The organism is Pseudomonas sp. PS02303 (genome assembly GCF_029959925.1).
GTDB classification, from domain to species: Bacteria; Pseudomonadota; Gammaproteobacteria; order Pseudomonadales; family Pseudomonadaceae; genus Aquipseudomonas; species Aquipseudomonas mandelii.
Genome location: NZ_JASCOM010000009.1, coordinates 1 through 54,870 on the forward strand (window position 1 = coordinate 1; position 54,870 = coordinate 54,870).

General features: G+C 58.6%; 63 protein-coding genes and 5 pseudogenes (1 of these 68 only partly in view). 10 read left to right on the plus strand and 58 right to left on the minus strand.

Going from position 1 to position 54,870, the window contains the following annotated elements; genetic code table 11:
• The first annotated feature begins 162 nt into the window (after positions 1-162).
• Positions 163-861 (plus strand): tRNA (N6-threonylcarbamoyladenosine(37)-N6)-methyltransferase TrmO, encoded by a 699-nt coding sequence (gene tsaA / locus QMX98_RS04120; RefSeq protein ID WP_077748350.1) that lies wholly within the window; start codon positions 163-165, stop codon positions 859-861.
• 132 nt (positions 862-993) lie between these two features.
• Here the strand turns inward: tsaA and fpr are convergent, their stop codons facing one another.
• Positions 994-1,773 (minus strand): ferredoxin-NADP reductase, encoded by a 780-nt coding sequence (gene fpr / locus QMX98_RS04125; RefSeq protein ID WP_003443014.1) that lies wholly within the window; start codon positions 1,771-1,773, stop codon positions 994-996.
• 122 nt (positions 1,774-1,895) lie between these two features.
• Between fpr and QMX98_RS04130 the strand changes: the two genes are divergently transcribed.
• Positions 1,896-2,822 (plus strand): LysR family transcriptional regulator, encoded by a 927-nt coding sequence (locus QMX98_RS04130; protein WP_010462700.1) that lies wholly within the window; start codon positions 1,896-1,898, stop codon positions 2,820-2,822.
• Here the strand turns inward: QMX98_RS04130 and QMX98_RS04135 are convergent.
• The 3 genes from QMX98_RS04135 to QMX98_RS04145 form a co-directional block, all read right to left on the minus strand.
• Positions 2,819-3,181 (minus strand): diacylglycerol kinase, encoded by a 363-nt coding sequence (locus tag QMX98_RS04135; RefSeq protein ID WP_010462702.1) that lies wholly within the window; start codon positions 3,179-3,181, stop codon positions 2,819-2,821. The two genes, QMX98_RS04130 and QMX98_RS04135, sit on opposite strands and share 4 nt — an antisense overlap.
• Positions 3,182-3,256: 75 nt before the next feature.
• Positions 3,257-3,907, minus strand: a complete 651-nt coding sequence (erdR, locus tag QMX98_RS04140; RefSeq protein ID WP_282410291.1) for a response regulator transcription factor ErdR — start codon at positions 3,905-3,907, stop codon at positions 3,257-3,259.
• Positions 3,908-4,115: 208 nt separating this feature from the next.
• A complete protein-coding gene (locus QMX98_RS04145; protein WP_282410292.1) occupies positions 4,116-4,874 on the minus strand; it encodes a tRNA-uridine aminocarboxypropyltransferase in 759 nt (252 codons plus the stop codon).
• Positions 4,875-5,058: 184 nt separating this feature from the next.
• Between QMX98_RS04145 and QMX98_RS04150 the strand changes: the two genes are divergently transcribed.
• The gene (locus tag QMX98_RS04150; protein WP_008153984.1) at positions 5,059-5,484 is read left to right on the plus strand and encodes a PA3611 family quorum-sensing-regulated virulence factor; all 426 of its coding nucleotides are present in this window, start codon (positions 5,059-5,061) and stop codon (positions 5,482-5,484) included.
• On the opposite strand, the gene QMX98_RS04155 is transcribed toward QMX98_RS04150, so the two are convergent.
• Positions 5,485-5,679, minus strand: coding sequence for a hypothetical protein (locus tag QMX98_RS04155; protein ID WP_010462709.1), 195 nt, complete (start codon positions 5,677-5,679; stop codon positions 5,485-5,487). It abuts the gene before it with no gap.
• Positions 5,680-6,157: 478 nt separating this feature from the next.
• On the opposite strand from QMX98_RS04155, the gene QMX98_RS04160 reads away from it, so the two are divergent.
• Positions 6,158-7,276, plus strand: coding sequence for a TIGR00730 family Rossman fold protein (locus QMX98_RS04160; RefSeq protein ID WP_282410293.1), 1,119 nt, complete (start codon positions 6,158-6,160; stop codon positions 7,274-7,276).
• A gap of 56 nt (positions 7,277-7,332) precedes the next feature.
• Here the strand turns inward: QMX98_RS04160 and recX are convergent, their stop codons facing one another.
• From recX to QMX98_RS04280, 24 genes are all read right to left on the minus strand, one after another.
• Positions 7,333-7,800: a recombination regulator RecX gene (gene recX / locus QMX98_RS04165; RefSeq protein ID WP_010462714.1), complete on the minus strand. Its 468-nt coding sequence runs from the start codon at positions 7,798-7,800 to the stop codon at positions 7,333-7,335.
• 8 nt (positions 7,801-7,808) lie between these two features.
• Positions 7,809-8,861 (minus strand): recombinase RecA, encoded by a 1,053-nt coding sequence (recA, locus tag QMX98_RS04170; RefSeq protein ID WP_007907270.1) that lies wholly within the window; start codon positions 8,859-8,861, stop codon positions 7,809-7,811.
• An 83-nt stretch (positions 8,862-8,944) separates the two neighbouring features.
• Positions 8,945-9,445 (minus strand): CinA family protein, encoded by a 501-nt coding sequence (locus QMX98_RS04175; protein ID WP_010462721.1) that lies wholly within the window; start codon positions 9,443-9,445, stop codon positions 8,945-8,947.
• 80 nt (positions 9,446-9,525) lie between these two features.
• Positions 9,526-10,062, minus strand: a complete 537-nt coding sequence (locus QMX98_RS04180) for a lysis system i-spanin subunit Rz (RefSeq protein ID WP_282410294.1) — start codon at positions 10,060-10,062, stop codon at positions 9,526-9,528.
• Positions 10,044-10,607: a glycoside hydrolase family 19 protein gene (locus QMX98_RS04185; RefSeq protein WP_282410295.1), complete on the minus strand. Its 564-nt coding sequence runs from the start codon at positions 10,605-10,607 to the stop codon at positions 10,044-10,046. Before QMX98_RS04185 ends, QMX98_RS04180 begins: the two co-directional genes overlap by 19 nt.
• 74 nt (positions 10,608-10,681) lie before the next feature.
• A complete protein-coding gene (locus QMX98_RS04190) occupies positions 10,682-11,698 on the minus strand; it encodes a phage late control D family protein (RefSeq protein ID WP_154912964.1) in 1,017 nt (338 codons plus the stop codon).
• Positions 11,699-11,707: 9 nt separating this feature from the next.
• Positions 11,708-11,920: a tail protein X gene (locus QMX98_RS04195; protein WP_154912965.1), complete on the minus strand. Its 213-nt coding sequence runs from the start codon at positions 11,918-11,920 to the stop codon at positions 11,708-11,710.
• The gene (locus tag QMX98_RS04200; protein WP_102594290.1) at positions 11,913-12,296 is read right to left on the minus strand and encodes a phage tail protein; all 384 of its coding nucleotides are present in this window, start codon (positions 12,294-12,296) and stop codon (positions 11,913-11,915) included. Before QMX98_RS04200 ends, QMX98_RS04195 begins: the two co-directional genes overlap by 8 nt.
• Entirely contained in the window at positions 12,296-14,446 is a 2,151-nt protein-coding gene (locus QMX98_RS04205; RefSeq protein WP_282410296.1) for a phage tail tape measure protein, read from the minus strand. Before QMX98_RS04205 ends, QMX98_RS04200 begins: the two co-directional genes overlap by 1 nt.
• Positions 14,447-14,574: 128 nt before the next feature.
• Entirely contained in the window at positions 14,575-15,153 is a 579-nt protein-coding gene (locus tag QMX98_RS04210) for a phage tail assembly protein (RefSeq protein WP_282410297.1), read from the minus strand.
• 156 nt (positions 15,154-15,309) lie between these two features.
• A complete protein-coding gene (locus QMX98_RS04215; protein WP_102594287.1) occupies positions 15,310-15,816 on the minus strand; it encodes a phage major tail tube protein in 507 nt (168 codons plus the stop codon).
• Positions 15,816-16,982 (minus strand): phage tail protein, encoded by a 1,167-nt coding sequence (locus QMX98_RS04220; RefSeq protein WP_282410298.1) that lies wholly within the window; start codon positions 16,980-16,982, stop codon positions 15,816-15,818. The genes QMX98_RS04215 and QMX98_RS04220 overlap by 1 nt, the downstream gene beginning before the upstream one ends.
• Before the next feature lies 1 nt (position 16,983).
• Complete coding sequence (locus tag QMX98_RS04225) at positions 16,984-17,169, minus strand: hypothetical protein (RefSeq protein ID WP_282410299.1); 186 nt, start codon at positions 17,167-17,169, stop codon at positions 16,984-16,986.
• Between the two features lie 85 nt (positions 17,170-17,254).
• Complete coding sequence (locus QMX98_RS04230) at positions 17,255-17,512, minus strand: tail fiber assembly protein (protein ID WP_282410300.1); 258 nt, start codon at positions 17,510-17,512, stop codon at positions 17,255-17,257.
• Positions 17,513-17,522: 10 nt separating this feature from the next.
• Positions 17,523-18,143, minus strand: coding sequence for a hypothetical protein (locus QMX98_RS04235; protein ID WP_282410301.1), 621 nt, complete (start codon positions 18,141-18,143; stop codon positions 17,523-17,525).
• Positions 18,144-18,223: 80 nt separating this feature from the next.
• Positions 18,224-18,754 (minus strand): hypothetical protein, encoded by a 531-nt coding sequence (locus QMX98_RS04240; RefSeq protein ID WP_282410302.1) that lies wholly within the window; start codon positions 18,752-18,754, stop codon positions 18,224-18,226.
• A 71-nt stretch (positions 18,755-18,825) separates the two neighbouring features.
• Entirely contained in the window at positions 18,826-19,485 is a 660-nt protein-coding gene (locus tag QMX98_RS04245; protein ID WP_282410303.1) for a phage tail protein I, read from the minus strand.
• On the minus strand, positions 19,482-20,477 hold the full coding sequence (locus QMX98_RS04250) for a baseplate J/gp47 family protein (protein ID WP_282410304.1): 996 nt from the start codon (positions 20,475-20,477) through the stop codon (positions 19,482-19,484). Before QMX98_RS04250 ends, QMX98_RS04245 begins: the two co-directional genes overlap by 4 nt.
• Positions 20,474-20,806 carry a phage baseplate protein gene (locus tag QMX98_RS04255; RefSeq protein WP_221108517.1) on the minus strand — a complete coding sequence of 111 codons (333 nt, stop codon included), beginning with the start codon at positions 20,804-20,806 and terminating at the stop codon, positions 20,474-20,476. Before QMX98_RS04255 ends, QMX98_RS04250 begins: the two co-directional genes overlap by 4 nt.
• A 10-nt stretch (positions 20,807-20,816) precedes the next feature.
• Positions 20,817-21,428, minus strand: coding sequence for a phage baseplate assembly protein V (locus QMX98_RS04260; protein WP_282410305.1), 612 nt, complete (start codon positions 21,426-21,428; stop codon positions 20,817-20,819).
• 3 nt (positions 21,429-21,431) lie between these two features.
• The gene (locus QMX98_RS04265) at positions 21,432-21,944 is read right to left on the minus strand and encodes a hypothetical protein (protein ID WP_282410306.1); all 513 of its coding nucleotides are present in this window, start codon (positions 21,942-21,944) and stop codon (positions 21,432-21,434) included.
• Positions 21,945-21,990: 46 nt separating this feature from the next.
• Complete coding sequence (locus QMX98_RS04270) at positions 21,991-22,341, minus strand: phage holin family protein (RefSeq protein ID WP_102594277.1); 351 nt, start codon at positions 22,339-22,341, stop codon at positions 21,991-21,993.
• Between the two features lie 507 nt (positions 22,342-22,848).
• Complete coding sequence (locus QMX98_RS04275) at positions 22,849-23,583, minus strand: XRE family transcriptional regulator (protein WP_102594303.1); 735 nt, start codon at positions 23,581-23,583, stop codon at positions 22,849-22,851.
• 762 nt (positions 23,584-24,345) lie between these two features.
• A complete protein-coding gene (locus QMX98_RS04280) occupies positions 24,346-25,008 on the minus strand; it encodes an SGNH/GDSL hydrolase family protein (protein WP_282410307.1) in 663 nt (220 codons plus the stop codon).
• 403 nt (positions 25,009-25,411) lie between these two features.
• On the opposite strand from QMX98_RS04280, the gene QMX98_RS04285 reads away from it, so the two are divergent.
• From QMX98_RS04285 to QMX98_RS04300, 4 genes are read left to right on the plus strand one after another with little or no spacing between them, the layout of a single operon-like run.
• On the plus strand, positions 25,412-26,845 hold the full coding sequence (locus tag QMX98_RS04285; RefSeq protein WP_282410308.1) for a UbiA family prenyltransferase: 1,434 nt from the start codon (positions 25,412-25,414) through the stop codon (positions 26,843-26,845).
• Positions 26,842-28,155, plus strand: a complete 1,314-nt coding sequence (locus tag QMX98_RS04290; protein WP_282410309.1) for an FAD-binding oxidoreductase — start codon at positions 26,842-26,844, stop codon at positions 28,153-28,155. The genes QMX98_RS04285 and QMX98_RS04290 overlap by 4 nt, the downstream gene beginning before the upstream one ends.
• A complete protein-coding gene (locus tag QMX98_RS04295; RefSeq protein ID WP_282410310.1) occupies positions 28,152-28,892 on the plus strand; it encodes an SDR family oxidoreductase in 741 nt (246 codons plus the stop codon). The genes QMX98_RS04290 and QMX98_RS04295 overlap by 4 nt, the downstream gene beginning before the upstream one ends.
• Positions 28,889-29,836, plus strand: a complete 948-nt coding sequence (locus QMX98_RS04300) for a lysylphosphatidylglycerol synthase transmembrane domain-containing protein (RefSeq protein WP_282410311.1) — start codon at positions 28,889-28,891, stop codon at positions 29,834-29,836. Before QMX98_RS04295 ends, QMX98_RS04300 begins: the two co-directional genes overlap by 4 nt.
• A 348-nt stretch (positions 29,837-30,184) precedes the next feature.
• Here QMX98_RS04300 and QMX98_RS04305 read toward each other — a convergent pair whose 3' ends face one another.
• Together QMX98_RS04305 and QMX98_RS04310 are read right to left on the minus strand one after the other, a co-directional pair.
• Positions 30,185-31,819 carry a hypothetical protein gene (locus tag QMX98_RS04305; RefSeq protein WP_282410312.1) on the minus strand — a complete coding sequence of 545 codons (1,635 nt, stop codon included), beginning with the start codon at positions 31,817-31,819 and terminating at the stop codon, positions 30,185-30,187.
• 150 nt (positions 31,820-31,969) lie between these two features.
• Positions 31,970-32,271, minus strand: a pseudogene (locus QMX98_RS04310) (MFS transporter); the annotation flags it as partial.
• Here QMX98_RS04310 and QMX98_RS04315 point away from each other — a divergent pair.
• Positions 32,264-32,422: pseudogene (locus tag QMX98_RS04315) on the plus strand (cell wall hydrolase); the annotation flags it as partial. The pseudogenes QMX98_RS04310 and QMX98_RS04315 overlap by 8 nt on opposite strands.
• A gap of 91 nt (positions 32,423-32,513) precedes the next feature.
• The gene (locus QMX98_RS04320) at positions 32,514-33,551 is read left to right on the plus strand and encodes an acyltransferase (protein ID WP_282410313.1); all 1,038 of its coding nucleotides are present in this window, start codon (positions 32,514-32,516) and stop codon (positions 33,549-33,551) included.
• A 7-nt stretch (positions 33,552-33,558) separates the two neighbouring features.
• On the opposite strand, the pseudogene QMX98_RS04325 reads toward QMX98_RS04320, so the two are convergent.
• The 27 genes and pseudogenes from QMX98_RS04325 to QMX98_RS04455 form a co-directional block, all read right to left on the minus strand.
• Positions 33,559-34,275 (minus strand): annotated as a pseudogene (locus tag QMX98_RS04325) (IS630 family transposase); the annotation flags it as partial.
• Positions 34,255-34,368 (minus strand): annotated as a pseudogene (locus QMX98_RS04330) (lysis protein); the annotation flags it as partial. The pseudogenes QMX98_RS04330 and QMX98_RS04325, both read right to left, overlap by 21 nt.
• Entirely contained in the window at positions 34,350-34,913 is a 564-nt protein-coding gene (locus QMX98_RS04335) for a glycoside hydrolase family 19 protein (RefSeq protein WP_282410314.1), read from the minus strand. The pseudogene QMX98_RS04330 and the gene QMX98_RS04335, both read right to left, overlap by 19 nt.
• A gap of 48 nt (positions 34,914-34,961) precedes the next feature.
• A complete protein-coding gene (locus QMX98_RS04340) occupies positions 34,962-36,008 on the minus strand; it encodes a contractile injection system protein, VgrG/Pvc8 family (protein ID WP_282410315.1) in 1,047 nt (348 codons plus the stop codon).
• Positions 36,009-36,098: 90 nt separating this feature from the next.
• Positions 36,099-36,305: a tail protein X gene (locus QMX98_RS04345; protein ID WP_282410316.1), complete on the minus strand. Its 207-nt coding sequence runs from the start codon at positions 36,303-36,305 to the stop codon at positions 36,099-36,101.
• The gene (locus QMX98_RS04350) at positions 36,280-37,125 is read right to left on the minus strand and encodes a phage tail protein (protein ID WP_054048636.1); all 846 of its coding nucleotides are present in this window, start codon (positions 37,123-37,125) and stop codon (positions 36,280-36,282) included. Before QMX98_RS04350 ends, QMX98_RS04345 begins: the two co-directional genes overlap by 26 nt.
• A 9-nt stretch (positions 37,126-37,134) precedes the next feature.
• On the minus strand, positions 37,135-40,101 hold the full coding sequence (locus QMX98_RS04355) for a phage tail tape measure protein (RefSeq protein ID WP_282410317.1): 2,967 nt from the start codon (positions 40,099-40,101) through the stop codon (positions 37,135-37,137).
• A gap of 150 nt (positions 40,102-40,251) precedes the next feature.
• Positions 40,252-40,539 carry a phage tail assembly protein gene (locus tag QMX98_RS04360; RefSeq protein ID WP_282410346.1) on the minus strand — a complete coding sequence of 96 codons (288 nt, stop codon included), beginning with the start codon at positions 40,537-40,539 and terminating at the stop codon, positions 40,252-40,254.
• A gap of 36 nt (positions 40,540-40,575) precedes the next feature.
• Positions 40,576-40,851 (minus strand): annotated as a pseudogene (locus QMX98_RS04365) (phage tail assembly protein); the annotation flags it as partial.
• Between the two features lie 14 nt (positions 40,852-40,865).
• The gene (locus tag QMX98_RS04370) at positions 40,866-41,369 is read right to left on the minus strand and encodes a phage major tail tube protein (RefSeq protein ID WP_163910313.1); all 504 of its coding nucleotides are present in this window, start codon (positions 41,367-41,369) and stop codon (positions 40,866-40,868) included.
• Positions 41,370-41,381: 12 nt separating this feature from the next.
• Positions 41,382-42,548, minus strand: a complete 1,167-nt coding sequence (locus QMX98_RS04375) for a phage tail sheath family protein (RefSeq protein ID WP_282410318.1) — start codon at positions 42,546-42,548, stop codon at positions 41,382-41,384.
• A gap of 104 nt (positions 42,549-42,652) precedes the next feature.
• Positions 42,653-43,078 carry a phage tail assembly chaperone gene (locus QMX98_RS04380; protein WP_282410319.1) on the minus strand — a complete coding sequence of 142 codons (426 nt, stop codon included), beginning with the start codon at positions 43,076-43,078 and terminating at the stop codon, positions 42,653-42,655.
• A 12-nt stretch (positions 43,079-43,090) separates the two neighbouring features.
• Positions 43,091-44,623: a phage tail protein gene (locus QMX98_RS04385; protein ID WP_282410320.1), complete on the minus strand. Its 1,533-nt coding sequence runs from the start codon at positions 44,621-44,623 to the stop codon at positions 43,091-43,093.
• Positions 44,616-45,224, minus strand: coding sequence for a phage tail protein I (locus tag QMX98_RS04390; RefSeq protein ID WP_282410321.1), 609 nt, complete (start codon positions 45,222-45,224; stop codon positions 44,616-44,618). Before QMX98_RS04390 ends, QMX98_RS04385 begins: the two co-directional genes overlap by 8 nt.
• 1 nt (position 45,225) lies before the next feature.
• Positions 45,226-46,107, minus strand: a complete 882-nt coding sequence (locus tag QMX98_RS04395) for a baseplate J/gp47 family protein (protein WP_282410322.1) — start codon at positions 46,105-46,107, stop codon at positions 45,226-45,228.
• Positions 46,104-46,430, minus strand: a complete 327-nt coding sequence (locus tag QMX98_RS04400; protein WP_282410323.1) for a GPW/gp25 family protein — start codon at positions 46,428-46,430, stop codon at positions 46,104-46,106. The genes QMX98_RS04395 and QMX98_RS04400 overlap by 4 nt, the downstream gene beginning before the upstream one ends.
• Positions 46,431-46,435: 5 nt before the next feature.
• A complete protein-coding gene (locus QMX98_RS04405) occupies positions 46,436-46,696 on the minus strand; it encodes a hypothetical protein (RefSeq protein ID WP_282410324.1) in 261 nt (86 codons plus the stop codon).
• Between the two features lie 52 nt (positions 46,697-46,748).
• Positions 46,749-47,282 carry a phage baseplate assembly protein V gene (locus QMX98_RS04410; RefSeq protein ID WP_282410347.1) on the minus strand — a complete coding sequence of 178 codons (534 nt, stop codon included), beginning with the start codon at positions 47,280-47,282 and terminating at the stop codon, positions 46,749-46,751.
• 29 nt (positions 47,283-47,311) lie between these two features.
• A complete protein-coding gene (locus QMX98_RS04415; protein ID WP_282410325.1) occupies positions 47,312-47,827 on the minus strand; it encodes a hypothetical protein in 516 nt (171 codons plus the stop codon).
• Positions 47,827-48,486, minus strand: coding sequence for a hypothetical protein (locus tag QMX98_RS04420; RefSeq protein ID WP_123512392.1), 660 nt, complete (start codon positions 48,484-48,486; stop codon positions 47,827-47,829). Before QMX98_RS04420 ends, QMX98_RS04415 begins: the two co-directional genes overlap by 1 nt.
• Positions 48,483-48,803, minus strand: coding sequence for a hypothetical protein (locus QMX98_RS04425; protein WP_282410326.1), 321 nt, complete (start codon positions 48,801-48,803; stop codon positions 48,483-48,485). The genes QMX98_RS04420 and QMX98_RS04425 overlap by 4 nt, the downstream gene beginning before the upstream one ends.
• Positions 48,804-48,805: 2 nt before the next feature.
• Complete coding sequence (locus QMX98_RS04430) at positions 48,806-49,801, minus strand: major capsid protein (RefSeq protein WP_282410327.1); 996 nt, start codon at positions 49,799-49,801, stop codon at positions 48,806-48,808.
• Positions 49,802-49,863: 62 nt separating this feature from the next.
• The gene (locus tag QMX98_RS04435; RefSeq protein ID WP_282410328.1) at positions 49,864-50,208 is read right to left on the minus strand and encodes a head decoration protein; all 345 of its coding nucleotides are present in this window, start codon (positions 50,206-50,208) and stop codon (positions 49,864-49,866) included.
• A complete protein-coding gene (locus tag QMX98_RS04440; RefSeq protein WP_282410329.1) occupies positions 50,205-51,359 on the minus strand; it encodes a head maturation protease, ClpP-related in 1,155 nt (384 codons plus the stop codon). The genes QMX98_RS04435 and QMX98_RS04440 overlap by 4 nt, the downstream gene beginning before the upstream one ends.
• A complete protein-coding gene (locus QMX98_RS04445) occupies positions 51,356-52,834 on the minus strand; it encodes a phage portal protein (protein ID WP_282410330.1) in 1,479 nt (492 codons plus the stop codon). Before QMX98_RS04445 ends, QMX98_RS04440 begins: the two co-directional genes overlap by 4 nt.
• A complete protein-coding gene (locus tag QMX98_RS04450; RefSeq protein ID WP_054048667.1) occupies positions 52,834-53,040 on the minus strand; it encodes a hypothetical protein in 207 nt (68 codons plus the stop codon). The genes QMX98_RS04445 and QMX98_RS04450 overlap by 1 nt, the downstream gene beginning before the upstream one ends.
• 1 nt (position 53,041) lies before the next feature.
• A protein-coding gene (locus tag QMX98_RS04455; RefSeq protein ID WP_282410331.1) for a phage terminase large subunit family protein crosses the window boundary here: on the minus strand, positions 53,042-54,870 show its 3' portion. Its footprint extends 193 nt past the window's final position; 1,829 of the gene's 2,022 nt are visible here — the last part of the coding sequence; its start codon lies off the right edge, out of view; the stop codon is at positions 53,042-53,044.

Below are 54,870 nucleotides of genomic sequence, written 5' to 3' on the forward strand. Positions count from 1 at the left end.
GGCAAGCCTCGCTCCTACAGGTTCTTTGGCGTACACAAACGCCGTGTTCGCTCGATAACCCAGTAGGCGCGAGGCTTGCCCGCGAAGAGGCCCGCTCAGTCACCCCCCGCCTTGAGGCCCGCCGGGTTATCATGCCCGCCCTATCCCGCCTCGACCCAAACCATGACCTACAGCGTTTCCCCCATCGGCTTCGTGCGCTCCTGCTTCAAGGAGAAGTTCGCCATCCCGCGCCAGCCTCAGCTGGCCCCGGCCGCTCGTGGCGTGCTGGAACTGGTGGCGCCGTTCGATCAGGGCGATGCGGTGCAAGGTCTCGAGCAGGTCAGCCACGTCTGGCTGCTGTTCCTGTTTCATCAGGCCCTGGAAGAGAAGCCACGCCTGAAAGTCCGCCCTCCTCGCCTGGGCGGCAACAAATCCATGGGCGTGTTCGCCACCCGTGCGACACATCGGCCCAATGGCATCGGCCAATCCGTGGTGAAACTGGACAAGGTCGAAGCCAACCGGTTGTTTATCTCCGGTATCGACCTCTTGGACGGCACGCCGGTTCTCGACATCAAACCCTACGTGCCTTACGCCGACATCATCGACAGCGCCTCCAACAGCATCGCCAGCGCCGCGCCGCAGTTGATTCCTGTGCGGTGGGCGGAGACAGCGCTGCAACAAGCTCACGAGCACGCTCAGCGCCTCGGCGAGCCGTTGGTTGCCCTGATTGATCAATGCCTGGCACAAGACCCACGTCCGGCGTACCAGACGCCTACACCTGAGCGGGAATATGGAGCGCAGTTCTGGGATCTGGATGTGCGCTGGCATTATCCCGAGGCGGGCGTCATCCGCGTCCTGGAAGTCATTCCCGCAAAAACCTGAACGCCAGAAACCACTGTGGGAGCGAGCCTGCTCGCGATAGCGGTGTGGCAGTCGGCAATAATGCTGACTGATACACCGCTATCGCGAGCAGGCTCGCTCCCACAGGGAAAGCAAAGCCGTCAGGCGTTGTGCTTACTTCTCGACGAACGCACGCTCGATCAGGTAATCACCCGGCTCGCGCATCCGCGGCGAAACTTTCAGGCCGAAGCTGTTCAACACTTCGCTGGTCTCGTCGAGCATGCTCGGGCTGCCGCACAGCATGGCGCGGTCGTCCTGCGGGTTGATCGGTGGCAGGCCGATGTCGCTGAACAGCTTGCCACTGCGCATCAGATCGGTCAGGCGACCTTCGTTCTCGAACGGCTCGCGGGTCACGGTCGGGTAGTAGATCAACTTGTCACGCAACGCCTCGCCGAAGAACTCGTTCTGCGGCAGATGTTCGGTGATGAACTCGCGGTAAGCGACTTCGTTGACGTAACGTACGCCGTGGCACAGGATCACTTTTTCGAAACGCTCGTAGGTTTCCGGGTCCTGGATGACGCTCATGAACGGCGCCAGGCCAGTACCGGTGCTGAGCAGGTACAAATGTTTGCCAGGCTTCAAGTCATCCAGCACCAGGGTGCCGGTAGGCTTCTTGCTGATGATGATCTCGTCGCCTTCCTTCAGATGCTGCAACTGGGAAGTCAGCGGGCCATCAGGCACCTTGATGCTGAAGAACTCGAGATGCTCTTCCCAGTTCGGGCTGGCAATCGAGTAAGCGCGCATGAGCGGCCGGCCGTTGGGCTGTTGCAGGCCGATCATCACGAACTGACCGTTCTCGAAGCGCAGGCCCGGATCGCGGGTGCACTTGAAGCTGAACAGAGTGTCGTTCCAGTGATGAACACTGAGGACACGCTCGTGGTTCATGTTGCTCATGTACGTGGGACTCCTGGAGATTTTGCCTGCGCCGCTGATGTGCGCAATTGCATCGCATTCTAATGGCAGCGACAATATCTGTTAAATGGATTATTAAGATAAGGGTTATCGGTTATATAGATATGCGATTTACTCTCCGTCAACTTCAAGTATTCGTCGCCGTCGCCCAGCAGGAAAGCGTATCCCGTGCTGCCCTGACGCTCAACCTTTCGCAATCGGCGGCGAGCACCTCGATCACCGAGCTAGAGCGTCAGTGCAGCTGCCAGCTGTTCGACCGCGCCGGCAAACGGCTGAGCCTTAACGCCCTCGGCAAACAGCTATTGCCACAAGCTGTGGCGCTGCTCGACCAGGCCAAGGAAATCGAAGACCTGCTCAACGGCAAGTCCGGTTTCGGCTCCCTGGCCGTCGGCGCGACCCTGACCATCGGCAATTACCTGGCCACCCTGCTGATCGGCAGCTTCATGCAGCGCCATCCGGAAAGTCAGGTGAAGCTGCACGTGCAGAACACTGCCAACATCGTGCAGCAAGTCGCGCACTATGAAATTGATCTGGGTCTAATCGAAGGCGATTGCAGTCATCCGGACATCGAGGTGCAGAGCTGGGTCGAGGATGAGTTGGTGGTGTTCTGCGCGCCGCAACATCCGCTGGCCCAGCGTGGCAGCGCGAGCATGGAAGAACTGACCCACGAGGCCTGGATTCTGCGGGAACAAGGCTCTGGCACGCGGCTGACCTTTGACCAGGCCATGCGTCATCATCGCAGCGCGCTGAATATCCGACTGGAGCTGGAACACACCGAAGCGATCAAGCGCGCGGTGGAATCAGGCCTGGGGATTGGCTGTATTTCGCGTCTGGCGCTGCGCGATGCATTCCGCCGCGGCAGTCTGGTGCCGGTGGAGACACCGGATCTGGACTTGGCGCGGCAGTTCTATTTCATCTGGCACAAACAGAAATATCAGACCTCGGCGATGCGCGAATTCCTCGACCTGTGCCGCGCGTTCACCGCCGGGGTTCAGCGCAGCGACGAGATCGTGCTGCCCAGCATCGCTTAAAGCAGAATCACCGCCCACACCAGCCCGATCATGCTCAACGCCACGAATTGAGCGGCGCTGCCCATGTCCTTGGCGTTCTTGGACAGCGGGTGCAACTCAAGGGAAATGCGGTCGATGGCCGCTTCCACTGCCGAATTCAGCAGCTCGACGATCAACGCCAACAGGCAGACCGCGATCAGCAATGCCTGCTCGACACGACTGACGTTCAGAAAGAACGAAAGCGGGATCAGGATGACATTGAGCAACACCAGCTGCCGAAAAGCCGCTTCACCGGTGAAGGCTGCGCGCAGGCCATCCAGCGAGTAACCGGAAGCGTTGAGAATGCGTTTGAGGCCGGTTTGGCCTTTGAAAGGTGACATAGAGTGGGCAACTGACCAAAAAGGAGTGGGAAAGCTAGATCAACCAAAGTCAAAAAAGCGTGAAGATGCCAGCGCTTAGTGGCTTGAAATTGACTCAAGTTGTTGCAGAAGCAACGCCGCCTGGGTGCGAGTGCGCACATTCAGCTTGCGGAATATAGCCGTAACATGCGCCTTGATCGTCGCTTCGGAAACGCTCAACTCATAAGCAATCTGCTTGTTCAACAGCCCTTCACAGACCATGGTCAGCACCCGGAACTGTTGAGGTGTCAGGCTGGCAAGGCCTTCACTGGCTGCCTTGGCTTCAGCGGAAACACTCACGGCTTCGAACGCCTGAGGCGGCCAGAACACATCGCCATCGAGCACCGCTCGCACGGCTTTCTGGATGATGCTCAGGTCACTGGATTTGGGAATGAAGCCGCTGGCGCCGAATTCACGGGACTTCACCATGATCGAGGCCTCTTCCTGAGCCGACACCATCACCACCGGAATCTGCGGGTATTGACCGCGCAGCAGCACCAGCCCGGAAAAACCGTAGGCCCCCGGCATGTTGAGGTCGAGCAGTACCAGGTCCCAGTCAGACTTTTCGTCCAGCCGGGTTTCCAGTTCGGCAATGCTTGCCACTTCCACCAGACGGACATCCGGACCCAGGCCCAGGGTCAATGCTTGATGCAGGGCGCTACGAAAAAGAGGGTGGTCATCGGCAATCAGGATTTCGTATGTGGCCATTTTTCTAATGATCCTGTTTTCAAACAACTCAAGGCACAGCCACGGAGCTGCACCAGCAGGGCACGTTCAACGCCAATTACGTGGCTATCACGCAAAGAATACGGCGTATCAAACTTTGGCCGCGCCCTAATCGGCGCCAAGCATGCCCAGCGAAACCGGGGTGGTCAAGGTGCATGGCCGGTACAGTTCTTTGCAGTATGGGCGACAATCAGCAGGCCACCGGCACCGCGTTCTGCACGAAAGGCATCAGTTCGGTGTGGGCCGGCGTTGCCACGTTCATGTCCAGCTGATGTTTCGCATCAAGGTAATGCTGGCTGAACACGTCGAAATAAGCGTCCAGCGCCGAGGCCGCCTCGGTATCGCCCGCCAGATCAAGGCACAGTGCCGCCACTTCGGCGGTGCACAAGTGCTCGCTGCGGGTCGAGCGGCGCAACCGGTACCGTGACAGCTTCTCGGGCAACAGGCTCAGGATCGGCAACCGATCAAAGTAAGGGCTTTTGCGGAAAATCTTCCGGGCTTCGGTCCAGGTCGCATCGAGCAGAATAAACAATGGCCGCCTGGTGCTATCGGCTTCGACGGTGTTCGTCACTCGCTCAGGCTCGACGTACTCACCCGGAAAGACCAGATACGGTTGCCATTGCGGGTCGGCCAGCAACGCCAGCAACTGCGGATCCGTTTCCGTGCGTGACCAGATAAAGGCATGGTTGTCGCGCACCACATCGGCGATCAGCCAACCGGTGTTGCTCGGCTTGAACACTTCTTTGTTAGTCATGATCAGGCACACGCCGGAGCGGGCCTCAACCTGCGGACGCCAGGCGCACAGGCAGTGACTCTCGATCACGCGGCAGGCACGGCAACGCGGCGCCCTCCAGCCACGGGCCTGGATCGGCTTGATGCCCTCCTCCTCTCGCTCGTCGCGCAAGCGGGCGACGGCGTTTGCAGCAAAGGTTGGGGTTACAGGGCTCATCGCAGGCAGCACCGGAGGGGAAATCGACACGAATAACGCTCGGCAAGTCAGAAAGTGGCGGCAGTTTATCAGAGCGGCCGGCGCAAGCCTGTACCGTCCAGGCCTCGTCCCCTATAATTCGCCGCCACTGAACGCACAGTCATGTGACGGGTCGAACCATCAGTCACTGAACCAGGAGAGTTTCATGCTGCGCCTTATCGTTCCCACCGCTGCCATTTTGCTGGCGTCGTCCTTCAGCGCTCAGGCTGCGTCCTTGAGTGAGCAGAATCTCAACAGAGAACTGCGAAACGTCGCCACACAAAGCAGTGTCGGTACTCCACGGGCGATCAACGAAGACATTCTTGATCAGGGCTACACCGTTGAAGGCAACACGCTGATCAACCACCTGAGTGTACAAAGCAGCCACGCCAACAAGATGCGCGCCGACCCCAAAGCCGTGTATTTCCAGCTGGGCGCCTCTGTGTGCAACAACCCATCGTTCCGTAAACTGATGGCCAAGGGCGCAGTCATGCGCTACGACTTCACTGAAGTGAAGACCAATCGCTCGGTCGGTTCCGCCAGCTATCAGGAATCGGATTGCCCGAAAGCAGCACCGGCCAAGAAGAAGTAATCATCGGGAATTGGCGCGCCGCTGTTCATCCTCGGCGCGCAGTTCTGCCACCAACGCCTGCAAGTATCGCGAACGCCGCTCGGCGCCTTCCAGACGCCGGCAACACTCCTCCTCAAGACTCAAATGATTGGTCTCGGCGGATGACTTCAGTAATCGATACAGATGCGTATCGATTTCCAGAATGACTCTGGCCATAGCTTCCAGCCTCCCTGCACCTCGCCCCTTTTTGAGCGAAAAATCCTTAAACCGCTTGAACCGTGCGCCCTGCCTTTGACGCAAAGTTGTCGTGTCATGCCTGTAACTTAGTAAATCAGAGCGCGAGGCCTGCGGCTTGCGTTCGGACGAACGGTGAATTCACCTTGCAAATCGTCAATAAGCGGTTGCCAGGAAAGACTTTGCGGCGCAATGATCAAGGCAGCGAGAATCTCTGCAAGGGTCTAGATTCAGAGTGTTCACGATCACTTTTCAGGGCAGGAAAGGGGCTGCCCATCGCGTGTCTTGTTGTGCGAACGTTTCTTTCATCCAAGGGAAAAACAGAGCCTGTATGGACGACTCGAACCGAGTCGAGTGGAGCGCCCAGGCATGGGCTTGGGCAGACAGCGACACATGAAGTGTCGCGGCGCTGACGACTGTTTTGTCGGTGCCAAGGGTTCTGTGCAGAAGGAGAAGTTGAATGCCTTACCAACCGAATGACCTCCTGAGCCGTCATTTCGAAGAAAGCGGCCACGACCTCATCAGCAAGGTCGAAGAGCAACTCAACCTGGTTTCACCCAACAGCCCCAACACTCCGATTTACCGCGACATGATCCTGACCGTGCTGCGCATGGCCCAGGAAGACCACAACCGCTGGAACGCCAAGATCACCCTGCAAACCCTGCGCGAACTGGAGCATGCCTTTCGCGTGCTCGAACAGTTCAGGGGGCGACGCAAGGTCACGGTTTTCGGCTCGGCGCGCACACCGATCGAACACCCGCTGTATGGCCTGGCCCGGGAACTCGGCGCGGCGCTGGCACGCTCGGACCTGATGGTCATCACCGGTGCCGGTGGCGGCATCATGGCGGCGGCCCATGAAGGTGCCGGCCTGGAACATAGCCTGGGGTTCAATATCACCCTGCCCTTCGAGCAGCATGCCAACCCCACGGTTCAGGGCACCGCCAACCTGCTGCCCTTCCACTTCTTTTTTACCCGCAAGCTGTTCTTCGTCAAGGAAGCCGATGCGCTGGTCCTGTGTCCAGGTGGTTTCGGCACCCTGGATGAAGCACTCGAGGTGTTGACGTTGATTCAGACCGGCAAAAGCCCATTGGTGCCGGTAGTGCTGCTGGATGCGCCGGGCGGCAAGTTCTGGCAAGGCGCGCTGGACTTCATTCATCATCAACTGGAGGAAAATCGCTACATCCTGCCCACCGACATGAAGCTCGTGAGCCTGGTCTACAGCGCCGAAGAAGCGGTAGAGCAGATCAATCAGTTCTACGGCAACTTCCACTCCAGTCGCTGGCTCAAGCATCAGTTCGTGATCCGCATGAACCACAAGCTCAGCGACCAGGCGCTCGAACACATGCAGGAAGCGTTCGCCGACCTGTGCCTGAGCGATCACTTTCATCAGCACGCCTATAGCGGCGAGGAGCACGATGAAGCGCAGTTCAGTCATCTGGCGCGACTGGCCTTCAACTTCAACGCCAGGGATCATGGCCGCCTGCGGGAATTGGTGGACTATATCAACCTGCCGGAAAACTGGGCCGACTCCAAACCCCAGGCGCAACAGCGCCCGCGAGAGCCGCCCAAGGTGCCGTGAGCCAAAATCGAGGAAAAAAAACACGGCCCGCTATCGAAATAGCGGGCCGTTTTTATTCAATCATCCATTCCCCGACCGCTGAACAAGCGGCCGATCATTTCCATGGAATATCCCCGATAACTCAGGAAACGCCCTTGCTTGGCACGTTCCCGAACGTCTATCGGCAGATGCCCGGCAAATTTGCGCCGCCAGGTATCTTCCAGTTGCTCCTGCCAATTGATACCGCTCTCGCGCAAGGCGAGTTCGATGTCGTTACGTTGCAGGCCGCGCTGACTCAGTTCTTCACGAATACGCAAAGGGCCGTAGCCGGAGCGAGCACGGTAGGAAACGAAGCTTTCGAGGTAACGGGCTTCGGACAGCAGGCCCTCTTCCGTCAAACGGTCGAGTGCTGTGTCAATCATTTCAGGGAGAGCACCGCGCTGACGCAGTTTACGCGTCAGCTCGACTCGACCGTGCTCGCGTCGTGCGAGCAGGTCCATGGCGGTTCGCCGCACTGCGACGAGTGTATCGAGTACGGCGGTCATCGGATCAATCAGATATCAGCGTCAGCCAGGTCATCAGCCGTCTCTTTGACTGGCGATGCTTTGACATCCGGCGCCGGGGTCAGCAACTTGTCACGCAGTTGCTTCTCGAGCTTGGCGGCAATTTCCGGATTGTCTGCCAGGAACTTGGCCGAGTTGGCCTTGCCCTGACCGATCTTGGTGCCTTCATAGGCATACCAGGCGCCGGACTTCTCAACGAAACCGTGCAGCACGCCCAGGTCGATCATCTCGCCGTTGAGGTAGATGCCCTTGCCGTAAAGAATCTGGAACTCGGCCTGACGGAAAGGCGAAGCCACCTTGTTCTTGACGACTTTGACGCGGGTTTCGCTACCGACGACTTCATCACCTTCTTTCACCGCGCCAGTACGACGGATGTCCAGACGAACCGAAGCGTAGAACTTCAACGCGTTACCACCGGTGGTGGTTTCCGGGCTGCCGAACATCACGCCGATTTTCATACGGATCTGGTTGATGAAGATTACCAGGCAGTTGGCGTTCTTGATGTTACCGGTGATTTTACGCAGCGCCTGGGACATCAGACGGGCTTGCAGGCCGACGTGCATGTCACCCATTTCGCCTTCGATTTCAGCCTTCGGAACCAGCGCGGCCACGGAGTCGACGATGATCACGTCAACTGCGTTGGAACGCACCAGCATGTCGGTGATTTCCAGGGCTTGCTCGCCGGTGTCCGGCTGGGAAACCAGCAGGTCGTCGACGTTGACGCCCAGTTTGCCGGCGTACTCAGGGTCGAGGGCGTGTTCGGCGTCGACGAATGCGCAGGTCGCGCCAGCTTTTTGAGCCTGGGCGATCACCGACAGCGTCAGCGTGGTTTTACCGGAGGATTCAGGACCGTAGATTTCAACGATACGACCTTTTGGCAGACCGCCAATGCCGAGCGCGATGTCCAGACCCAGAGAGCCAGTGGAGATAGCCGGGATCGCCTGACGGTCCTGATCGCCCATACGCATTACGGCACCCTTGCCGAATTGACGTTCGATCTGACCCAGGGCCGCAGCCAAGGCTTTCTTCTTGTTGTCGTCCATTAAAGTCCTCACGTAATCAATAAGGCCTGACGGCCAACACCTGTATAAGTAGCCAGTATTATTCCACAGCGTTTCAGGATCGCCTACCCCTGATTTGAGATTTCTCCAGCGGCATGACGCAGCAGCCCCTCTAGCGCGGCCTTAACCGTTTGTCGGCGGACCTCATCGCGGTTACCGGCGAAGTGCTGCACCTCGCTGAACACCTGCTCACCGACGCCCCAGGCCAGCCAGACCGTGCCGACCGGTTTGTTCGGCGAACCGCCATCGGGGCCGGCCACACCGCTGACCGCCACGGCAAAATGCGCCTGACTTTTTTCCTGAGCACCGCGAACCATCGCCTCGACCACCTCGCGACTGACGGCGCCGACCGTTTCGAATAATTCGGGAGGCACGTTCAACTGCTCGGTTTTCTGTCGGTTGGAGTACGTCACATAACCGGCCTCGAACCACGCCGAACTCCCCGGAATGCGAGTGATCGCCTCTGAGATGCCGCCGCCGGTACACGACTCGGCTGCGGCGACGTGGGCATTCAGAACCTGCAAGCGCCTGCCAAGTTCAGCGGCCAGTTGAGTGATTTCTTTCACGGTCATCTCCTGAGCGAGCGGAATGAGCACTACCGTACACGAGCGGATTGCGCTTGCAAGGCACAGGATCGGTCAAAATGTTATCGAGCGATGGCTCTGACATAGGCCTGGCAAGCCTGCAAGGCAATCAGTCCGCTGTCGCCGGCATCGGTGATGGCGATAATTCGTTGAGCATGCGCCGGGTCAAGTCGGGCTCGCGCCGCTCCATGATCCACGCCGCCGGCACCGGAGGTGGCAGACATTGAACAGCCTGAGGCAGCGTCATTGGCATCGAGGAGGACTGACAAGCGCACATCAGCAGTGGCAAGACGATCGCGCAGGCGACCTTGATCACGTCGGGCATCGCTAAGCGCTCGGTAATGGGTTTGTTCACTGGCCGACAGACGCTGCTCCAGCGCCAGACGCTTGTCCTGCTCGGCCTGTTGCTGCGTGGCGGCGGCCAGCGTCAGCTGATTCAGTGCCTCGGCATGCAGCCTGGCCAGCTCCGCGAGTTGCCGGCCATAGCGCCAATCCTGAAAGTGCCAGGCCAGCGCCGCCGATCCGCCGGCCAGCACTGCCAGTAACACAACAAGGCCGATTGCCCGGTAAGAAATCGGGATCAGACCGAAGGCTGACATAGCACCGCCCTCGCCCGCGCCCACAGCTGCAGACGATCTTGCAGACCGTTAAGCCCACCGTTGATGCGGCGGGTGATGCTGTTGAACTGATCGCGGTCGGCCAGTTCGTTCAGGCCGTTCTGTTGCCAGAACCAGGCTGCTGACTCGGCGGCCCATTGCGGCTTTTCCAGCAGTTCAGGCAAAAACAACAAACGATCATCGCCGAACAGTCCGAGACTGCATTGGCGGTAATTGTCGCGACCGGTGATCTGGATCAGGCCTCGGCCACGGTATTTTTGGCCGTCGCCGTCGAGCGCAGGCGTATTTCCCAAACGTGCGGCCAACGTGCCGGTGTCGTACTTGCTGAGGTATTGATTACTGCCCAACTCTCGTACGTATTGCAATTGTCCCGACTCGTGCCCGACTTGTGCCAGAAACGCGGCGATACGTTTGGGTGTATTGATGTTGAATCGCCCCATGGCGATGTTGAGACTGGAAATAAAAACGCCCGCTTGCTGGCGGGCGTTGGGCAGGATGCTTTGCAACATGTGTTGAGTAACCGACATGATCCCCCCAGAGAGAGAATGGAAAACAGCGTTGATGTGATTGGGTTGGCGCATTCACGAATCGAGCAAGGTCGTCAGGCCTTGGCGTCCAGGCAGGTTGCCTCGATCGAGCAGCGATAACTTTTCTCCCGACTGCCGCTGGCGGTCACCTTGTCGATCGACCAGCGACCGCGCATGAAATCCGGCCAGGTGGGATCCAGCAGTACGACGCCTTCGGCGGACAATCCGGGATTGCCCGGGCACTCGATCGTCACCTTGAGGGCTTCACGCAGCATCCGGCGGACCTCGCCCTCTCCGGCAGCCCGGGCATCGCCTGCACTCTGGTAGCGCTGGCGCATCGTCTTGAACGGCGCGATGCCGCTCTCTACCTCCTGCACTTTGCCGGCGGCCGCGTCCCACCAACCGGTTTTGCAACCCTGATATTTCGCCCGGGCAGTTTCCACCAACACTGCAGAGATAAAGGCGTTATCGCCCGGGTGATTGTTGGTCGTCACCGACAGCTTTATGTTCGGTAGAACTTTGCCCGACAAAGATTTCACCTGACCGCGCCGCGCCAACACATACAGTTCGTTGATCGGCTTGGCGACGGCGTCATGAAGGTGAGCCAGCCGGGTCAGAAAACCCATGTCCGTTTCGTTGGACTGATCAATGTGTTCGATTCGGATCAGCGCCAGCTCGGGTGCGACGCGAGGCGAAAACCCGTGCCTGGACGTCAATTGGCGAAACAGCGCACCCAACGTCGTCGGACCATGGCTGACCGATCGACGCTGCTTGAAACCGGTCAGGTCCGCCGCACTGAACGGCGCCGCCGTGGCCACCAGCGTCAGACGCAACGGGAACAGCGTCGGTGTACGTCGTGTAACGACGAACTCGCCTTTGTCCACCAGTCCCGACTCCCGATAACCGACCCGCAGGCCGATCTTCCCGCCCAGGTCCGGCAAGCCTTCAATCCCGTCCAGACTGAGGATCAGCGTCAAACTATCGGACTCGATTCCCGCCGCATCGACGTGCTGCCAGGAGAGCAATCGTTCGTTAAGCAGCGCAGCGTTGGCGCCATAAATTTCCACCGCGGGGGTGAATCCCAGTGACATGTTGCCTCCTTAATCCCAGGCCGAAACCGGCGTGGGTGCAACGGGTTTTACATCCAGTTCCGGCAGGACCACCCACACCCCCGCCGGCAACACTGCAGCGTATTCGGCCAGCCCCGGATTGAGCCGCCAGAGCGCTTCCTCGACGGCGTCGTCACAACGCCCGAGCTCGCGGTAGAGCAACAGATTCACCGAATCACCGGCAATACTTCGAACCCTATGCATTGGCGACCTCCATCAGCTCGATCGTCCAGTCGACCACCATCGCGGTACCGTCATCGATGATGTTGTTTTGGGTTTCGGACACATCGTTGATCCGCCACAAGCCCCAGTTACGACCAATGCCGTCAACCAATGGCAAAGGGATGCGCAGCGCCTGCAAGGCACGCAGTTCATCGAGCCGATTCATGGCGGTCGCGTACATTGATTTGCCCGAAATCGTCAGGGTTTGCAGGCCTTGGCCGATCTGGCTGGACTTGGGTTTGCTGGTGAGAATGTCGATGTTCGTCCAGCCACCGCTCGACTTGTGCACCAGGGCGCTGTAGGCGAAGTTTCTGGACAGGCCAAAAATGAAACTGCCCAGGACCATTTGCTGGCGCATTACGTACCTCCGTCGGTCAGGGCCGCGTCACTTCGCACAGAGAGCGGATTGATCATCATCGGCATAAACTCGCCGTTGAACTGCATACGCAGATTCGCCATGATTTTCTGAGTCAGTCGATCAGAGTCCGTCGGATCGGCACCGGTGATCTGGATGACGGGCGAGTAGTTGAACTGCCGGTTGTCCATGGGGTTGCTGGTCAGGTCCTTGCTGACCTGGTCCGGAGACCGAAGCCGGTCAACCTCGGTGTAGAGGGACTCACCAAGCATTTCCCCGCCCTCACTGCCGACGTAGGACCCGATCAGGCCGCCCACCAACGCTCCAATTGCAGTGCCCACAACCGGGACCGGGATGAAACTGCCGATCACCGCGCCGGCAGCAGCGCCCGCATAACCGCCGGCCAAACCGCCGACACCCGATCCGAGAGCACCGGACGCGGCTTTGTAATCACCCGCCAGCAGCGCTTTAATGCCGTCGTAACTCGTACTGGCGACCGCCATGGGAGCGCCCAGCCGACCGGTGAAGGTCTTGGCTCTGGCCATGGAAGTGACCAGTCGACTGCGCATCGCAGGACGTGGGGCTTTGATGTCAGCAGCACCCTGTGGTTTCTGTTTACCGTTGTTGTCTGGCGTACCGTCGCCTGTCTTTCTCTGGTCTTGACCAACGACCTCATCACTTCTCGGCGGCTTGATCGCAGCGTCCGGTTTAAGCAGTTCTGTTTTTGCGGAAGAAACAATTGACGTGAGCTTGTTCATGATCGCCCCGCGAAACGGGGTCGCAAGCGCTGCACCCAGCAAGGACAATCCGGCGATGACTTTCGGGAATGTCTCAACCACCGAACTGAGGCCGCTGACCACTAGATCGGCGCTGACCATCGCGAGATCCGTAATAGGCGCCACTGCGTTACCGAGCCCCGTATTGAGACGGGTCCAGCTTGCGTCCAGCGCACTCCAGCGTGCTTGCGAGGTATTGCCACGGGCGTCGGCAGTCTCTGCCATTGAGCCTTTGCTCTTATCGGACGCCACCGTAAACGCGGTGTTCAGGTCCTGGGGGCTCTTCAGCAACTCGCGGATGCCGACATCGCCCTCAAACAGCGTCTTGATCAATGCACTCTGTTGCTCGGCTGGCTTGCTACTCAGCACCGCCAGCACTTCCTTGATCGCTCCCGATGCGTCCGTGCGCATCCTGCTGGTCAGTGCCCCCGGCTCGATATCGAGCTCGGCCCAGGCAGCCCGTTGCTCAGGTGTAGCCGTGTCGCCCTTGCCGAACGCCGTGCCCAGCGTCTTCAGCGATGCCCCGGCGCCGTCCTTGCTCACCGAAGCGCTCAGCAGGGCCGCTGCGATTGCAGCCACATGCTCGGGCTTCATGCCCGCCGCCAGACTCGTCTCGCCGCCGTTTTTCACCACCGAACCGATGTCTGCTGCCGTGGCCTTCAAATCGACCCTGGCACCAAGGCGGTTGGCCGCGTCGCCCAGGTCGAGGCTTTTTGCCCGATCAAGTTTCAACGAGCTATGCCAACCGGCCATCAACTCGCCGGCCTCCTTGGCGTCAATCTTGTACGCAGATGCCATGATGCCGATGTCGCGAGCGAAATCCGTCAGCACTTGCGGAACGTCATCCGAGTTGACGTTTTTGACCAGCCCCTCATTGACCGCTGCCAGTTGCACCTGCACCAACTGCACACCCGTCGTACCACTGGCGGAGGTACGTTTTTCAGTGGCTATTCTCGAGGCTTCATTCGCCACCACCTGAAGAGCTTCCGGGTCCAGCTGCAACTTTTGATTGAGATCGACCAAGGCCGTCTGCATTGCCATCGCCGGCTTCAACTCCTCCGGTGGTGCACGCTGGTCAACCTCGGCCTTGAGCTTTGACTTTGCCTCACCGGCTGGCGCAGGTGCCGACGCATTTGTCTTGAGCAGCGACTGCTGCGAAGCCAGGGTGCCGTTCAACGACACCAGGGTTTCGCGCAGCTTTTCCTGCGCCTCCACCAACAGACGGATGTCGTTGCTGGCTGTTGTGAGTGCCAGATTCAGCCCCGACAAAGGATTCGTGATACCGGCAAGTCCCGGTGTTTCTGATGCACTGCCGAGTGGCGGCAGCTCAATGCTCTTGATCTCCGCACCGGGCGGCGAATATTTACTCTCTGCCATCCCGCTCTACTCCTGTTTCACGCCAAGACGACTAATCGCGATCTCGTATCGGCGCAATGCCTTGCCGGCGTCCCATTCCAGAATGTCCGCCTCACTTACCGAGTAAATGAGCGGTACCACATCGAGGATTACTTCGATGTCGCGCTCCGAAAGAAGTCCGCCGGTTTGTTTAAAAAATCGTCGATGCGTACCTGAAGCTGTGTCCAGTCGGGCACGGTCAACAGATCCAGATCGGGAAGCATCAGCCCGGTGCAATGGGAGGTGATGAACTCGGCGCGTTCCTTGGCAGTTTTCAGTTTTTTCATCGCCTTGGTGGCGCGCAGCACCGGCATTTCCAGGGTGAGCGAGGTCAGGCTGCGGCCCGCTGCATTGAGCGGTTGTAGCAGTTGCACTTGATCGGGATCGTCCGATGCAGCACCAGTGTCCTGCTGTAGAAAAAACGACGCCGGACGGGTCGACATCTCATGCACGTACTGCGCGATGCTCACGTAGTCCGGGCGTTTGAGCTGGTCGAGTTCCTTGACCGACAGGCCCGTGGCCAGTTTCGCCAGTTCGAAGAACTGATCGTCTTCATCATCGCCGGCACGGGCCAGGGCTTCTTTCTGTGCGGAGTAAAACAACGGTTTGAGCTGAATCTGCTCGAGTGTCGATTGGTCGTCGGCGGTGATCGGCGACAACAGGACGTGAACGGGAGGCGTCCAGGACATGAAATGAATTCCTTGGGTGTGCAACCTGTGGAAGCCGGCCTGTAGCGATGGCGGCGGCAAACCCGACATCAATGTGTCAGGCACGCCGCTTTCGCGAGCAGGCTCGCTCCCACAGGGACTGCGTTTAACCGAGTTGCATGGGGGTAGTGCGAGGGGTTACGGAATCAAAACAGCGCGGCGGGCATCACCGAGAATGTCCACGCCATTGAGCACGAACTTTTGCGTGCGCACGTCGATGTCGATCACCGGAATGCCATTTTCGAGGCGGTTGTAGGTGCGGCAGGAAAGTTCGAGCGTGGTGGTGGGTTTATCGTTCATCTTGAGTGTGGCTTCAGTCAAAGACTTAAGCTGACCGCCAACGGTGTGGTACGTGAACCAGGTATTGCCGTCCTGATCCTGACCCGCCTCGCGCACGTTGAGCAGAATGTCTTCTCCCAGCCTCACGCCCAAGGAGAGCATGATTTCCGACCCCATACCCTGCAGAACCAGTTTGGCTGATAGCGCGGTGGCACTTTTTGCCATTGACTCGGTGATGAAGCGCCCGCCCGTCATCGTTTCCATTACGAAATCGATCTTCGGCGGTTCGAAACTCTCCACGGTCGCCGACAATGGCAAGCCTTGCAGAGTGGCCGCGATGGCCTGTCTTACGCGGTTGGTAAACATTAGAGAACATCCTCCAGGAACTGCTCGATGATTTCATCGCGGGCGTTGAGTTGATAAACCATGTGTTCGTTCGGCGCGTAGCGGCCGTAGTCGATGACGATGAACCAGGTGCCGTTCTTGTACTTCTCGACGCTGTTCAATTCCGGGTGCAGGTACACGCTGCCGCCGGGGATGGTTTCGTCGGCGACCAGGGTTTGCAGCCAGTCGTTGATGCGCTTGACCTCCTGATCCATGAACGACTTGGTCAGGTTCTTGGCCATCGCTTTCTGACCGGCCTTGACCAGCTTGCGGCTGATCGCATCTTCGAGGCCGACGTAGCTGATGAACTTGCCGGTGATGGAGCGGTTACCCAGCAGCGAGAAGCCGCCGAGGATGGTCCGGGCGTAGTAGCTGATGCCGTAGCGGTTCAGCAGATCGCCTTCGGTGGAGGTGTCGAGGATGTTGTATTCCACAACCCGCGAAACGTCTTCGGCGTAGGTCACCTGGTTGCCCGGGCTCTCCCATTGCTTGACCTTGGCCAAGGCGGCGATGGCAAGACTCGATGGCGACAGGAACACGTTCTTCTTCGCCGCTTTGGAGTAAACGGCCGGCATGTTGTGCACGACCAGGCAACGGTCGAAACCGAGGTCCGCGCCGCCCAGTTCCTGGCTGTAGGTCACTTGATCGGCCACCGCGGCGTCCTTGCCGTCGAGTACAACCCGCGCCTTGATGCGCTTGCCGAACGAGGCGAACTCGCTGGCCACGGCTTTGGTGCCGGTGAAGCCTGGCGCACCGATGATGGACAGGTCTTCGGGCACACCGCTCAACGCGGCCAGGCCCAGTTTGCGACCGGTCAGGGGCTCAACGCCGCCGATCACGTTATTCACCGTGTCCGCCGGGGTTGCGCCCTCTTCGACGATGACCACGTAGACCGGCACCTTGACCACTTTCAGGATCTGGAACACCGCGTGGAACAACGTGCCCGATTCAGTGCCGGTCGGATCGAGCAGCGCCTGGGTGGTGAAGCTGTTGATGCGAAACGGCGCATTGCGCGGAATCAGCGGATCGGCCTTCGGCGCAGTGCCGATCAGACCGATGACGTTGTCACCGAGGCCTCCCATGGCCTCGGGGGATTCGGTGGCATTGACGGTAATGCCGTTGTGCTCGAAGTTCAGAACCTCAGCCATGTTATTCAGCCTTCTTGGCAGCGGCCTTCACGGCCTTGGTGGATGTGGATTTCAGCTCCAGGCGACCGGCGCTGAGCAGTGCGTTGGCTTCGACTTCGAGCAGGTCGAGCTCTTGACCGACGATGGACCAGTGACCGCGCCCGACTGGGAATGGGACGAGGACTGTGTAGGTTTGGCGGATAGACATTTTCGAATTTCTCCAGACGCAAAAAGCACAAAAGCCCCGTCATGGGGTGTCGTGCGGGCGAAAAAAAACCGCTTTCGCGGTGGGGTTACTTCACGAAGGCCGGGAGTTCCGGCCACACCAACTCAGCAGGGTGTTCAGCCATCTCAGGAATATCCCGCAGCGCCTTACGGTAAGCAGTGACCTGGGCCAGTTGGGCAGCAGTGGATGGATAATCCGGCAACTGGGTAAAATCCGTCGCGCGCAGAAGCTGATCGCGACGGGTACGAACCGCCGCCCATTCGATTTCAGGAAAAGGCACTGCGAGCGGCATTTGCGTGCTGCTGATGACAGGTGTATCAGACATTATTAACTCCTTAACTAAAGGCTACGGTTTCAGCGAGCGACAACTTGGTTTTAAGATCACCCAAATTAAACAAACGTCCATTACCCACTCGCATGGTGTCGATGCGTACTGTTGTGTAATAAATATTCGGGATCAGAATACGCATAATAACATTCCCATTAGTATCAACATAAACAGCAGGTGTCATGTTGCCGAACGTCGATACATTTTGCAGTGTGCGGGTGGGTTGATAGCAGTAACCAACCAACGTTTCCTCAATGATCTTTGCCGTACCGTAGCTATAGCCCTTGATATTGAACCAAAACATTTCCGAGTTAACGTTGATGTTCAGCGGGATTTTGAAATGCATGTAAACATTTAAGCTGACGCCCAGGTCGGTCGAAACAAAGTCGCCCTGCGCGCCAACGGTCTGTACACCTCCCGTACCCGTGACGAAACCCTGCAGCAAGTTACGGCGAATGGTACCGAGTGCTGCCGGGTCTCCTTCAACGTCCTTGAGATTGCGCCATTCATTGAACTGACTCAATGCGGTGGCCATGGTGCTGTTGATATTGCCAATTTTTCCATTGACTACAGTGGTCAGGTTATTGGCCGCCGTCACCAGCGATGCGACAGTAGTTTCTAAACTCACGCTTCAAATTCCTATGCAATTAATCAGGTCGGCATAGTATTCAGACACAAATACTTTCCATGTAAACACTTCGTATGATCTTACTTGGTTTGCAACGACATCACTCGAAGCAACAACTCGACATGGCGCGCCATGTTGTCAATGTCGGCGCAGGCGAGCGCTGTAAACTCTTCGCTTAACAGAATGTTGAGATTTTCCGATCCTACAATCACCGTTACGCTTTCCGCTGGCAAAGGTGAAACATCCAATGTGAACTTTTGCAGGACTCGAGCGGCGGCAGCCTTATAGGTCAGCAATTTTCCGGCAACGGAATAAACCGCAAGCAAAGTTCCGCTGGCAAGATAAAAGCCGAACTCACCAATTTCATATTCTTCCGGGCCACTGAACAGCGCTCCCATCCTGAGTTCCCCGGCACCCAGGTCCTCATAATCAACAATCGCCACCCGCTGGCGCTCATCACGAAGAGCCGTTTCCGAGCCATTCGGGTCATAACGAGCCGTGCCGGCCCCGATATGGGTAATTTCTCCTTTCAAGCCTTGGTTTTTTGCCTGTAACACTTCTGCCAGACCGGCGGAAGTGAAGCGAACCAAGCGCGTAATTTCATCTGTCATGGCAGCGCCTTGAGGTCGTCTTTCGTTAATGGTTTAGCGCCAGGAGCCCCCAGCGCAGGTAAGTCCGGCCCTTAACCTTGACCGGGAAGTGCGGCGTGAAGAGGCAACTCGCCAACTGAAAGCGGTACCCACATCGCACTGCTCAACACCAGCGAACCGCTGAGTTTTACGTCAGGCAAAGCCGTTGGCTGGCTGTCGTCGCGGATAGTCAGCACGGGATCGGCTGCGGCAGTCATCCGCAGCCCCCCGCGTGTTTCATGCACGATGGTGATGGTGGCTTCGTCGCGCTCGCTTTTGGCCGCATTGATGCGGCGTATCAAGCGCGTGTGATCGCCGCTCGACCAACTGCGCCCGATAGTCGCCTGCACGTCGAAGGTGTAGGGATTGCCGCGCGGTCGCTGTTGGTACCAGGGCGAGATGTGGGGCGCAAAACCCATGGACTCGACAGCGTGACTCAACGCTTTGTCAGTGCCGGCCTGACGCTGGATTTGCCAGGAAAGCGCGACTGTCAGGCGCTTTTCTGATTCGCTAGCCTCAGCGTCCCACTCGCCGACGCCGCGATCCAGCGCAAGGTATGGAAGGAATGCGAAGGGCGTCGTGGATGGCTCCATCAACTCTGGAAACGGAGGCTCGATTCGCTCAAGCAATATGCCAAAGCCAAGATCCAGGGCTTTTTCCAACAGTGAACTATTGGCCGGCAACAGGCTCGGACGAGGCTTGTCGTCACTCATAACGTATCCACCTCGACCTCGACACCCGTGCAATACGGGGCCTGGAATGCTGTCGTCACAATCGGCTCCAGCGGTTCGAGGATCTGCAACTGAACCGCGCCGGCACTGTGCAACGTGTAGTCGATCCAGCTCGGGTCAACGCGTCCCTCCAGTCGATGGCAGCTGTCGGCATACGCCTGCAACTGCTGCTGCGCGGCCACCTTGGTCAACCCGGAATCCGGCCCGGCGTTGATCTTCGCCACGACCCGGATTTTGTAGGTTTTGATGTGTGCCCCCTGCACCGTGACCAGGTCCGTTTCGGGGCGTACATCAGGCCGGGCGAAATGCTGGCGAACGCCTTCAAGAAGTGTTTCGGATGGCGTTCCATCGCCTTCCCGGGCAAGCACCGTGACCATCACCTCGCCGGGAGCGGTGCGGCGGCCGTTGCCATCCTTGACCTGAGCCGCGTAGCCGTCAGGTTCGAATGTGTAGGTGACCGTCACCACGCCCGCAGCAGCGGTTTCCACCTTCACAGCGGGTCGCTCACCTAGGGTGAACACCTCACGACGGTATTGCATGCGCGACCCGGCCGCCGGTGCGTGGGGCGCCAGGTAGTAACGCAACCGGGCGTCATCATCACTTTCATAAACCGGGGCCACTGGCGGGAATGCCGCCGGGTCGCCCGGATCGAGTAATTGACGCTCAAGGCCCATGTCCGCCAGTCGCGCATCGAGGTTGCTCCCCGTCGCCCACCACGCCAGCATCTGCTTGATCCGGGCGTTGTATTTGCGTTGGTGGATTTGCAGGCGCACACAGAAAGCTTCAAGGGCGAGGGTCAGCAACTCACTTTCGTTGTCGAGGCTGACTTTGAGTTTTTCCGCACGCTCGGGAGAACGGGCGCCGACGTACTCGACGACAAACGTCTTGAACTCCGCAAGCAGGTCCTCGAACGCTTCGACGGTGACGATCGAAGGTTCGGCCAACTGGTTCTGGCCGGGTATCAACATGCTCATGTCACGACCTCGAATGTCTGATTACGGTTTTTCCAGAGACCGGCGAAACGCAACAACAGCCCTGCCCCGTGGCGGCTGGCAACAATGACCTGCGGCTGGAAATCACCAATGCCGTTCTGCTCGTTGTAAAACGCCTGCGCCGCATGGCTCTGGGCCAGCATCAGCAGGTCGTCGCCGAGGTTTTGTCCCAAGAGATTCGGGATCAGAGAGCCATACAAAGGACGCTTCTGACGGGTACCCAAAGGCGTGGTCAGCGCCCGGGTCGCACGCTGTACAAACTGCGGCCAGTCGTCGACCGTTACGCCGGTGTTTCTATCGATTCCGATCATGGAAATCTCTTTATGCAGTGCTAATGACTCGCCCCTGGTGATCCACCAAGGGGCCGCTCAGGTGCACACCGGATGCGTCGAGCAGTAAGCCGGTCGCGCCCAGTTGCAGTTGGATCGCCTCAGGCGTCATGACCCACCGGGCCGGGCCGATGCTCAGCTCGAGCGATTCGCGAGTGCCGATGAATGTGGCCGGGCCGTTTTGCCAGTGCAGGATGTGACTGGCGTCGTCGTAGCCACTTTCGGTGCCGTCCTGATAGCAGCGACGCGTCAGCGAAGCCTGCGTTGAGACCGGCGGAAACTGGCCACCATTGAGGCCGAACAACGCAACGGACTGACCGCCGCTGTCGCCGCCGCCATGGTTCAGCAACACGCACTGTTCACCAATGGAGGGAATACGCGACTCGCTTTGCGCCCCGGCGCTCGGGTTAAAAAAGCGGATGGCCGGCGTCAGCAACTCACCGTGGCGGACCTTGCACGTATTGCTGGCCGCATCGACTTCCTCGCACACGCCGATGCGGCAGAGGCTGTCGGTACGTCGATGCAGGTCTTCGATCTCAGTTTCCATTTCGGCCAGACGCTCGATGATCGGGCCTAGTTGCTGGTTGAACAGTGCGTCGAACATGGATTACTTCTCGAGTGGCTGGTACTGGTCCGGATCGTCAATGTTCGACACCTCCCAGGTACGGGCGAATTTCGGGATGCCCAACGGGTCGTCCAGCAGCAATGGCCCGAGGTATAAGGTCTGGGTGAAGGAAACGGTCCAGGTGTCGTATTCCCGGGCGCCGCTGATGAATGTGGATGCAACGCCATCGATGCTCACCGGCAGATCGCATTGATCGGCGGGCAGTTTCCAGCGATTGTCAGTGATCAGGTTTTTCAGCTGGCAGCCCAGATCGCAGGCGGCCAGGCCGGAACTGGGCGACACGGCTTGCAACGAAACCGTCATGACATGAGCGATACGCCCGTCATGGGCACGGCTTCCCGACGCATCGTGTTCGAGTGCAATCAGAACCCAGGTCAGATTGCCTGTACTGTCGAAATCTTGATGACTCCCGACATTCAATTCGGGAAAGGCGCCGCGCAATGCCTCGGCAATCGCGGTAAACAGCTGTGAAGGTTTTTCGATGACAACTGGCATTAAGGGCCTCCTGTCAGATTTCAATGTGAAGGTCGGCGATGTCGCCTCACTGTTGATCAGGGCGAGAATCGCGCGGCGGCACTTCGCAAACGCCAATCCGCTTGGCCGCCCAGCGCTCGTAAAGACCAATGGCCACGTCCGCCCCGGCCATCGCCGTCAGGCAGCCAAATGCGCAAGCGGCCCAGATCGACACGCCGGCGGCATACAGCAGCATGATGGCCGAGACCCCGCAGATCACGCAGGCCCCGGAGCGCAAGGCCAAACGCCGCAGCAGTGACCAGCCGCGGGCACCGTCCTTGTCGGCGCGCCACATTTCGCCGGACACCCCGCCCACCAGGGCGAGTACGATCACAAGCCAGATCGGCATGTCCAGCAACGCTTGTTGCTCGTTTGTCATGTCACGCCTCCCGGGGTGATTGATGAGTGATATGTGGTTCTTTCAAACGGTGTCTCTTGAGGTGCATGACGGTAGGTAGGCATTCCAAAAAGCCCGGCGCTTGCCGGGCTTTTCAGTAATGCGATCCTTCGCGTTGACTTTTCGGCGCTACTGGCGCGGTACGAGTCCATTCAGATTGTTTTTCCGACCGCGGTCCCTGCCCGCCGGATAACTGCTTCTGGTGCTTTACGCTGCACACCCGGGTCAGTTGCCAACCCTCTGAACCGTTGAGGCCGGTTCATCGCTGCCTTTTGTGGTGGAACTAAAGAGCTTCGTTTCGAGCTGCTTTGTTGAGCGGCTTGAGACAAAGAATATGCATGGATGCATATACAGTCAATGCGCAAATGCATTTATTTATGCATCAAAAATGCACTGACGCATTGGCGTCCCGCAAACAAAGGCGCTGACGGTTTGTGGCAGGCGAAAAAAAACCCGCTCGGTGGCGGGTTTTATTGCAGGGCGGTGAGGTTAACGGGCGTACATGCCCCACCAGAAGACGTGACCGAGGATGACGATTTGCTCTTCCTGGACTTCCTGAAAGGTGTAGTCCTCGTCCGGGTGTTCATCCCGATTGAAGCTGCGCAGGCGAATACCGGTCGGCAAGCGATAAAGCTGTTTCACCCGCAATTGGCCATTGTGATTGATGGCATACAAGTCGCCATCAATGATGTCGCCAATCCCGCACTTGCCCGCATTCACGCCAACGGTGGCGCCATCGCGCAGCACCGGCAGCATACTGTTGCCGCGCACCGTCACGCATTTGGCCTGATCGAATTGCACACCGTTATGGCGCAAGCTGCGCTTGCCGAAGCGCAGGCTAGAGCGCTCGCTTTCTTCGATGACGAATCTTCCTGATCCAGCAGCCAATTCAACCTCGCGAAGAAAGGGGACCGACACCTCGTCATCATCGACGGGCGTGTCATCGTCCCACAGACTTATGTCCTTGAGTTCGGAATGCAATTGATCGCGCCCGGCATTGGCGGTGGCAGCGACATCCGCGCGCCCGCGCAACTGATCGGTGCTCACAGCGAAGTACTCGGCGATCTTCGAAATGTGTTTATCCGAAGGGTCGACGATCTTCCCGCTGAGGATTCGCGAGAGAGTGGATTGAGGCACGCCGGTGCGACGGTGAAGCTCCGTGGGGGAGATCCCGTGCTGATCGAGCAGCGCTCTTAAGACGGTAGAAACATTGCGTTTTTGCATAACTGGCATAGTGCTTGAACTTTTTTCGGAAGACAAATGCTGATTCGCATAAATCATGCATAAACATTGGAAATGTGCGGCAGGGCTTTCATGCCTGCGTCCGGCAGACCGCTCATGTTAACCTTGCGCCCATCGCGGAAAAGCCGGGCTGATGTCCCTCCTTTGCCCTACACCTTTCAACGAATTTGCCTGATATCCGATGAATAAAGCACTGTCCGATCTGTCCTCCCACACGCCAATTGTGTTGGAGTACTAGCGCAAAAAAGCCCTACAACCCCGAGAATAAAGGGCTGTAGGGCTTTTTTGACATATCGCGGTAATTGTTCATTTGGCATTAAATGGCATTGGTTGGCGTGCGATTTGCCCCATTTTTGCCCCATAGAATTTTAGAGAACAACTATTCTTCACCCTCGGCTCGCTCGCAGCTACCTCTGTAAGCCAGCTACCAAGGGCTACGGTAGTCGATGCCGGGCATTTGGTTGTCGCAGAGGCTGAACTGAGTTTCAATGCGGTGTAGTTCGGACGCTTACGGAAACCGTGTTTGCTGAGATCAATACCGATCAGCGCTGACCCGCTCATGATGATGGCCTACGAAAACAAAACACCCTGCGAAAGCATAGCCCTCGCAGGGTGTGGGGTGACCGTCTCATTAGTCCGGAGTCCTTATCAGACCCCGGACTTTCCGGCCGCTCGTGAATTAGTCAACAATCCTTAAGTGAACAGCATTGCACTCTTCGCGGGGATCATTGGTAACTTGATTGATTAGAGAGCAGCTTCGATACTCTTGGTCACTGACTTTGCAATTTCTGCATAGCCAGACTCCGTGTAGTGAACGTCGGTGCCTGACTCGCGCATCCCGTCGGCAAGGCCGGCCGTTACCGACTGCAGGTCATTGACCGGTATGTCGAGGCGCGCCATCACGCTAGCAGCGACTTGATTATACCTGTACACATCCGAACTATTACGTCCTGGCTCGTTCGATGGAACAACGGTGATATTTTGGAAAATCACTTTAGCGCCCGTAGCCTTCAGTCGAGAGGCGATCACATAAAGATTTTTTTCGTACTGATTTAACGGGACTGCCATTATCCCATTTACCTTGTCCCGGTTTTCCTGAGTAATCGGCCCAGGTCGACGGTAACAAATATCCCAAAGACCAAAGTTGAAACTGATCACGTCCCACTTCTGCGAACCGACCCACGCTTCAAGATTCTGGATGCCATTGTTTGAGTCCTGTGCATTTCCCTGGTTGTGCATCACCTGCGCTCTGGAGTCCAGGGAGCGCTGAACATAAGGTGTGTAGCCGATGGAGATAGAGTCGCCAATAATCAAAACCTTTGGCCTCTCATGAGTTGGCGCATCACATCCGCCAACGAAAATGATGGCAGAAATCAGTAGAACCTTGATGAATGAACGCTTAATCACAAAAGATTTTCCGCTGATGAAGATCGGGACAGTCTACCTGCGCCGATAGTTAAATCTCTAGGCTATAAAACATTACTCAAGGCAGGCGCGATTTTCACTGCGATACGACACTGGCCGGGGCAGTAGGGTTATTGGTACATCAGAAGGTGAAGGGGAACGAACCCATGCTTTCACGAAACTGACAGTTTGCGAGTGAAGGCTATCGGCTCGGCTCTATTCGAGCAACCGTCGGTGAGCAGCTATTAATCATGAAAATATGGTGATATTCGTGGTACTTTCGCGCGAAATGAAAGCGCTGCTGCGCCTCTTGATGCGCTTTTTCTTATCAAGTGCCGATGCTTTTTCCCTAAATTAATTTCGCCAGGCCAGACCACATCTGACCAGCGCTCATGGAATAGCTATTGTGACTGCCCTCACTATTCCTCCTCTCGTTGTCGATCTCGACGGCACCCTGCTACGCTCCGATCTGCTGTTTGAGACCGGTATGGCCTTTATCCGTAGTCAACCGTTAGGACTGCTAAAACCCCTTAGCTGGCTAGCCAAAGGCAAGGCGGCCTTGAAAGAAGGATTGGCCCAAGCAACATACATCGATGTCAGTGTTCTGCCCTACGATCCAGAAGTCATCGCACTGATCGAAACAGAGCGGAGCAATGGGCGTCGCGTGGTACTGGCGACAGCCAGTCACTACACGCTGGCCGAACGTATTGCCGAACATCTACAGCTGTTCGACGAGGTACTAGCCACAGATGCCAATCGCAACCTGTCGGCACATCACAAACGAGATCTGTTGGTCGAGCATTACGGTGAGCGGGGTTTCGATTATGCCGGCAATTCCCATGACGATATCCCCGTCTGGGCGGCTGCTCGGCAGGCCTATGTGGTCAATCCGGAGTCCGGCGTTGAACGGCGTGCTAAGGCACAGGGCAATGTCGAGAAGGTGATTCGCTCCAATCCATCAGGGATCAAGGACTGGCTGAAGGCGCTGCGCCTACATCAGTGGATGAAGAACATGCTGATCTTTGTGCCCTTGCTGGCTGCGCATCAGCTGACCAACCCCTTGCTGCTCTGGCAAGGCATTTTAGCCTTCCTGTACTTTGGCCTATGCGCCTCCAGTGTCTACCTGCTTAATGATCTGCTCGATCTGGCTGATGACCGTCACCATCACTCCAAACGTAATCGTCCGTTTGCATCTGGACGCTTGTCAATCAAATCAGGGGGGATCGCCTTTCCAATACTGCTTATCGCATCATTTGCCGGCGCAACTGTACTTCTGCCCAAGGAGTTTTCATATGTACTGGTGGCCTACTACGTCCTGACTTTGACCTATTCGCTGGCGCTGAAGCGGCGGATGGCAGTTGATGTGATCGCATTGGCCATGCTCTACACGTTGCGTATCATCGCCGGAGCAGCAGCATTCAGTTTGCCTCTTACCTTTTGGGTACTGGCCTTCTCTATGTTCATGTTCCTCAGCCTGGCCCTGGTCAAGCGCTATGCCGAGCTGCGTGACGCGCGTCACAAGGGACTGAACGAGAAAACCCGTGGCCGCGGCTACTATCCCAGCGATCTGGAAATGATCTCTTCGCTGGGGGCCTCTTCCGGCTATCTGGCGGTAATGGTATTGGCCCTGTATATCCACGATCAGGCCACCTCCGTGCTCTATAGTCAGCCACAGGTAATCTGGCTTGCCTGCCCACTACTTCTATTCTGGATTACCCGGATATGGATGCTCACCCATCGCGGGCAGATGCATGATGATCCGGTGGTGTTCGCCATCCGCGATCGTGTCAGCTTGATGGTCGGAGCCCTGTTCTGTCTGGTGTTCTGGGTGGCGTCATGAGTGGTCCGCTGTATTCCTGGGGACGCTACCCCCATATTCCACAGAGAGCGTATGCCTGTAGTTGGCGTGCCAACGTCCCCGCTATGCTGGATAGTATCGTAGATGCGCATGGGAACACCCTGCCGTATGGCAACGGATGCAGCTATGGCGACAGTTGCCTAGCAGCGAGCGATTGGGTGCTGCATATGCGTCCACTGGATCGTTTCATCCATGTCGACTGGCAACAGGGTACGATAGTTGCCGAGGCAGGTGTCACCTTGGCCGAGATCCTGGCGATTGCCATTCCAAGAGGCTGGTTCCTCTCCGTAACGCCAGGTACTCAGTACGCTACCGTAGGCGGAGCGATTGCTAACGATGTGCATGGCAAAAACCATCATCTGCGCGGCACCTTTGGCAGTCATGTGCGGGGTTTTGGTTTGCTGCGCCATGGCGAGGAACTACTGACCTGTTCCCCTTCGGATAATACCATGCTGTTTGCCGCCACTCTCGGAGGTCTGGGCCTGACCGGTGTTATCACCTGGGCCGAAATCCAACTGATGCCGATTTACTCCAGCCAGGTCGACAGCACCATGGTGCGTTTCGATAACCTGGCGGAGTTCTTTGTCCTGTCCGCGGAGTTGGATCATCAGCATGAATACAGCGTGGCCTGGATCGACTGCCTGGCCAAGGGTACTCAGGCCGGGCGTGGAGTATTCATCGTCGGCGACCATGCGCGTTACGGCTCGCTAGAGGTGGACAACAGTCCGAAGCTAGATGTGCCGCTGACCCCGCCGGTATCCCTGATCAACAATCTGTCGCTACGAGCGTTCAATGAAGCGTATTGGCGGATGCATCCGGTCACTCGCACACACAAACGGGGCAGCTACAAACCGTTCTTTTACCCGCTGGATAGCATACGACACTGGAACCGTATCTACGGACGCAAGGGGTTCCAGCAGTATCAGTGTGTTATTCCAGACGCTGTGGCCGAGGTGGCCCTCCGAGAGCTACTGAGCGCTATTGCCGACTCTGGCCAAGGCTCCTTCCTTGCGGTACTCAAGCGCTGCGGCGATATTGCCTCACCGGGCCTGCTGTCCTTCCCGCTTCCGGGCACCTCGTTGGCCCTGGACTTTCCGCAAAAGGCCAATCTGGCACCGCTGTTCGCAAGGCTGAACGCCATCGTGCGTGAGGCAGGTGGCCGTTTGTATCCGGCCAAGGATGCGCAGATGAGCGGTAGCGACTTCCGCCAGGCCTACCCGGCTTGGGAGCAGTTAGAAGCCCTCCGTGACCCTTCCCTGATTTCCCGCTTTTGGAAACGAGTAACCGAATGAAACGAGTTCTGATCATTGGCGCTACCTCGGCGATTGCTACGGCCTGTGCGCGGCTGTGGGCTGAACAGGGAAGCGATTTTTTCCTGGTCGCACGCGACAACGAAAAATTGGAGCAGACCGCCGCCGATTTACGGGCGAGAGGTGCTAGAGCTATCACCCTGCACAGCATGGATGCAACGAATTTTTTCGCGCATCCGACGATGCTCGACAAGTGCCTGAGCGCCTTGCAGCAGATCGACATCGCTCTAATTGCCCATGGCACCTTGCCCAACCAGAAAGCCTGTGAACAGGATGTCGATGTAGCGCTCCAGGAGTTTGCCAATAATGGCACGTCGGTGATTGCTCTACTGACCCTGCTGGCCAATCAGTTTGAAACCCAACGTTGCGGCAGCCTGGCAGTGATCTCCTCCGTGGCGGGTGACCGGGGTCGCCCCTCCAACTACCTGTATGGCACTGCCAAGGCCGCAGTATCCACCTTCTGTGAAGGTCTGCGCGCCCGGCTGTTCAAAGTCGGCGTACATGTAATTGACATCAAGCCGGGCTTCGTTGAGACGCCAATGACTCATGGCCTGCCGTTGCCGGCAGTACTAGTGGCGAAGCCAGAACAGGTCGCCCGAGACATCGTCTACGGAATCGAACGCAAGGTGGCCACCCTCTACACTCCCAGCTTCTGGGCACTGATCATGCTGATCATTCGCAACATCCCGCAGCCAGTGTTCAAGAGGCTGAACCTGTGAGAGAAACTCCGTATCTGTCCGGTTGGCGCTATCGAACAGTCATCCTTTCGGTCGTATTTTCAGCACTGGGATATCTGGGGTTTTCGCTGTGGGGGGGTTGGCAGGCCGTCAGTAATGCGGTGGGTGAGGTCGGCGCGATCGGTATCGCAATCACCTTGTTGATGTCATCGTTCAACTACAGCTTGCGCTTCCTACGCTGGCAGATGTATCTCAAGGTGCTAGGACATCCCGTTTCATGCCGACCCAGCCTCAATATCTACCTCGCGGGCTTTGCTCTTACCACAACCCCCGGTAAAGCCGGTGAAGCCTTGCGCGGTATATTACTCAAACCTTGGGGGGTACCTTATTCCAAAAGTTTTGCGGCGTTCTTCAGCGAGCGGCTATCCGATCTATTTGGAGTAGTGTTGCTGACGTTGTTTGGCTTGACGCTGTATCCGAATGCGCGCCCGATGATAGTAGTAGGTGTGATACTTGTGCTCGCGGGGTTTGCGGTCTTATCACAACGCAAATTGATTGAGGGGTTAGCGGGGCTGATAGCAGATCAGCCTGGCAAAGTACTTAGCTTTGTTAAGTATCTACTCCATGTACTGCTTGAGGCCCAGCGCTGTCATCGGCTCGGTATTTTGGTCGGTTCCACATTATTGAGCATAATGGCATGGAGTTCTGAGGCACTGGCTTTTCACTGGATATTGCAATGGATGGGGGCAGATATACCCTTGGTTTTTGCAGTATTCGTGTATGCGCTTTCCATGTTAGCCGGCGCACTGAGTTTTATGCCAGGAGGCTTAGGGGGCGCGGAAGCGGTGATGGTGGGAATGTTAGTCTGGAAAGGCATGCCAAGTGCCGATGCGATTGCAGCGACTGTACTGATTCGGTTGGCAACACTTTGGTTCGCAGTGGGAATTGGTGTGTTCTGTATGCTTCGAAAAAATCAATCGCATTGATTGAAGAGTGCAAGACGAACTACCGAGCGGCGGATACGGTCCTTCGTAATCTGTCGCAAGGACTGACTACGTCGCGACACGACTAACGGTACTACCGCCTGCGCGCCCTTGCCGCTTGGGGAAACTGCCAAGACTAACGGCCAGGGGCCCCATGCGTGGTCGCCATATTCCTGAGCACCTGCCGAGGCCCGCAGCATAGAAACCCTACCAACGTGAAACTGCACTTTTGAAGACATTATCTCGATAGTGTGGCTTCACCATCAAAAATGGAGTTTATGGATCGCTGACAGGCATCCGAGCGGCAGTTCAATTGAAACTTGAGTTCTCGGGAGTAAGCCTGACAGACACTCAGCTACCAGATGGCGTCGCCACAAGTATCAATTGATCCATTGCTACTCGTGACTCATGCTGGGCAGATACCGGTCCTTTCTGCGAATAGGCGACTCGATAGCCGTGAGCAATCACGACCTGCATTTCTGCGCTGCTCTCGTTGCCGAGGTCGAAGATTATATCTGGACGAGGCAGACCGCAGTCGATAGCAATCTTGTCTGCCATTCCCAAGTAGTCAGTGTAACCAACCAGAAGCCCGGACTTGCTGCTTTGGAAATGAGCAGTTGCTGGACACTTCAGGAAGTCGTCTGTAGCGAGCGCACGCATGTCAACAAATCGAAAGCGGTCTCCGAATCGCTGCCGTAGATATAAGGGCACCATGCCGGCTTGAACCGAATAAACCACAACAGATCCCCGTTTAACGATCTCCTCGCCCACCACCTTTTCAGCGTGAATCAAGAACAGGGCATCTCGAAGATGGACCTGGTTGTACCGTTCGAACCAGGAAAACTCTTCCATTCCACCAGTGGGCGGCAGAGCCAGACCAGTGGAATACTTGTCTCGAAAGCTGAAAGCCTCCGCCGCACTGACGGCACAAATCAGCAGCAACACCACTGGAAACGCTGGCCTTGACCACGCCAGAACAGCCTGGCAACCAAAATAGGCTGCCAACGGGATGATCGGAACCAAGAAGCGACCGCCCTCCATCCAATCGCCGCTAGACGCCACGACAAACGAAAGAACGGAAAGTATGAAAACACCTGCAAGTATTGCTCGGACATTCGAAGCGCCCCTGGAGCGCACAATCTGTGTTGCGGCACTGAGAAGGGCAATAAAGATCAGGACTGCAAGCCCTACGCTACCTTGCAACTGGCTAGCCAGATACAAGAATCCTTCATCCATCGAGGAAAGTGAAATACCTGCGGACTTGGCATAAACAGGCAGTGGGAATGCTCTGCCGAAGTACCACAATCGAAACGAAGTGATGGCTGCAAAAGCCACGGAGCTGAAACCCAGTGAATAGAAAGCAGCTTTTGTAATATCGATCGACATCTCTCCACTACGTAACCGTATCAATGCTGCCGAAACCAGACATCCGACACTAAACAGTGCGATGACGAAAAAGCCTTCAGGCCGGACCAGTACGTATAAAGAAAGGACGGTCGCGAACAGCATGGGGCGAAAACGTTCTGTCAGAGGAACGAACGCTGCTGTCACAATCAAGGCGGCCAAGACTGATTCCAACGCACCGAATGCCCAGTACACGAAATAAGCAGATAGCGCAGACGCGATAGCTGACCCAACGGCAACCATTGAACTCTTGCCCTTGACCGGAACCGATAGAAACACTAGACAGATAACGGCTGCCACGATTGCCAAAATGCCGCCGATTACGGACATATCGACATCAGGGAACAGAACCTTGAGAGCGCCAAGTATCACGACGTGGAGGATACTGCTCCCCGACTCCACTCGATCGCCATTGATGTTGGTGAAGCCGAGCCCCTGCGAAAGATTCGTGGCCTCAGCATAGGTTATATGCACATCATCACGGCCGGCCGAAGCATAAAGACCGAATCCGTGGAGCAAAAAAAGCAAGAGAGGAAGAACGACTAACAGCGCCTTGATGATCGATCGAGTTGTACCTTGCACTCTGAATCCTCAATTTTTGTAGGCACGCATTGTAGCAAATCGGGGATCATGTCTACGTTTTTCTACTGGCCTTGTTGCTGATACAAGCATTAAAGGGGCGGGGGCCAACGCCAGATCCGCTCGCCCAGCGCCCAGCACCTCGCCAGGACTTGCGCTGGCGACAAAACTCTCCTTGCGCAGTAGCACCAGCGCGATCAGCGATACCATGCCCATGCTGATGTAAAGTACCAAGGCGAGGTAATGCCTCTAGTCACCTTGATCAGCTAGGTAGAAATCAACGGTGCGCTACCACCGAATACCGCCACCGGAATATTGTACTCCACCGCGATGCCGGTGGAACGGATTCGGGTGGGCAACAACTCGTTCATCAGCGCGTAAGTCGACGAGGCATACAGGCCGTATAGGACCGCCACCGCCATCAACGGGTAGAAAAACGAAGCATGCGTCGCCGTAGCCTGGACCATCCGCAATCGCGTGAACGACGGCAAGGACAAGTCGTGGTGGGGCTAGGGCTATGTCGGCGTGTGCCAGAAGCCGTACCAGTTCAGCTGCTGGAACAAGAATGATCCGAACTTCGGCTACCTGAGCGGCACCAGGCTGATCACGGCCAGCCGCCCATCTTGCTCGCGCGTAAATTCTTTTGCTCTATCTAAGAAGAGTGATTAAATGGGCTGTTGATAAAAGTGAGACTCTTATGGAAGTACAAAAACGCTTCGAAGGTGCCGACGGAATCAGGGGACTGGCATGCTTGATAGTTCTATTTATTCATGCGCTAGCTTTATTTTTTCCTGGCTCATTGTCAGCGATTATCGGGACAGGGAAGAGCGGGGTTTGGCTGTTTTTTGTACTTAGCGCATTTCTTTTGACTAGCAAGTTTGTTAAGTCTGGTTTTTCTATGTATGAAAATTTTAGTTACTGTGCTAGCAGGTTTCTAAGAATTATTCCGCTGTTTAGTGTTGTTGTAATATTTTATTATTGGCAAGGAATGCTGGGAATAAATACAGCTCAGGATTTGCAGAATGCCTTGCTTCTACGGCAGGGGTTTGTTCACCTATGGACAATTCCTGTAGAGTTCAAGTTTTATGCATTCTTGCCATTTATGGCTTTTTTTCTAATTCAATCCCAGAAACGGCATGGTGATTTCGCCGCACTGTTGGTGGCGTTAGGGATGATTGCCGCTCAGCAATACTTGTGGCCATATTGGGAGTCAGAAGAAGTCAGTGTTTCTCCGCGCTGGTATTTGTCTTGCTTTACTATAGGTTGCTACGTGGCTGTAACGATTGACTTCTATAGAAGGCTGATATCGCCTCGTGCCGCTACAGTGATTGGATTGTCTGTAATCTCGCTAATGGTCCTATCTACTCCCATTATGAGAAATATTGTTTTTGGGATGCCGTTCGATAAGTGGCTAATGAATAAATTTTTGTATGTCAGCTTTCTGTGGGGGGTGTTCATTGCGGCATTAGTTGATGGCAAAGGAATAGTAGGCAGATTTTTCAAGACAACAGTCATGAAGAAGCTTGGTGCATGGAGCTTTTCAATCTACCTAGCTCACTGGCAATTTTATGTGGTTCTTGGCGCCGCCCATACGAATAGTTACCTATGGATGACGATTGGAATGGCTTGCTCAATCGGCTTTGGGGCTATCTTGCACTATTCGATCGAAGCGCCAATCGAAAAATTTCGACACTCAATTCAAAAAAGATTTCGACCAAAGGCTCTAGTGGCTTGAGTGGTGAATCCATTAATTTATTTTTTATCACGCTCAGCTTCGCCTTGTGTACCGAGCTAATGATGGCCTCAGCCGTTTTATTCCACTTGAACGGCTTGGCTGAGTGCTCATTGTGAGCCTCGATAAATTGGCGGATAGCCGCCTTTAGGTCAGCGACGCTGGTGAAGGCGGCCCGGTACAACGCTCGTCTTTCCAACTGCGCAAACCAGCCTTCCACGGCGTTCAGCCAAGACGCGCTGGTCGGTGTGAAGTGCAATTTGAAACGCGGATGCTTTTCCAGCCACTGCTTGATTGCAGCAGTTTTATGGGTCGAACTGTTATTCAGAATCACATGCAGATCCAGTCCGGCTGGCGTGCTGCGGGCAATCTGTTGCAGAAAAGCCAAAAACTTCTTGGCTCGATGACGCTGGGGAATCCGTCAGATTACTTGGCCGGTCATGATGTCGAAAGCCGCGTACAGACTCGCCGTACCATGGCGTTTGTAATCATGCGTCCGGCGTTCAATTTGACCGGGGCGTAGCGGCAGCATCGGTTGAGTGCGATCCAACGCCTGGATATGGGTTTTCTCATCAACCGACAACACAAGGGCGTTATACGGAGGGTTCAGATAGAACCCGACCACGTCGACTAACTTGTCGGCGAAATGAGGGTCGTTGCTGATTTTGAAGGTCTTCAGACGATGGGGTTTGAGGTCGGAAGCGGCCCAGACCTGCCGAACCTGCCACGCCAGCGCGGCCGATCCGCTGGCCAACGCGGCCAGGAGCACACCGTTGGCGAGCATCCGATACGGCGCCGGGGTCAAGTCGACGAGACGCATAGCACCGCCCTCGCCCGTTTCCACAGCTCCAACCGATCATCCAGCCCGTTGAGGCCGCCGTTAATCTTGCGGGTGATAGCCTCGAACTCGTCCCGATCCGCTAGGGCGTTCAGCTCGCGCACCCACCAGAACCACGCGGCCGACTCGGCGGCCCATTGCGGCAGCTCGAGCAACTCAGGAGTACGCAGCAATCGCTCGTCGCCAAACAAGGCCAGACTGCAGCGCAGGTAATTGTTATGGCCGGTCACCTGAATCAGGCCACGACCACGATAGCGCTGGCCATCGCCGTCTGCTGCCGGCGTGTTGCCCAGGTTCGCAGCCAGGTTGCCGGTGTCGTACTTGCTCAAGTACTGATCGCCGCCCAGTTCGCGGACGTACTGCAGTTGCCCCGATTCGTGACCGACTTGCGCCAGGAACGCCGCCTGACGTTTCGGTGTGTTGATCTGCTGGTGGACCATCGCCGCATTCAGGGCGGATACAAAAACGCCCGCTTGGCGACGGGCGTTGGGCATGATGCGTTGCAGTTGTAGTTCAGTGACGGACATAAAAACTCCAGACATAAAAAAGCCGCACTCAAGCGGCGATGGGATGCGCTACAGCTTCTCGACGCTCACAACCTTGAGCGGCTTTTTCTCCTTCTTTTTCTTACCTTTGGATTTGCCTTGTTTGCCGGCATTGCACTCGACCGTGGTCGACCAGCCGGATTGGGTGAATACCTGCTCGACCGAATCTGCCAGGTACTCGCCATCGAGGCCGACTTTAAAGCCCTGAGCGTTGATCGGACGCTCGGAAAAGATGTCCGTCCGGCCGGGCATCTCCAGCCGCACATCGGCGGTCGAGCGATTGAACGCCGCCAAACGCGCCTTGGCGGCCGACTCGGCGGCGCTCTTGTTCGGGTAGATATGCCGGTCGGTGTGCACCGCCGGCAAGCCATCCGGGGCATCGTCGTTGTCGATGGTGACCACCGCCAACTTGCCGTCCTTCTTGTTCTGATGTTTGGTGGCCACTGCCTTGTGCGAGTTGCGATCGCCCAGGCTGAACTGCCAGCGACTGAGGTCGCTCTTCGTCAAGGTGATCGCGCCGAATGCCTTGCCGCTGGCGGTCTGGCCACCTTGACGCGGCATCACCAACAGCTTGCCGTCGGCGACCTTGGCCGTGCAGTCGTATTGCTTGGCCAAGCGCGTGATGAAATTAAAATCGGACTCGTTGAGCTGATCCACCCGGGCGACTTTCGTCATCACCGGGCAAACCGGCTGCCAGCCATTGCGCGCCGCGATGTCGGCCACAATCTTCGACAGCGGCACGTCCTCCCAGCTTCCGCTACGGATGGTCTTGCCACTGCCGCGCATGTCGCTGGCCTTGCCCTTGATCACGATGGTGTCCGGCGGCCCCGACACCTCGACCGTGTCCACTGTGTAACGCCCCAGACGCGCCAGGGATGTTTCGGCATAGCCCAGGTAGATCTCGATAGAGCTGCCACGCCGAGGTAACTGCACCTGGCCGTCACGGTCATCGATGCGCAATTCAAACTCGTCGGAGTCCATGCCCGGCTTGTCAGAGGTGCGCAGCAACAACAACCGATCATTGATCAACGCCGTGATATCGGCGCCGTCGGCCACGATTCGAAAGGTGGGAGTCATGAATTTTGTCCAAAAAAATCCCGCGCAAGGCAGGTCAAAAAACAGAGTGTCGTTACGCGTAGCGCAACGGGCTGCCGGCGGCGTCCGAGGTCAATCCCACAAGCTAATCCCTTCCTCGGTCGGGCTGGGCAGATCCGGTAGCACGATCACCACACCGGTGCGATAGGGCTGGGGTTCGTCCGCCAATCCCTGATTGGCATCAAGCACCGCCTCGGTGCTGCCGTTCAGATGGCCATAAACGTTGTGGCAAATGACATCGAGCATGTCCCCATCAGACGTTCTGCATGTCGTCGCCATAGCGTGCAAACTCCAGAGTGAACCCTTGTTTACGAGGAATCCCGCCGTGCAACAGCGCGCCTTGTTCCTCGTTGATGTTCTTCAAGCACCAGGTCCCGATCACCTCGCCATAGCCCGTGGTCAGGGTCAGCGGCTGCAACCTGGCGCCGATGGTGCGCAACGTGTCGAGCTGCTTGAGGCCACCCTTGAAGCCCGGGTATATCGTCCCTTTGAGGGTTAGTTTTTCCTCCCCCATGCCCACGGCCTGCTGCGCCGGGCGGCGTGACAGTCGCTCCTGGGAAGCCCAGCGGAATTCGGTCGAGCGGCTCAGCTCGTCGAAGGCCGCTGTGTCCAGGTTGAAGTAATAGGGCTGAATCTTCGGGTCGCGAGGCTGGATGATCAGCAAGTGCGGGAACGGCTTCACCGCTTCCGGCGCCGGTGTCGCATCCACCGCAAAGGAACTGGTGGGCACGATGTTGGCCAACGACGGGCTGACCTTGCCGGCGATGTTATTGACCGCTGTCGCCGCCTTGCCCGCCTGTTCCTTCAGCGTCCCCAACCGATCCTGGACTTCGGCGGCGGCCCGAGTCGCACGACCGTACACCGCCACCACCTGGCCGACCTTGGCCTGTGCCGCATCCACGCCACGCATCACCCGCTGCAGCTTGGCGCCAATCGCCGGTCCCACGAACGGGATGTTTTCCAGCTCCGACGCGGCGCCGGTGATTTCACTGATCGCTCCGTTGACCGGACCCAGCATGCCGTCTGCACTGCGTCGCCCGGCTTCCCCCGCCTCGACCAGGTACTTGAGGCCCGATTGCAGCTGCTCCATATAAGCCATGCGGCCTCCTTACAGATGGGGTTCGTCGTACAGCTTGGCGGCATTCTGTTTCGCCGCGTCCGCCATCATGAGCCGCATGTGCGGCATCACTTCCTGCGCAAAACGTTGTGGATCTTTGACATCACCGTTGACCGTGACCGGCATGTTCAGCGAGTACTGAAACTGCTGATCAACCTTGGACGGCACCGGCTTCTCCGGCTCCTTGGGCTGAATGGCCACAGCCGCCGGCTTGGTCGGCGCCTGTACCGCCATGGCGCGAGCGACGTCGCCCAGCGCTGGGCCTTGCGGGGCCGGGGTCTGAGCCATCAGCAACGCGCCGGAGCCGTTCGCCTTATTGCCCTGATCGACCGGGCCAGCGAGCGGCTGAGTCAAGGCGGCCATACTGGGGACCGCCGGACCAGGGCGAGGCCCCACCAGCAACGGCGTCACCAGCGGCGCCGGCTTGCTTTCCGGTTTTTCCTCGGGCTTGTCATCTTCGCCACCAAACAGCGACTTACCCAAGGAACCGCCCAGCGCGGCGCCACCCTGACTGCCAAGGTAGGCGCCAATCAAACCGCCAATGGCGGTGCCAATGATCGGCACCACCGAACCAATGGCCGCACCTGCGGCAGCGCCGGCCATGGTGCCGGCCAGATTGCCGGCGGCCGCGCCATAACCTTCGGCCTTTTCGTCCTGGGTCTTGGCGTTCTCGTAAGTCTCGAACGCCATGGCACCAGCTTCCATCAGCGAGCCGCCGGGGATCATCTTGGCGGCTTTGCCGACCTTGCCGACCGCTTGCACGACTCCACCCAACCTGGCCATCGCCCCGGCCGGAACCGGTACCGGAGGAATCGGCGGCCGTGGAATAGGAACCGGCGGACGTGGCACAGGCACCGGAGGCCGTGGCCCCGGAATAGGCGAGCGCGAAGAACCACCCAGCCGAGACGATCCGGCCCGGCGGCGCGAAGGCGTGCGCCTGGAGCCGCGACCACGTCGGCGCGTTTCACCAGGGCCTTCAGCAGCGCCACCGATGGCCCCCGCGTTAACCACGAAAACCTTCTTGACGCCGTCGTCATTTGAGCCCGCCCCACCGTCCTCATCGCCGCCTGAGGCGGCTTCCTTCGCCAGCGAAACCACCTTGAGGCCGGTCGCGACCAGGTCGAATTTGCCGGCCTTCTTGTCGTCTTTGCCGTCCGCCTTATCGTCGCCGTCGTCGCCATCAGCAGGCGTACCCTTGAAGGCCGCCACTGCCTTGAGTCCGGTCTCTACCAGCGACAGTGCTTTGCCAGCCTTGCCCTTGGGCTCGGCGTCCTTGCCATCGCTGTCGCCATCGGCGCCGTCCTTGGCGTTGGTGACAAAGACCTTTTGCACTTCGCCGGCCTTACCGCCCTTCCCGCCCAACGTGCCGCGTGCCAGGTTGAACAACCCTTTGCCCATCTTGAACGAACTGAACAGCCCCTGAAGCGTGATCAATCCACCACCGACCAATGCGATCCCCGTCACCACACCCGGAGCGCTATCCGACATCGAGGTGATGCTTTTGGTGACCTTGGTCAGCGCCTCGGCCACAGTGTCCGTGACCGGCCGCAGGGCATCACCGATGCTACGCATGGCGTCATCCATCGACTGCGCCATTTCGGCCCACTTCTGCGACGACGACTCACGTCGCTCGCTGAGGTTTTTGTCGAGGATGCCGGTTGCATCACGCGAATCGTTTTTTAGCTGGCTGTACAACGCCTTGTTCTGCATGAAAGCCGACAGTGCGGCCTTGACCTGCATGTCAGCGAACAGGTCACCGGTGCGCAGGGATTCTTCCAAGGAGGCCATCATGGCCTTGGCTTTCTCCGGATCAGCTTCCTTGCTGATCTTGGCCGTCGCTTCGGCCATGGCCGCCGCACGCTTGGGATCAGTGGCCTGAATGTACTTCTGAGCCAGCGCCATGCTGGTTTCCAGCGTGGACATCCCGTTTTGCAAACCGGTCTGCATCGAGCCCTTGTAGTCGATGCCGGCTTTTTTGTAGGCCTGGACGGTATCGGTCGAGCCGATCTTGCCCATCCAGTTTTTCAGGTTGTTCGCCGCTTCATCCGAGCTGCCGGCGGTCTTCATCTGCACCTGCAGCATGGCACCCAGTTGCGTCACCGCATCCATGCCGGTGATGCCGATGCTGCCCATGTTGGCCAACAGTTCGGGGAACCACTTGGCCATGTCGGCCGCTTCAAAGCTGCCCGCCTGCCCTTGGTAGGCGATGGCCTCCAGCGCCTGCTGCATCTGTTTCGGGTCGGTGATCTTGGCGTTTTGCCCCAGGGCGTTGATCATCTTCGCCGTGTCGACACCGCTCGACCCCTGCCCCACGACAAACTTGGCCGCGACCGGCGCGTACTCCAAGGCCTTGCTCAACTCCATGCCGGCGCCAACCAACTGGTTGACCACGTCGGCGACGTCGTTGCGCGCCATGCCGGTATCGCGCGAGGTATCGATGATCTTGCGCGACATCTCCTGTTCTTGTGGCTTGTTGGCAATCCCGGCCTTGATCGCGATGTCACGGACAATGGCGCCGAAGTCCGCACTGACCTTCGTCGGCACCGCCATGGCACCGACACCGACCACTGCTGCGCCGACCGCACTCCTCATGCCGGACTTGCCGGCATCGAGCTGCTGATAACCTTTGGCTTTAAACTCGGCCTTTTTCGCGGCTTGGCCCATGGCCTGATATGCCTTGCCCAGCCGGCCGACCTCGACGCCCTGTTTTTTCAAACTGTCGAGATTCGAATTCAATCGGCTGAGGAGTTTGGATGCCCCGGCGGCACCACTGTCGTGAGCCTTCTTCCATTCATCACGCAGGCGAATGGTGTCGCCAATCGTGCGCTGCAGTACGCGCGCCTTGTTGCCTTCCGCTTCGAGGCGCTTGATGCGCCCCGTCACGTCTTTGAACGCAGCACCGACCGTCGAACTGACGGCGCCGCCAATCACCAGCCCGAGGGCGATCTTGTTCGCCATGTTATGGCTCCCCGTTGCACAGCATTACCGGTAGCGGCTCAATCCGTGAGCCACCAGACCATCTCGGCAAAAGGCATCGTCTGAATTTCGGAGGCGGAAAATCCGGTTTCCGCCGCCAGACGCTTCGCCGCCATTTTCATAACCCCGGGATCAAACCCCGTCGTCGTGCACCAGGCGAAAATAGCCGGCCTGCAAGCGGTAGTAGTCCACCAGTTTCAGGCCCTCCAGATCGGCAATGCTGGCACCGGTCAACTCAGCAAACAAAGTCAGCTCGCGCTGTTCTGCATTGCCACTAGCCGCCCGATCCGCCGCCCGCACTTCGCGCACGGTTGGGGAACGAAGGTTCAACACATCAAGCTTTACCGAACTGACTTCGCTCGGGCACGACAGCGTCACCTGAACGTTGTCCGCCCCGACCGACAACCAGGCCGGCAGCATCGTCGGATCGGTGAGTTGCGGTACCAACCGCGAGTAGCCTTCCTGCAGGCGGTGGTAGTCCAACAGCTTCAGGCCTTCAATGTCCTTGAGGCCCATCTCGGTCAGACCGGCAAACAGCATCAGCTCGCGTTGTTCGGCATCCCCTTGCGCCGCGCGGTCGGCGGCACGTTCCTCGCGCAACGTCGGCGAGCGCAGGGTGACTGTATCGACCTGAACCCCGTTGGCTTCGCTGGGACGCGAGAGGGTCACGACGGCGTGTGTGGCGGTGACCAAAAGCCAGGACGGCAACGCTTTTTCAACTTGATTCATCATCTGGATCTATTCCCTTAGAGGCCGAGCGCGTTGCGCACGTCGAGGAGTTGGTCTTTGCCGTCGATCACCTGCACACCGGCGACCATATCGATTTCGTACATCAGTCGACCGTCGATTTCGAGCTTGTAGTAAGCGACCGCGATGGCGTGTTTAATCTCGGCCGGATCACCGGCTTTCCAGTCGCCCAGGTCGACCTCTTTGAGCCGGCCGCGCAGGGTGGCGACCACGGCCGTCACCGCGCCCTTTTGACCCTTGAAGGCGCCACGGAACGTCGAATTGAAGGCCGTGCCATCGGCGAGCCCGAAGAACTTCAACGACTCACGACGTACGCCCTTGGTAACAAAGGACGCCTCCATTTTTTCCAGGCCCTGGTCCATCTCGATGGCACCGGCCATGCCGCCGCCGCGATACTCGTCGGTCTTGGTGGTCAGCTTGGGCAGCGTCAGGCTCGGCACGTCGCCGGCGAAGTTCACGCCGTCAACAAACAGGTTCGTGTTAAACAAAGTTTGAGGAATCATTGACTAGGCCCCTTAGGCTGCTTCGAGAACTTCGGTCATCCACTGATCGGTGACTTCGAAAAGGAAATTCGGGTTTTCGGCCGGCGGCACGTCGGTGAAACGGATGCGCCAATACACTTTGCCCTGGGCAATTTGGCTGGCCGTATTCAGCTCGGCGTCCGGGAACACTTCGAAGTTGATCACTGCGCCTTCAGCCACTCGGTCGCGCATGAACGCCTCCAGGCCGTCCGTCACATCCTTGACGTAGGTCTTGGTGATCGAGCGGTCAACCGCCCATTTGTGACCGGCTTGCACCGCATCCATGAGGATGAACAGCGTGCGCACGCGGGTAACGAACGCCCATTTCGGATCACTCGACAGCGTGCGGTTGCCCCACAGGCGATAGCCGTCGTCGCGAATAATCGTCGCGATATTGGCGTTGTTCAGCAGGTTGGCCCGGCACGTCGCGTCGCCGTCCAAGTACTCGACAGCCCGGGTCGTGCCGGTGATACCGGTGAACTCCTTGTTCGACGGCGAAGCCCAGAAGCCATATTCCGCATCCGTCCAGGCGAACAAGCCCGCCACCCAGGCCGAACCCGGGGCATCAACGGTCTGGCTGAGGTCGGTGTCCCAGTACTGCACGCCTGGGTCAACCATGAACAGGTTGCGGCTGCCAAAGTTATCGGCGTAGGCCATGGCCGCCTCATCGGTGGTGCCCGGCCCATCGATAATGCCGATGGCGCGCAGCTTCTGCGCCAGGCTATCGAGCGCGGTGGCCACCGCCTGCTTAGCCGTATGCCCCGGTGCGATCAACAGCCGCGGCTGGGCGTTGAACAGGCTTTTGCCATCGAGCAAAGCCTGTAGACCGGTGCGCTGGCCGGAAGCCAGAACCCCGCCAATGATCGCCGAGGTTTGCAGCGCCGCATCTTCCAACTTCGGCACGCCGATGGCGACAATCACCGCCTTGGCCTTGGTATAGATCGCCTTACAGGCTTTGGTAATCGCTGAGTCAGCGCCAAAGGCGGCAATGGCTTCGCGCTCAGAGGTGATCAACTTCAGCTCACCAGCCTTGGCCGTACCACCGCCAAGAACGCCCGGGGCGAAGGTATCGCACAGCCCGATGATGGAAGACGACGGCAGCGAGATAGTGCGTGCGCCCGTATCGACCACGGTGGTGGTGACGCCGTGAAAGAAACTCATAACGTTCAATCTCCAGAAACGAAAAAGCCCCGCTTAAGCGAGGCTGTGAGGGGTGTTCGTGTTACGCGTAACGGAAAAGAAAAAGCCCCGTCAGTGCGGGGCGTTTATTGAAGCGGGCCGGTCAGCCAACCCGGGGCCACCGGGCGGTGATCCACCAGGGGAAACTCGGCGCCTTGCGGCCAGTCGCGCAACTGGCGCCGGTAGACTTGCAGCTCGGCGTATTGCTCAGGCGTGAGAGTGGTTGGAATCCCCTCTTCCCGCTCATCACGATGGCGAGTCACGACGCCATCCGTGGCGGCAAGCTGAACATCACGCCATGCCCGCTCTACCTCCACGACCACCTCAGGCGGTTGCGGTGGCGGATCAATCAAAAACGGATAGCCATCATCGCCCCAGGTAATCACCTGGCCAGCGCCTTGCCCCACCATCAGCTCGGCATGCGCCTCAGTTGTGATTTCCACCACGTCGCCCGGCATAGAGTCATGAATCAACGGATCGTAAAAACCAAATGTTGATTTTGAAGCAAACATAAAATCCCCCCTTTAGTAACCACTGACTCGGTAATTCCCCGCCTGAGTGGCTGCGGTCGTGGACTGATTCCAGACGCGCACCTGGCTCGCAGACACACTTTGAAAGTTAACCCCAGGAAAACCGGCCGCAGATGCGCCACCTGTTACGGCAAATCCCGTGGCGGTGGTCGGAAAAGCCATATAGAACGTAATCAGCACAGAACCACCCGCAGGAATAGCCGGGATAACGCCCCACTGATCGACATACCCGGATGGGCTTTTCTGATACCCGCTTGGCGCAAGTACCGCCAAGAATTCATTGGAGTACTTCAATGAGGAAAGACCTTCCTCAAGCACAAAGTAATTGCCGCCAACTGCGATAACAGCGTTAGAGTTCAACTGTATTGTGAAACTTGAAAGCGCTACGGAGAACGCCGCGATATTGTCAGTGCCCTGGCGAACTGCTGTTACTGGCCCCCCTGATGCGTTAAAAATATAGAACTTTGACCCTACAGCGCAGGCTGAATAAGCAGGCAGGGTTAGCGTCCCAGAGCCCGAAAGCACAATGCGACTGCCGGCCATCGCGGGGGTAATTGTCGCGGGCAAAGTAAGTGCTGTCTGACCACTAAAGTTACCCTGAGAGCGCTGCACGAACTCCGTGTTAGCCAGCAACTTGGAGTTGTCGAACTGAGCCGGGGTATTCGCCGTGGGACTGATCAGGGCCGGCGCGTTGATTGGAGCAAAACCTTGCGTCACGTTCTGGAACGTCAACGACGTGGTGCCGAGGACAATCACTCCATCCGTGACCAACTGCCAACGGGTGTCTGCCAGCGTGGCGCCCTGCTCGACCGACACCAACAGCGCCGAGGTCACCTCGGCATTGGTATCAGCATCCGCCGACCGCGCCCACACGCCCGCCGCCGCGATATACAAACCGTTGTCCTTGGCCACCGTCTGGTTTTTCACCAACACCCGATCACCGGCCGCCAGCGCGATGCCGTCGATGGTCAGCAGACCCGCCAACGCGATGTTGACCGTGGTGGCCACGCGCACAGACTGCTTGTTGTCGAGCTTATAAAGCTCTTCCATGATCCGTTGATCAACATACTCGCGAGTCGCCAGCACCACCGCCGGGTCAATCTTGAGCGTGATGTTGCCGGAGCTGGACACAATGAAATTCATCCGCACCACTTGCGTGCGGCCGGAGCCTTGCGACAGCAATGGCTTGAAGCTCGGCGCGCAGTTGGCCACCGCCACCAGATCGCCGTCCGCGTCGTACAAACCGATTTCGCGAATCCAGCGCCCACCCTCGTCGGCCGGGATAATCTGCTCGGCGATAATCACCGCCGGGTTGACCGGGTCCACCCGAAGCTGATTCAGCGGACGGCGGCGCCATTCGTTGATCAGTTTGGTTTGCAGGCGATCCGGGATCGGGTCGGTGCCGTTGGCATCGCCCAACGCCATTTCGGTGATCTTCCAGGGAACACCGAGCGCGTCAGCGTTCGCCTGCTTGGCCTCCCCCACTTTCGTGAGGATGGCGAAAAACTGAGAATTCACATCAACCATGGTAAATATCCAGAGTATCTATCGAGTGTTCACGCCCGACCACGCCGATGGTCCCGGTGACCTCGATGTCACGCATGACCGGCGGGTAAACGTCGATTACGTCGCCCTCGTACAGGGCAACACTGATGTTCAAAAGACCTTGTGTTTCGAGGCTGATCGCCAGCCCCGTCAGGTGCCGGGTGACGGGCTTGGCGTCGTCAATCAGCCGCTCTAGCTCCTGATACATTTCCTCGGTGATACCCGTGTCGAGAACGCCGACCTTCAGTGCGAAGGTGCCCGGCACGCCCATCGGCACGGTGTTGAACCACTCGATGATTTCGATCAGGTAGCCCAGGGGCTCGACCACCCGACGCAACGCACCGATGGTCCCCTTGTGGGCATGAATGTAGTAAGAGGCCTTGATGGCGGCGCGCTTGGTCGCCTCGGTCCATCGGTAGTCCCAGCGATCCACCGACCACGCCCACGCCAGATGCGGCAGCAAGTGCACCGGGCAGGTATCGGCGTTGTAAAGGTCGCGCAGTGGGACAATCGTTTTCTCGAAGAACGCCGCCTCCATAGCCCGTTCCAGTTGCGTGCTGTTGATCGGCAGTAGGCTTTTCATATCAGCCCGCCAGCGTCACGGTGTAGCCCGTACAGAACGCCGCCTGCGCCTTGGTCGGGGCCAGGTCCTGCCAGCCGACCAGCTCAACTCGGGACACACCGGCAACGTGCAGCTGCGCATCCACGCCGGAGCGCGCCACCTCAACGCCCAGTCGTTTGCGCGGATTGATCCAGGCCGCCAATCGACTTTTCGCCTCGGCCAAACTGGCATCCGCTTCAGGGCCGGCGCTGGCCATGTGCAGAATCGCGCTGATTTGGTAGGGGATGACCTGGGCGCTCTGCACCGTCACACGATCACACACCGGCCGCACGTCATCGTCATTCAGCGCGGCGGTCACCGTGGCCAGCAGCTCCGGCGGTGCCACGCCTTGCCCGTCCAAACCCAGCACCGTGACCGTCACGTAACAGGGCGCCGGGCTTTCGGCCGTGGCATCCGCCACCAGCCCCGAGGCGTTGCGCGCATGCAGGATGTAGCTGTTACGCGGCCCGGCCGTGGTCAGCCCCTCATAGGCCAACTGGATGCGCTCGCGAAACGGGTCGTCGTCTTCTTTGACTTCCGGCACCGGGGGCACCGCCAGCAGATCCTCGGCCTGAATGACCAGGCGCTTCAGATTGACGTTCGCGCCCAGGTGATCAAGGTCGCCCTTGATGGCGTGCGCCAGCAAGACCGCCTTGCCGGCATCATTGACCCGGGCACGGTTGACGACCTTGATATACGCGCCGACCTCCAGCACCTTGACCACCGGATCGCTTTCCAGTGCGGCGGTCCAGTTGCCGCCCATGTACCCGCGAAAGACGCCCAGGTTTTCCTGATATGTCTCTTCGAAGTCCAGCGGCTCCAGCACGGTCGGCGCCGGCAAGGACGACAGATCCACGATACTCATACGGCTACCTCCAGCGTGACGCCGTCGCCCAGGTACTGCCCGACGATCTTCAAGTTGATTTGCCCGCCGATCACGGAAAGGACACGCACCTGATCCAGTTTCAAACGCGGCTCCCAGCGCCCAAGGGCACGAGCGACTTCCGCCTGTACGGCGCTTTTCCAGCCCTCATTGACGGGCAAGTCCACAAACCGCCGCAACTTGCTGCCGTACTCCATTCGGTGCCGGCGACTGCTTAACGGCGTGCCCAGAATGTCGGCGATGGATTGGCGTAAGTGCGCGATGCCGGAAATGGGCAGGCCGGTCTGGCGGTCCATTCCGATCATCTACATCACTCCTTCAGCGGCTTAAATTCAGCGTGGGCCTTCAGGAAGGCGACGGCCTCGGTATCGGTTGGCAGCACTTCGGCCAGCCCCTTGGCCACCGGCAGCGTACGGCCGCTGGCTGGAATGATCAGGGTGCGCGACGTGTAAACCTGATCGCAGAATTTCAGCAGTTCCGGTGTCGCCGATGCAGTAAGCAGCAGCGGTTCCCGAGGCGGTGATGCGAACGCTGGTTCGTCGGAGACAAGTGCGTCGACGGTCTTGGCCATGTTTTCTCCAGGCATGAAAAAGCCCGCACTGGCGGGCTGTCGTGGATTGAAATTAATGCGTGTGGTGGTTGCTGTTACCGCCGGCATCGATAATCGCGCCGGCACTGGTGATGCCCTTCGTGACGTGCAACGCGCCGTCGATGATCACCGCCGCTTTGAGGTTGATGTTGCCGGTGGTCACGTTCACGGCGCTGTCTGTAATAACCGCTTCAGTGCTGGCGACTTTGATGGTCACCGTGCCGCTCGGCAGGGTGATGCTGTAGCTCTTGGCCTGCCAGTCGTAGACCAGCGAACCACCATCATCAAAGCGCCAGACTTCCACGTGATCGCGGTTATCCGGTGGAGGACCGGCATTGCCATACAAGCCTGGGATAAACGTGCCTTGTGCCACGTCACCGCTGGCACTGACCAACGTCCCCTGCTCCATCATGGACGGCGCACGCCAGTGCCTGGCCTTACCGGCCGCGATGCTGTGCCAGCGCACCCAGGCGCTGACCCACTCGCCATCCGAGACGCGGCACACCGGCGGCGATGCGGCCAAATCCACCGCCACCACATAACAAGCCTTGACCACCCCAGCGAGCATGCGGTCATGCTGGGCGCTGGCGTAGCCGCTCACAGGTCCTCCGCTGGCACAAAGTCCGCTTTGACGTCTTCGTTAAACCCAAACAGCAGCATGCCCGGCGGCTGATCAGGCCAAGGCCACTCCTCGGGGCCGACATACACCTGTTGCGTCCACTCCACCAGCCAAACGGTGTAACCATCCAACACCGGCTGCGTCCAGTCTTGCAGGGCCTGAACGAACTCGGCGGGTTCGACTGGCAAACCCCAGGTCTGTGCCCGCAGAATCACGGCGAGCTGGGTGGCCAGTTGCACCGCCTGCTGCTGATGAAGGGGCCGGATCGGGTCGACAATGATGCGCGCCTCGAACTTGCACACCAACGTGGTTTCGCCCGTGCCGATATCGACCCCCGGCTCAATCTCGGCCAGTTCCAGAAACACCGCCGGTAACGCAATGCGGTCTTCGATGTTCGGCCAGGCACTCACGGTCTGAACCCCTGGCAGATGGGTCACCAGGTGTTGCTCGATCGCCTGGTAAAGCTGATCCAGGCTAAAAGGTTGCTCAGCCATTAAGCGATCCTCTTGAGGTATTTCTGCAGCTCAAAGTTGAGCTCCTGTTTCAGGATCTCCAGCAGGCGCTCATCAGCCTTTTGCACCCAACTATTGAAGTGTGGTCGAGCCTGCTCCAGCGAGACTTTGGCCTTGGCCAGGGGAAAACGACTGCCGTGTTCCGCGACCCACCCCGAACTCGGCCCACGACCGGGAGACACCGTGCTGTCGGGATAATCGTCCGCGTTGAAATGCTTGCTCGCGGTGCGAATCCAGATGTCCGGTTTGTTGCCGTAGACCTTCTTCAGGAACGCCCCCTGATACCGTCGCCCGGCTACCGATACGCCGCTGCCGGTCTGCCGCGCTCGGCCGATCCGGCTGGACTCGATGGCGTTCAAACCGAACCACAATTTGCCGCTCGACGCCCCACCGGACACCGGGTAACTGCGCAGCCGTTGACGCACCGCCGCGACGGCAATGCGCTCCTGCCGACTGACGGCCCGGGCAATGTGCGTGCGCAACCAGCCCAACGTCTTGTTGATCGCGCGGCGGTGCGCCGTTGCCGCCGCCTTGGGCACCAACTTGGCAAAGTCCTGAAACGCCTGCAGGTCTGCGGCCGACGACTGAATGGAGATCATCCCGCCGCCGGCCGAGGGTTTGAAATGGCTACCGACACTCATGGGCGTAACCTCAGGATCAAGGCGACCAGACCGTCGCCGCCCGGTTCCAGCTGCAGCAGGTCGTAATCGCCACCGCCATGCAAGGCCGGCAAATCGATGCTGACCAGCAGCCCGCGCACAAGGCCGTGCGAATCGCTGACGCGGATCTCGAACCGAGGCTCACGTAAGCCGGTATTGAGTTTGCCGAGCTTCGGCTGCAACCAGGGCGCGGCGAACATGCCGAACACCGGTTCTTCGCGACCCTCGATCCGAGCCGTGTCGCCCAGCGTTTCGAACACCACCGCGTCGACCTCGGCGATCAGATCGCGAAAACTCACGGTCAGAGCTCCAGCAGGATCTGGGCGCGAGGTCGGGTGCACAGGTGCAGCGGGTTGGACTGCGCCTCACCGGCCATGCCCTTGCCGAACTGCATCGGCTCGATTTTGCTGTAGTACGGGATGCCCTGGGTGTTGACCGTTTCCATGTAGTCGGCCGGTGCGAATACCGAGATGTACAGATCCGGTACGCCCTCAGGGACCAGCAGCGCCTTGTCGTCATGGACGAACGACACACCGGCCACTTTGCCACGGTAGCGTTCCCAGGTAATGCCGCCGAACTCGAAACTTTCCCGTGCATCACCTCGCAACGCTGCAGCTTGGAGCGTTCCTTCATAGGTTTTAACAACCGCTTTATGGGCGATCAGCTTGCTCCAGAAGTTCTTGCCGCAGAAGGCGCGAGAACTGGTGCTGGTCACGGCGCCGAGCGCGTCTTCTTGCATATCCAGCGCTTCGAGGCACTTCACCCGTAGTTCCGTGCTTTGATCCACCAAGCCCATGGAGAGCTTTTGACGCTGCACACCGAAGCGGTCATACAGGTCCAGCAGCACGGTCGAACCATCGGCATCAAGGATCAGACCGTTGAGCGCACCCATGCGCTGGAACTCGTGGGTCGCGTCCAACTGACGGCGCGCTTTGGCTAGACGGGTATTGACCACGTCCTGCACCGCCTGCAACTCGGTGCGCGTACCAAAGGCGCGAATGCCCTGGATCTCATCAGCCTTGATGGTGAAACGCTCCGGCAGGTGCACGGTGTTGAACGGGATCAGGTTGCGCTTGCTGGCCGCAACCACCAGGCCAGAGCTACCGCGCTCACCCGCCGGTACCAGCGCCAGGGTGTCACCGTCCTTTTCAATCTGGACGGTCAGGGTGGTGATGCCTTCCTCACGGAACAGGCCCAGGGCGCTGATGCGACCCGGCAGGTAGGGTTGATCGTTGAGGGCAGCAGTCAGCGCGGTAACGGTAAACGCTTCGTCGTCAAAAATGGCGATCTCGGCCATGGGTACTCTCCAGAAATGAAAAAAACCGCTCAAGGCAGGTTGGGTAAACGTGACTAAAGGTCCTAGCGGACGATCAGGAAATGAGTGGCCAGGTCTTTTTCGGCCTCAGGGTCCAACCCGGTCAGGTGCACTTCGCTGACCTCCGCCAGGCGCACCACGGCACGACCACGGCGCACGATGTCCGACTCGCCCAACGGCCCGTAAAGGATCGCCACAGCAGATTGGGTACCGTCTTCAGCGGCCGGGGCATACGGCGCAAACTCGCCCGAGGCCGTCACCAGACCGAGGACTTGGCCCGGGTTCAGCGCAGGACCGGCGGCGACATTGATCGTTTCCCGAGAAATGTTTCCGGCGCCTTCGGACAGCAGAAACTCACCCGCGTGGATCGGCTCTTTTTTGATGGTCATGCTCTTGCTCCTTTTGCGCCGTGCGCGGTTCCAGATTGGGCCGCTTGTCGCGAAGCCCAGATCGAGGTGGGGTCAGGTTGTTTGGCCAGCACCTTCGGTGCCGGGTCGTTGTCCAGCGGCAGGCTGTTGTCGATTTCAAAGCCCTTGCCGCTGGTGACGATCTTGTCGAACAGACGCGCGCGAACCGCTGCAGCATCCAGCCCCGCCGCGACGTATTCGGCGCTGAACTCCGGCAAGCGGGCCGCCACGCAGAGGTCATTAACCGCCTTGGCGCGGGTCAAGCCGGCCAGGACGATCTCTTCGCTTTCGAGCTGGGTCGAACTGAGCAGCGGTGCGACCAGGTTGCTGATGCCGCCCTCCGCGCAGCGCTGGGTGATCATCAGCGCCAACTTGGCCGAGTCGACTACCGGCGGCACCAGCGGCGGTTCGATTGGTTCCAGGTCCGGATCTTCTTCAGGTGGTTCGTCGAGCTGGGCCAGCAACTCAGCCGGTGCGTGCTGGTAACGCTGCAGTACACCGCCCTGCCCGAGGCACGCCTTGACCTTGATCCCGTCGCCGACTTCATCGGCCAGGCCCAGGGCCACGGCTTCATTGGCGGTCAGCCAGGTTTCAGCGGCGACCAGCCGCCGCAATTCGACCTCATCGATGTCCGGCGCTTTGGCCTTGTACGCGGCAATGATTGCTTCCATCGTCTGGTCAAGAACATCGGCCACCTTGCGGAAGTCTTCGGCATCGCCGGCCGCATAGGTCCAAGGGTTGTGAATCATCAGCATGGCGTTGGCCGCGATCACGACCTTGTGGGCGCCGCACACCGCCACGCTGGCGGCACTGGCGGCCAGTGCATCAATCCGCCCCGTACAGCGTTCGCCCAGACGCGACAGCGCGTTGTGCATGGCCAGCCCGTCGAATAGGTCGCCGCCAATGCTGTTGAACGCGGCGACCACCGGTGACACACCGTCGTCCATGGCGCGCAGGTCCTGCACGAATTGATTGGCGGTAATGCCCCAGCCGCCAATCTCACCGTAAACGAAGACCTCAATCACCCGCTCGGCGGCCTCGCCGCTGGCCTGCACGGCGTACCAGGTTTTGTCCTGAACCTCTACGCGCTGGCCGGCGCGGTTGTAAATGCGCGGTCGCGCTTGTTTGCTCATGATTGCTCCTTGTCGTCGATTGGCTCGACGGCATCCAGGGTGTTGTAGTTGAGGCCCAATGCGGTGGCACGCGCCAGATCGGCGGCGTTTTCCAGATCGACCGTTTCGGCGTCGTAGCCGGTGCGCAGCACCATCTCGCTACGCGAGGCAAAGCCGGCCTGCACTTCCATCCGTCGAGCCTGCACGTCCTGGACTGGCTGGATGTACGCCCAGCCTTGCGGCACCCAACGGGTACGCAGGTAGTCGCGGCGTTTCTGCGCGTAATCGCCCAGCACCAGGACACCCGACAACACCGCCATGTCCATCCAGGCCGCGCGCACTGGGCGACAGAGCTGGTGGACGTAAACGCTGAACTGCAGTTGTTCCAGGCGACGCCGAAACTCGTTGAGCACCACCCGTAGCGCCCGGTCGTTGATCCCGCGCATGTCGCCGGTGAGAATCTCGTAAGGCGTGCCGGAACCGGCGGCTGCCGCCATCAATTGCTGGCGCATAAAGTCCGGATAGTTGTTGCCCGCGTCCGGCGGCTTGGAGAATTCCACCTCTTCACCCGGCCCCAGCTCCTGCATGGTGCCGGGCTCCAGCGCCACCATCGGCGTAAACCCGTCGCGATCCAGGCTCAGCGGCGCGCCGGTCACTGGATCTCTGGGAACCGGCCCAGATTCCGGCGTGGGCCGTTTGATAAAGCCGGCAAACAGGTTGGCTACCTCTTGGCGGAACAACACCGCGTCATCGTAGTTGTCGAGACTGCGCAGGCGCTTGAGCACCGGTGACAAGCGCGGCACCCCACGCAGTTGGCCGGGTTCGACCGGTTCGAAGATGTGCAGCACTTGAGCAGCCGGTACGCGCACCAGTTGGTTGAAACCAGCATTCAACGAAGCCGCATCACGCGGATGCGACAGGTACATCCAGTACGCCACCCGCTTGCCGCCGGGAGTGAACTCGATGCCGGCGCGGATGACGTTGCCGTTTTTGGTGGTCTCGAATTTGTCGTGCGGCACGAACTCCGGTGCCAGGATCTGCAGCTGCAGCGGAACCGCCAAACCTTCGTCCAGGCTGCGCGGTCGCAGCCGCACAAAACATTCGCCCGAGGTTTCGACGGTGCGCGCCACCAGGGCCTGCTGGCCGTAGAAGTCGGTACGATCATCCGCATCCGATTCATCGACCCAATCGCCCCACAGCTCCTGCAGCAACTTGCGTAGCGCATCGTCGTCAGTGGTCGGCCGAGGCGTGATGCCCGTGCCGATCAGGTTGCTGACGCGCTTGTCGATCACGTTGAAGGCGTACGGGTCGTTGCGAACCGCAGCCCGAGAGCGCGAGCGCAGGTTGCGCAGTGCCGGGGTGTTGATGCTGTTGATCCCGTTGTCGGGAGCATCCCAGCCAGTGGAGCGACGGCCCTCTCCGGCGCCTTCGTAACTGGCCTTGATGTTCGACGGCAACACGAATCCGTTACGGGTTAGCGTCGGATAGCGAGCCATTAGAGTCCTTTGCCCCCGTGGTACAGCCGAACCGCACGCGAACGGGGTCCGGCAGCGTTGACCAGTGACGAACGAATCTCTTCGCGCGCCCTGAGCAGTTCGTCGACGGTGCGGTATTCCACGGTACGGTCGGTGTAGCGCACGGTTTTTTCACCGCGAGCAATGGCTGCCTCAACCGCGTCGAGGTGCTTCTGGGTAAATGACATATCAGCGTCTCTTCAGGTAACCGCTGGTGGAGCTGCGGCGTTGAGGTGGCGATGCAGCCGGTCGTGATTGCACGACCGGAGCAATGGATTGCGGAGCCGATTGCGATGCAGCAACGGGGGCTGCTGTTCCAGTGATGCGTTCGCCTTGAACAGGCTTGATGCCCAATGCGTCGTCGAATAGACCAGACTGCGCCAGGGACTGACGCACGCGCTCCCAGTCGTGTTCCTTGTAACGGTTGAGGCCCAGGTAATGCGCCATGGCCAGGCAATACACCATCAGGTCGAGCGCTTCGTTGCGTTCGGCCTTGCCCTTGACCCATTCGATGCGCTTGTGACCGCGCACGTAGCGCGCGACCTTGCGCTCCGCGACGCACTGGTCGAAGAAGTCGTCCGGCAGGTCATTGGCAAAGTGCAACGCGCCCGGCCCTGACTCGAACGGGTAGCGGTTGTAGATCCAGTCCTTGGCCGTGTCGGTACCAACGAACCACAGTTCGGCACCGTTGCGTTCGGTCTGGCCTTTCCAGGTCACGTCGACCATGGACGGGCGTTGGGCAATGACCGGCTTGCCGGGCTTGCTCGCACCTTTGATGGCAAACACGTTGCGCCAACGACGTACCCGGCAGAACTGGTAGACCTCATCGGTGTGGTGACCACCGGAGTCGACGGCCACCGCCAGAATACCCAGAGCCACACCGCAGGGATGGCGGTATTTAGCCTTGAGCAATTCGTCCAGCGCCGCCCAGGTGCGTTCGTCTGCGGGATCGCCGGAGACCACCTGGTAGTCCACGACCCAACGCTCCATGCCGACGCCCCAGCCCATGGCCATAAACTCCAGCCGGTTGGCCTGAACGTCGACAGCGCCGGTGATCATCATCACCGCCGCTGACAGCGAGCCAAGGGTATAGCCTTCCAACCGCGCCCGCTGCCTCAGGACGTCGGCTTTGGTCTGCTCTTGAGCCGCGTCCCACACCTTCGCCAGACGGGTGTTGTAGAACACCTGCATGGGCTCGAGATCGCCTTTTACCTGGGCCTTTTTCGCCTTCTCGAATTGCTTGGCCAGCGACTTCCAGTCCATCCAACCCAGCGGCGAATACAGCGCGTTGAGGTGGAAACCCACCGTTTCGCCGTCGCCCTCGGCATGGGCGCGCCACTCGCCTTTGGCGAGCATTTCGCCCTTGTGGTACTCATCGATCAGCACGTCACAGTCCATCCCGGACGCCGCGCACTTGTAATGGACTACGCTGAAGTCGGCCGAGTAGAGAAGGTTTTCCCACTCAAGCACCTGCATGTGGCCACAATACGGGCACGGCACGTAGTAATGACGCTGGTCACTGCCGTCGAACAGATCAGAGATTCGCGAGGCCCCCTTGATCGTTGGCGAGCTGGAAAAGTAGAACTTGGCGTTACGGCCAAAGGTACTGCCCCGGGTTTCCGCCAGTTCGATGGGGTCGCCCTCCTCGCCGATGTCCACTTCCCAGCGGTCGATCTCGTCGCCATAAACATATCGCGCCGACAGCTCTGACAAGTTGGCGGCCGAGCCGGCGGTGGTGACGTATAACGTGCCACCCTCGAACTCCTTGGTGTCCATCGTATTGCGCGAATCCCGCGAGCGGTTGGCCGCCACACGTTCACGCAGCACCGGCGTAGCCTTGATGGTTTTGCCGATCCGCGAGGACACCCGCTTGGCCAGGCCGAGGCTCGGCAGCAGCGCCAGGATATTCGACGGCGCCATGTGCATAAGGCCGCCGATCCAGTTCAGACCGATCTGGGTTTTCATCAACTGTGACGCGACCATGGTGATCACGCGCTTGCAGGGGTGAGCGGGCGACA

Bases quoted from the DNA above. Each gene is read 5' to 3' on its own strand.
- tsaA (WP_077748350.1), top strand. From the start codon at position 163: ATGACCTACAGCGTTTCCCCCATCGGCTTCGTGCGCTCCTGCTTCAAG.
- fpr (WP_003443014.1), bottom strand. From the start codon at position 1,773: ATGAGCAACATGAACCACGAGCGTGTCCTCAGTGTTCATCACTGGAAC.
- QMX98_RS04130 (WP_010462700.1), top strand. From the start codon at position 1,896: ATGCGATTTACTCTCCGTCAACTTCAAGTATTCGTCGCCGTCGCCCAG.
- QMX98_RS04135 (WP_010462702.1), bottom strand. From the start codon at position 3,181: ATGTCACCTTTCAAAGGCCAAACCGGCCTCAAACGCATTCTCAACGCT.
- erdR (WP_282410291.1), bottom strand. From the start codon at position 3,907: ATGGCCACATACGAAATCCTGATTGCCGATGACCACCCTCTTTTTCGT.
- QMX98_RS04145 (WP_282410292.1), bottom strand. From the start codon at position 4,874: ATGAGCCCTGTAACCCCAACCTTTGCTGCAAACGCCGTCGCCCGCTTG.
- QMX98_RS04150 (WP_008153984.1), top strand. From the start codon at position 5,059: ATGCTGCGCCTTATCGTTCCCACCGCTGCCATTTTGCTGGCGTCGTCC.
- QMX98_RS04155 (WP_010462709.1), bottom strand. From the start codon at position 5,679: ATGGCCAGAGTCATTCTGGAAATCGATACGCATCTGTATCGATTACTG.
- QMX98_RS04160 (WP_282410293.1), top strand. From the start codon at position 6,158: ATGCCTTACCAACCGAATGACCTCCTGAGCCGTCATTTCGAAGAAAGC.
- recX (WP_010462714.1), bottom strand. From the start codon at position 7,800: ATGACCGCCGTACTCGATACACTCGTCGCAGTGCGGCGAACCGCCATG.
- recA (WP_007907270.1), bottom strand. From the start codon at position 8,861: ATGGACGACAACAAGAAGAAAGCCTTGGCTGCGGCCCTGGGTCAGATC.
- QMX98_RS04180 (WP_282410294.1), bottom strand. From the start codon at position 10,062: ATGTCAGCCTTCGGTCTGATCCCGATTTCTTACCGGGCAATCGGCCTT.
- QMX98_RS04185 (WP_282410295.1), bottom strand. From the start codon at position 10,607: ATGTCGGTTACTCAACACATGTTGCAAAGCATCCTGCCCAACGCCCGC.
- QMX98_RS04190 (WP_154912964.1), bottom strand. From the start codon at position 11,698: ATGTCACTGGGATTCACCCCCGCGGTGGAAATTTATGGCGCCAACGCT.
- QMX98_RS04195 (WP_154912965.1), bottom strand. From the start codon at position 11,920: ATGCATAGGGTTCGAAGTATTGCCGGTGATTCGGTGAATCTGTTGCTC.
- QMX98_RS04200 (WP_102594290.1), bottom strand. From the start codon at position 12,296: ATGCGCCAGCAAATGGTCCTGGGCAGTTTCATTTTTGGCCTGTCCAGA.
- QMX98_RS04205 (WP_282410296.1), bottom strand. From the start codon at position 14,446: ATGGCAGAGAGTAAATATTCGCCGCCCGGTGCGGAGATCAAGAGCATT.
- QMX98_RS04210 (WP_282410297.1), bottom strand. From the start codon at position 15,153: ATGTCCTGGACGCCTCCCGTTCACGTCCTGTTGTCGCCGATCACCGCC.
- QMX98_RS04215 (WP_102594287.1), bottom strand. From the start codon at position 15,816: ATGTTTACCAACCGCGTAAGACAGGCCATCGCGGCCACTCTGCAAGGC.
- QMX98_RS04220 (WP_282410298.1), bottom strand. From the start codon at position 16,982: ATGGCTGAGGTTCTGAACTTCGAGCACAACGGCATTACCGTCAATGCC.
- QMX98_RS04225 (WP_282410299.1), bottom strand. From the start codon at position 17,169: ATGTCTATCCGCCAAACCTACACAGTCCTCGTCCCATTCCCAGTCGGG.
- QMX98_RS04230 (WP_282410300.1), bottom strand. From the start codon at position 17,512: ATGTCTGATACACCTGTCATCAGCAGCACGCAAATGCCGCTCGCAGTG.
- QMX98_RS04240 (WP_282410302.1), bottom strand. From the start codon at position 18,754: ATGACAGATGAAATTACGCGCTTGGTTCGCTTCACTTCCGCCGGTCTG.
- QMX98_RS04245 (WP_282410303.1), bottom strand. From the start codon at position 19,485: ATGAGTGACGACAAGCCTCGTCCGAGCCTGTTGCCGGCCAATAGTTCA.
- QMX98_RS04250 (WP_282410304.1), bottom strand. From the start codon at position 20,477: ATGAGCATGTTGATACCCGGCCAGAACCAGTTGGCCGAACCTTCGATC.
- QMX98_RS04255 (WP_221108517.1), bottom strand. From the start codon at position 20,806: ATGATCGGAATCGATAGAAACACCGGCGTAACGGTCGACGACTGGCCG.
- QMX98_RS04260 (WP_282410305.1), bottom strand. From the start codon at position 21,428: ATGTTCGACGCACTGTTCAACCAGCAACTAGGCCCGATCATCGAGCGT.
- QMX98_RS04265 (WP_282410306.1), bottom strand. From the start codon at position 21,944: ATGCCAGTTGTCATCGAAAAACCTTCACAGCTGTTTACCGCGATTGCC.
- QMX98_RS04270 (WP_102594277.1), bottom strand. From the start codon at position 22,341: ATGACAAACGAGCAACAAGCGTTGCTGGACATGCCGATCTGGCTTGTG.
- QMX98_RS04275 (WP_102594303.1), bottom strand. From the start codon at position 23,583: ATGCAAAAACGCAATGTTTCTACCGTCTTAAGAGCGCTGCTCGATCAG.
- QMX98_RS04290 (WP_282410309.1), top strand. From the start codon at position 26,842: ATGAGTGGTCCGCTGTATTCCTGGGGACGCTACCCCCATATTCCACAG.
- QMX98_RS04295 (WP_282410310.1), top strand. From the start codon at position 28,152: ATGAAACGAGTTCTGATCATTGGCGCTACCTCGGCGATTGCTACGGCC.
- QMX98_RS04320 (WP_282410313.1), top strand. From the start codon at position 32,514: ATGGAAGTACAAAAACGCTTCGAAGGTGCCGACGGAATCAGGGGACTG.
- QMX98_RS04335 (WP_282410314.1), bottom strand. From the start codon at position 34,913: ATGTCCGTCACTGAACTACAACTGCAACGCATCATGCCCAACGCCCGT.
- QMX98_RS04340 (WP_282410315.1), bottom strand. From the start codon at position 36,008: ATGACTCCCACCTTTCGAATCGTGGCCGACGGCGCCGATATCACGGCG.
- QMX98_RS04345 (WP_282410316.1), bottom strand. From the start codon at position 36,305: ATGGCGACGACATGCAGAACGTCTGATGGGGACATGCTCGATGTCATT.
- QMX98_RS04350 (WP_054048636.1), bottom strand. From the start codon at position 37,125: ATGGCTTATATGGAGCAGCTGCAATCGGGCCTCAAGTACCTGGTCGAG.
- QMX98_RS04355 (WP_282410317.1), bottom strand. From the start codon at position 40,101: ATGGCGAACAAGATCGCCCTCGGGCTGGTGATTGGCGGCGCCGTCAGT.
- QMX98_RS04360 (WP_282410346.1), bottom strand. From the start codon at position 40,539: ATGCTGCCGGCCTGGTTGTCGGTCGGGGCGGACAACGTTCAGGTGACG.
- QMX98_RS04370 (WP_163910313.1), bottom strand. From the start codon at position 41,369: ATGATTCCTCAAACTTTGTTTAACACGAACCTGTTTGTTGACGGCGTG.
- QMX98_RS04375 (WP_282410318.1), bottom strand. From the start codon at position 42,548: ATGAGTTTCTTTCACGGCGTCACCACCACCGTGGTCGATACGGGCGCA.
- QMX98_RS04380 (WP_282410319.1), bottom strand. From the start codon at position 43,078: ATGTTTGCTTCAAAATCAACATTTGGTTTTTACGATCCGTTGATTCAT.
- QMX98_RS04385 (WP_282410320.1), bottom strand. From the start codon at position 44,623: ATGGTTGATGTGAATTCTCAGTTTTTCGCCATCCTCACGAAAGTGGGG.
- QMX98_RS04390 (WP_282410321.1), bottom strand. From the start codon at position 45,224: ATGAAAAGCCTACTGCCGATCAACAGCACGCAACTGGAACGGGCTATG.
- QMX98_RS04395 (WP_282410322.1), bottom strand. From the start codon at position 46,107: ATGAGTATCGTGGATCTGTCGTCCTTGCCGGCGCCGACCGTGCTGGAG.
- QMX98_RS04400 (WP_282410323.1), bottom strand. From the start codon at position 46,430: ATGATCGGAATGGACCGCCAGACCGGCCTGCCCATTTCCGGCATCGCG.
- QMX98_RS04405 (WP_282410324.1), bottom strand. From the start codon at position 46,696: ATGGCCAAGACCGTCGACGCACTTGTCTCCGACGAACCAGCGTTCGCA.
- QMX98_RS04410 (WP_282410347.1), bottom strand. From the start codon at position 47,282: ATGCTCGCTGGGGTGGTCAAGGCTTGTTATGTGGTGGCGGTGGATTTG.
- QMX98_RS04415 (WP_282410325.1), bottom strand. From the start codon at position 47,827: ATGGCTGAGCAACCTTTTAGCCTGGATCAGCTTTACCAGGCGATCGAG.
- QMX98_RS04420 (WP_123512392.1), bottom strand. From the start codon at position 48,486: ATGAGTGTCGGTAGCCATTTCAAACCCTCGGCCGGCGGCGGGATGATC.
- QMX98_RS04430 (WP_282410327.1), bottom strand. From the start codon at position 49,801: ATGGCCGAGATCGCCATTTTTGACGACGAAGCGTTTACCGTTACCGCG.
- QMX98_RS04435 (WP_282410328.1), bottom strand. From the start codon at position 50,208: ATGACCATCAAAAAAGAGCCGATCCACGCGGGTGAGTTTCTGCTGTCC.
- QMX98_RS04440 (WP_282410329.1), bottom strand. From the start codon at position 51,359: ATGAGCAAACAAGCGCGACCGCGCATTTACAACCGCGCCGGCCAGCGC.
- QMX98_RS04445 (WP_282410330.1), bottom strand. From the start codon at position 52,834: ATGGCTCGCTATCCGACGCTAACCCGTAACGGATTCGTGTTGCCGTCG.
- QMX98_RS04450 (WP_054048667.1), bottom strand. From the start codon at position 53,040: ATGTCATTTACCCAGAAGCACCTCGACGCGGTTGAGGCAGCCATTGCT.